The 55,883-nt window shown below is 71.1% G+C and carries 51 protein-coding genes; 24 read left to right on the top strand and 27 right to left on the bottom strand.

Going from position 1 to position 55,883, the window contains the following annotated elements:
• The first annotated feature begins 68 nt into the window (after positions 1-68).
• From ACFWV3_RS16450 to ACFWV3_RS16435, 4 genes are all read left to right on the top strand, one after another.
• Positions 69-2,219 (top strand): hypothetical protein, encoded by a 2,151-nt coding sequence (locus tag ACFWV3_RS16450; protein WP_382412063.1) that lies wholly within the window; start codon positions 69-71, stop codon positions 2,217-2,219.
• Positions 2,216-3,181, top strand: a complete 966-nt coding sequence (locus ACFWV3_RS16445; RefSeq protein ID WP_382412062.1) for an AAA family ATPase — start codon at positions 2,216-2,218, stop codon at positions 3,179-3,181. Before ACFWV3_RS16450 ends, ACFWV3_RS16445 begins: the two co-directional genes overlap by 4 nt.
• Positions 3,178-4,284 (top strand): DUF58 domain-containing protein, encoded by a 1,107-nt coding sequence (locus ACFWV3_RS16440; RefSeq protein WP_382412061.1) that lies wholly within the window; start codon positions 3,178-3,180, stop codon positions 4,282-4,284. Before ACFWV3_RS16445 ends, ACFWV3_RS16440 begins: the two co-directional genes overlap by 4 nt.
• Before the next feature lie 166 nt (positions 4,285-4,450).
• Positions 4,451-6,484, top strand: a complete 2,034-nt coding sequence (locus tag ACFWV3_RS16435; protein WP_382412060.1) for a transglutaminase domain-containing protein — start codon at positions 4,451-4,453, stop codon at positions 6,482-6,484.
• 60 nt (positions 6,485-6,544) lie between these two features.
• Here the strand turns inward: ACFWV3_RS16435 and ACFWV3_RS16430 are convergent, their stop codons facing one another.
• From ACFWV3_RS16430 to ACFWV3_RS16420, 3 genes are all read right to left on the bottom strand, one after another.
• Complete coding sequence (locus ACFWV3_RS16430) at positions 6,545-7,066, bottom strand: hypothetical protein (protein ID WP_382412059.1); 522 nt, start codon at positions 7,064-7,066, stop codon at positions 6,545-6,547.
• A gap of 52 nt (positions 7,067-7,118) precedes the next feature.
• Positions 7,119-8,720, bottom strand: coding sequence for a serine/threonine-protein kinase (locus ACFWV3_RS16425; protein ID WP_382412058.1), 1,602 nt, complete (start codon positions 8,718-8,720; stop codon positions 7,119-7,121).
• A 69-nt stretch (positions 8,721-8,789) separates the two neighbouring features.
• Positions 8,790-9,398, bottom strand: coding sequence for a DUF4230 domain-containing protein (locus ACFWV3_RS16420; protein WP_382412057.1), 609 nt, complete (start codon positions 9,396-9,398; stop codon positions 8,790-8,792).
• Positions 9,399-9,542: 144 nt separating this feature from the next.
• Between ACFWV3_RS16420 and ACFWV3_RS16415 the strand changes: the two genes are divergently transcribed.
• The 3 genes from ACFWV3_RS16415 to ACFWV3_RS16405 are packed head-to-tail and all read left to right on the top strand — an operon-like array spanning position 9,543 to position 11,135.
• Entirely contained in the window at positions 9,543-10,430 is an 888-nt protein-coding gene (locus ACFWV3_RS16415) for a proteasome assembly chaperone family protein (RefSeq protein WP_382412055.1), read from the top strand.
• A 10-nt stretch (positions 10,431-10,440) separates the two neighbouring features.
• Positions 10,441-10,800 carry an MmcQ/YjbR family DNA-binding protein gene (locus ACFWV3_RS16410; RefSeq protein ID WP_382412054.1) on the top strand — a complete coding sequence of 120 codons (360 nt, stop codon included), beginning with the start codon at positions 10,441-10,443 and terminating at the stop codon, positions 10,798-10,800.
• Positions 10,801-10,805: 5 nt separating this feature from the next.
• Complete coding sequence (locus ACFWV3_RS16405; protein WP_382412053.1) at positions 10,806-11,135, top strand: hypothetical protein; 330 nt, start codon at positions 10,806-10,808, stop codon at positions 11,133-11,135.
• Here ACFWV3_RS16405 and ACFWV3_RS16400 read toward each other — a convergent pair.
• The 8 genes from ACFWV3_RS16400 to ACFWV3_RS16365 are packed head-to-tail and all read right to left on the bottom strand — an operon-like array spanning position 11,132 to position 16,746.
• Positions 11,132-11,689, bottom strand: a complete 558-nt coding sequence (locus tag ACFWV3_RS16400) for a cysteine hydrolase family protein (RefSeq protein ID WP_382412051.1) — start codon at positions 11,687-11,689, stop codon at positions 11,132-11,134. The genes ACFWV3_RS16405 and ACFWV3_RS16400 overlap by 4 nt on opposite strands.
• Positions 11,686-12,867: an MFS transporter gene (locus ACFWV3_RS16395; RefSeq protein ID WP_382412050.1), complete on the bottom strand. Its 1,182-nt coding sequence runs from the start codon at positions 12,865-12,867 to the stop codon at positions 11,686-11,688. The genes ACFWV3_RS16400 and ACFWV3_RS16395 overlap by 4 nt, the downstream gene beginning before the upstream one ends.
• Positions 12,864-13,292 carry a MarR family winged helix-turn-helix transcriptional regulator gene (locus ACFWV3_RS16390; protein WP_382412049.1) on the bottom strand — a complete coding sequence of 143 codons (429 nt, stop codon included), beginning with the start codon at positions 13,290-13,292 and terminating at the stop codon, positions 12,864-12,866. Before ACFWV3_RS16390 ends, ACFWV3_RS16395 begins: the two co-directional genes overlap by 4 nt.
• A 38-nt stretch (positions 13,293-13,330) precedes the next feature.
• A complete protein-coding gene (locus tag ACFWV3_RS16385; protein ID WP_382412048.1) occupies positions 13,331-13,786 on the bottom strand; it encodes a dihydrofolate reductase in 456 nt (151 codons plus the stop codon).
• Positions 13,783-14,580, bottom strand: a complete 798-nt coding sequence (locus tag ACFWV3_RS16380; RefSeq protein ID WP_382412047.1) for a thymidylate synthase — start codon at positions 14,578-14,580, stop codon at positions 13,783-13,785. The genes ACFWV3_RS16385 and ACFWV3_RS16380 overlap by 4 nt, the downstream gene beginning before the upstream one ends.
• Positions 14,581-14,589: 9 nt before the next feature.
• Positions 14,590-15,195, bottom strand: coding sequence for a nitroreductase family protein (locus ACFWV3_RS16375; protein ID WP_382412046.1), 606 nt, complete (start codon positions 15,193-15,195; stop codon positions 14,590-14,592).
• Positions 15,195-16,286, bottom strand: a complete 1,092-nt coding sequence (locus ACFWV3_RS16370; protein ID WP_382412045.1) for an acyl-CoA dehydrogenase family protein — start codon at positions 16,284-16,286, stop codon at positions 15,195-15,197. The genes ACFWV3_RS16375 and ACFWV3_RS16370 overlap by 1 nt, the downstream gene beginning before the upstream one ends.
• Before the next feature lie 22 nt (positions 16,287-16,308).
• Positions 16,309-16,746, bottom strand: a complete 438-nt coding sequence (locus ACFWV3_RS16365; protein ID WP_382412043.1) for a MarR family winged helix-turn-helix transcriptional regulator — start codon at positions 16,744-16,746, stop codon at positions 16,309-16,311.
• Positions 16,747-16,829: 83 nt separating this feature from the next.
• On the opposite strand from ACFWV3_RS16365, the gene ACFWV3_RS16360 reads away from it, so the two are divergent.
• On the top strand, positions 16,830-17,594 hold the full coding sequence (locus tag ACFWV3_RS16360; protein ID WP_382412041.1) for an SDR family NAD(P)-dependent oxidoreductase: 765 nt from the start codon (positions 16,830-16,832) through the stop codon (positions 17,592-17,594).
• 10 nt (positions 17,595-17,604) lie between these two features.
• Entirely contained in the window at positions 17,605-18,432 is an 828-nt protein-coding gene (locus ACFWV3_RS16355) for an aldo/keto reductase (protein ID WP_382412341.1), read from the top strand.
• 90 nt (positions 18,433-18,522) lie between these two features.
• On the opposite strand, the gene ACFWV3_RS16350 is transcribed toward ACFWV3_RS16355, so the two are convergent.
• The 3 genes from ACFWV3_RS16350 to ACFWV3_RS16340 are packed head-to-tail and all read right to left on the bottom strand — an operon-like array spanning position 18,523 to position 21,553.
• Positions 18,523-19,863 carry an ABC transporter permease gene (locus tag ACFWV3_RS16350; protein ID WP_382412039.1) on the bottom strand — a complete coding sequence of 447 codons (1,341 nt, stop codon included), beginning with the start codon at positions 19,861-19,863 and terminating at the stop codon, positions 18,523-18,525.
• Positions 19,863-20,561, bottom strand: a complete 699-nt coding sequence (locus tag ACFWV3_RS16345) for an ABC transporter ATP-binding protein (RefSeq protein ID WP_382412037.1) — start codon at positions 20,559-20,561, stop codon at positions 19,863-19,865. The genes ACFWV3_RS16350 and ACFWV3_RS16345 overlap by 1 nt, the downstream gene beginning before the upstream one ends.
• A complete protein-coding gene (locus ACFWV3_RS16340; protein WP_382412035.1) occupies positions 20,561-21,553 on the bottom strand; it encodes an efflux RND transporter periplasmic adaptor subunit in 993 nt (330 codons plus the stop codon). Before ACFWV3_RS16340 ends, ACFWV3_RS16345 begins: the two co-directional genes overlap by 1 nt.
• A 98-nt stretch (positions 21,554-21,651) precedes the next feature.
• Between ACFWV3_RS16340 and ACFWV3_RS16335 the strand changes: the two genes are divergently transcribed.
• The 3 genes from ACFWV3_RS16335 to ACFWV3_RS16325 all read left to right on the top strand — a co-directional run bounded on the left by ACFWV3_RS16335 (position 21,652) and on the right by ACFWV3_RS16325 (position 23,857).
• Positions 21,652-22,488: an SDR family NAD(P)-dependent oxidoreductase gene (locus ACFWV3_RS16335; RefSeq protein WP_382412034.1), complete on the top strand. Its 837-nt coding sequence runs from the start codon at positions 21,652-21,654 to the stop codon at positions 22,486-22,488.
• A 504-nt stretch (positions 22,489-22,992) separates the two neighbouring features.
• A complete protein-coding gene (locus ACFWV3_RS16330; protein ID WP_382412033.1) occupies positions 22,993-23,670 on the top strand; it encodes a HemK2/MTQ2 family protein methyltransferase in 678 nt (225 codons plus the stop codon).
• A complete protein-coding gene (locus ACFWV3_RS16325) occupies positions 23,630-23,857 on the top strand; it encodes a CDGSH iron-sulfur domain-containing protein (protein WP_382412032.1) in 228 nt (75 codons plus the stop codon). The genes ACFWV3_RS16330 and ACFWV3_RS16325 overlap by 41 nt, the downstream gene beginning before the upstream one ends.
• On the opposite strand, the gene ACFWV3_RS16320 is transcribed toward ACFWV3_RS16325, so the two are convergent.
• Both ACFWV3_RS16320 and ACFWV3_RS16315 read right to left on the bottom strand, forming a co-directional pair.
• Complete coding sequence (locus ACFWV3_RS16320) at positions 23,779-24,801, bottom strand: iron-containing redox enzyme family protein (protein WP_382412031.1); 1,023 nt, start codon at positions 24,799-24,801, stop codon at positions 23,779-23,781. The two genes, ACFWV3_RS16325 and ACFWV3_RS16320, sit on opposite strands and share 79 nt — an antisense overlap.
• On the bottom strand, positions 24,776-25,726 hold the full coding sequence (locus ACFWV3_RS16315; RefSeq protein ID WP_382412030.1) for a YbdK family carboxylate-amine ligase: 951 nt from the start codon (positions 25,724-25,726) through the stop codon (positions 24,776-24,778). Before ACFWV3_RS16315 ends, ACFWV3_RS16320 begins: the two co-directional genes overlap by 26 nt.
• A gap of 136 nt (positions 25,727-25,862) precedes the next feature.
• On the opposite strand from ACFWV3_RS16315, the gene ACFWV3_RS16310 reads away from it, so the two are divergent.
• Positions 25,863-26,261, top strand: a complete 399-nt coding sequence (locus ACFWV3_RS16310; RefSeq protein WP_382412029.1) for a hypothetical protein — start codon at positions 25,863-25,865, stop codon at positions 26,259-26,261.
• Here the strand turns inward: ACFWV3_RS16310 and ACFWV3_RS16305 are convergent.
• The 3 genes from ACFWV3_RS16305 to ACFWV3_RS16295 all read right to left on the bottom strand — a co-directional run bounded on the left by ACFWV3_RS16305 (position 26,210) and on the right by ACFWV3_RS16295 (position 31,949).
• The gene (locus ACFWV3_RS16305) at positions 26,210-29,086 is read right to left on the bottom strand and encodes a helix-turn-helix transcriptional regulator (protein WP_382412028.1); all 2,877 of its coding nucleotides are present in this window, start codon (positions 29,084-29,086) and stop codon (positions 26,210-26,212) included. The genes ACFWV3_RS16310 and ACFWV3_RS16305 overlap by 52 nt on opposite strands.
• A gap of 68 nt (positions 29,087-29,154) precedes the next feature.
• Entirely contained in the window at positions 29,155-29,343 is a 189-nt protein-coding gene (locus ACFWV3_RS16300; protein WP_382412026.1) for a hypothetical protein, read from the bottom strand.
• An 11-nt stretch (positions 29,344-29,354) separates the two neighbouring features.
• A complete protein-coding gene (locus ACFWV3_RS16295) occupies positions 29,355-31,949 on the bottom strand; it encodes a type 2 lanthipeptide synthetase LanM family protein (protein WP_382412025.1) in 2,595 nt (864 codons plus the stop codon).
• Between the two features lie 142 nt (positions 31,950-32,091).
• On the opposite strand from ACFWV3_RS16295, the gene ACFWV3_RS16290 reads away from it, so the two are divergent.
• Positions 32,092-33,162, top strand: coding sequence for a helix-turn-helix domain-containing protein (locus ACFWV3_RS16290; protein ID WP_382412023.1), 1,071 nt, complete (start codon positions 32,092-32,094; stop codon positions 33,160-33,162).
• 76 nt (positions 33,163-33,238) lie between these two features.
• On the opposite strand, the gene ACFWV3_RS16285 is transcribed toward ACFWV3_RS16290, so the two are convergent.
• Positions 33,239-33,826 (bottom strand): superoxide dismutase family protein, encoded by a 588-nt coding sequence (locus ACFWV3_RS16285; protein ID WP_382412022.1) that lies wholly within the window; start codon positions 33,824-33,826, stop codon positions 33,239-33,241.
• 66 nt (positions 33,827-33,892) lie between these two features.
• Positions 33,893-36,232, bottom strand: coding sequence for a hypothetical protein (locus tag ACFWV3_RS16280; RefSeq protein ID WP_382412021.1), 2,340 nt, complete (start codon positions 36,230-36,232; stop codon positions 33,893-33,895).
• A gap of 118 nt (positions 36,233-36,350) precedes the next feature.
• On the opposite strand from ACFWV3_RS16280, the gene ACFWV3_RS16275 reads away from it, so the two are divergent.
• Complete coding sequence (locus tag ACFWV3_RS16275) at positions 36,351-38,228, top strand: S41 family peptidase (protein ID WP_382412019.1); 1,878 nt, start codon at positions 36,351-36,353, stop codon at positions 38,226-38,228.
• A 128-nt stretch (positions 38,229-38,356) separates the two neighbouring features.
• On the opposite strand, the gene ACFWV3_RS16270 is transcribed toward ACFWV3_RS16275, so the two are convergent.
• Positions 38,357-39,283: a LuxR C-terminal-related transcriptional regulator gene (locus tag ACFWV3_RS16270; RefSeq protein WP_382412018.1), complete on the bottom strand. Its 927-nt coding sequence runs from the start codon at positions 39,281-39,283 to the stop codon at positions 38,357-38,359.
• Between the two features lie 191 nt (positions 39,284-39,474).
• Here ACFWV3_RS16270 and ACFWV3_RS16265 point away from each other — a divergent pair, with 191 nt between their 5' ends.
• Entirely contained in the window at positions 39,475-41,259 is a 1,785-nt protein-coding gene (locus tag ACFWV3_RS16265) for a S8 family serine peptidase (RefSeq protein WP_382412340.1), read from the top strand.
• Between the two features lie 98 nt (positions 41,260-41,357).
• Positions 41,358-42,104 carry a PIG-L family deacetylase gene (locus tag ACFWV3_RS16260; protein WP_382412017.1) on the top strand — a complete coding sequence of 249 codons (747 nt, stop codon included), beginning with the start codon at positions 41,358-41,360 and terminating at the stop codon, positions 42,102-42,104.
• A gap of 64 nt (positions 42,105-42,168) precedes the next feature.
• Here the strand turns inward: ACFWV3_RS16260 and ACFWV3_RS16255 are convergent, their stop codons facing one another.
• The 4 genes from ACFWV3_RS16255 to ACFWV3_RS16240 form a co-directional block, all read right to left on the bottom strand.
• Entirely contained in the window at positions 42,169-42,792 is a 624-nt protein-coding gene (locus ACFWV3_RS16255; RefSeq protein ID WP_382412016.1) for an LPXTG cell wall anchor domain-containing protein, read from the bottom strand.
• 132 nt (positions 42,793-42,924) lie between these two features.
• Positions 42,925-45,795: an AAA domain-containing protein gene (locus tag ACFWV3_RS16250; protein ID WP_382412015.1), complete on the bottom strand. Its 2,871-nt coding sequence runs from the start codon at positions 45,793-45,795 to the stop codon at positions 42,925-42,927.
• A 106-nt stretch (positions 45,796-45,901) separates the two neighbouring features.
• A complete protein-coding gene (locus ACFWV3_RS16245) occupies positions 45,902-46,528 on the bottom strand; it encodes a Ku protein (protein WP_382412014.1) in 627 nt (208 codons plus the stop codon).
• Positions 46,529-46,662: 134 nt separating this feature from the next.
• Positions 46,663-48,048: an SDR family NAD(P)-dependent oxidoreductase gene (locus tag ACFWV3_RS16240; protein WP_382412013.1), complete on the bottom strand. Its 1,386-nt coding sequence runs from the start codon at positions 48,046-48,048 to the stop codon at positions 46,663-46,665.
• Positions 48,049-48,083: 35 nt separating this feature from the next.
• Here ACFWV3_RS16240 and ACFWV3_RS16235 point away from each other — a divergent pair, with 35 nt between their 5' ends.
• From ACFWV3_RS16235 to ACFWV3_RS16225, 3 genes are read left to right on the top strand one after another with little or no spacing between them, the layout of a single operon-like run.
• On the top strand, positions 48,084-48,779 hold the full coding sequence (locus tag ACFWV3_RS16235) for an HAD family hydrolase (protein WP_382412012.1): 696 nt from the start codon (positions 48,084-48,086) through the stop codon (positions 48,777-48,779).
• 54 nt (positions 48,780-48,833) lie between these two features.
• Positions 48,834-50,036, top strand: coding sequence for a hypothetical protein (locus ACFWV3_RS16230; protein ID WP_382412011.1), 1,203 nt, complete (start codon positions 48,834-48,836; stop codon positions 50,034-50,036).
• Entirely contained in the window at positions 50,033-50,449 is a 417-nt protein-coding gene (locus ACFWV3_RS16225) for an SLATT domain-containing protein (RefSeq protein WP_382412010.1), read from the top strand. Before ACFWV3_RS16230 ends, ACFWV3_RS16225 begins: the two co-directional genes overlap by 4 nt.
• Positions 50,450-50,728: 279 nt before the next feature.
• Here ACFWV3_RS16225 and ACFWV3_RS16220 read toward each other — a convergent pair whose 3' ends face one another.
• On the bottom strand, positions 50,729-51,412 hold the full coding sequence (locus ACFWV3_RS16220) for a DUF2306 domain-containing protein (RefSeq protein WP_382412009.1): 684 nt from the start codon (positions 51,410-51,412) through the stop codon (positions 50,729-50,731).
• Positions 51,413-51,503: 91 nt separating this feature from the next.
• Between ACFWV3_RS16220 and ACFWV3_RS16215 the strand changes: the two genes are divergently transcribed.
• From ACFWV3_RS16215 to ACFWV3_RS16200, 4 genes are all read left to right on the top strand, one after another.
• Positions 51,504-51,719 (top strand): RNA-binding S4 domain-containing protein, encoded by a 216-nt coding sequence (locus ACFWV3_RS16215; RefSeq protein WP_382412008.1) that lies wholly within the window; start codon positions 51,504-51,506, stop codon positions 51,717-51,719.
• A 366-nt stretch (positions 51,720-52,085) separates the two neighbouring features.
• Entirely contained in the window at positions 52,086-53,579 is a 1,494-nt protein-coding gene (locus ACFWV3_RS16210; protein ID WP_382412007.1) for a sugar transferase, read from the top strand.
• A 14-nt stretch (positions 53,580-53,593) separates the two neighbouring features.
• Positions 53,594-54,616, top strand: a complete 1,023-nt coding sequence (locus tag ACFWV3_RS16205; protein ID WP_382412006.1) for a Gfo/Idh/MocA family protein — start codon at positions 53,594-53,596, stop codon at positions 54,614-54,616.
• Positions 54,616-55,623: an SDR family NAD(P)-dependent oxidoreductase gene (locus tag ACFWV3_RS16200; protein ID WP_382412005.1), complete on the top strand. Its 1,008-nt coding sequence runs from the start codon at positions 54,616-54,618 to the stop codon at positions 55,621-55,623. The genes ACFWV3_RS16205 and ACFWV3_RS16200 overlap by 1 nt, the downstream gene beginning before the upstream one ends.
• Positions 55,624-55,883 lie beyond the last annotated feature (260 nt).

Here is a 55,883-nt window from a genome sequence, read left to right as displayed (position 1 = left end):
AACCCCGCGCCGTCCGAAGTTGTCATAGCCGGGGGTTAGCATCCCCGGCGGGCGAGGGAGGGCGCGCAATGTCTTGGTGGCACCGGATCAGACGAGTCATCTCCGGTGGAGGGCGGGAGTCGGCGAGCTTCGTCGCGGCGCTGCTGGGGGTGCTGGTGCTCGCGGGCGCCGCGCTCGGGCAGGGCATCTCGCGGACGTCGGTCGCGGTGTCGGACGGGCTCACCTGGCTGGGCGACGACCAGCGCGGTGAGGTCGTGCAGGTCAACCCCGTGTCGGGCAAGCCGCAGACGCGCCTGCAGATCAGCGGTCCCGACTCGCAGCTCGAGATCGCGCAGGAGGACGGCAGGCTGATCGTCCTGAACCGGCGCACCGGCGAGATCACCGTCATCGACCTGGCCACGCTGCTCGCGTCCGGCCGCCGCCAGGCGCCGCCCGGTGCGACGAGCAAGGTGCTGGTGTCCAACGGGATGGTGTACGTCGTCGACCGTGCGGCCGGCACCGTGCACACCGCCGATCCCTTGACGCTGGCCGACGTCGGGCAGACCTGGGAGGCCGGTCAGCCCCTCGCCGACGCCGTCGTGGACGAGCGCGGCGTGCTGTGGCTGGTCGACCACGGCGGCACGTTGCGGTCGCTCGACTGGTCCGACGACGAGGAGCGGTTCCAGGAGCGCTCGCACAAGCAGATCAGCGGCGCCGGTCCGCGCACGGTGCTCGTGCCGCACGACCAGGGCGTCACGCTGATCGGTCTCGACGGCGGTGTCGTGGTGCGCGACGGCACGGGCGAGGACGTGTCCCGCTCGACCGACCGCACCGACGCCCTGGTGATCGCGGCGCAGACCGCGCCGACGGACCTGGTACCCGCGTCGGTGCCCGACTCGTCCGCGGTCGTGCTCGTGGTCGACGGTCAGGTGCAGCGCGTCGACGTGGGGACGCTGGGGTGCCCGAAGCCGGGGCGTCCGGCCGTGTTCCGCGACAAGGTCTACGTGCCCTGCAAGGGTTCCGGCAAGGTCATCGTCCTCGACCGCGGCGGCAAGCGCGGCGGCGACGACGTGCGCACGTCCGGCGGGTCCGACCCCGAGCTCGTCTTCGACGACGGCCGGTTGTTCGTGAACGTGCCGGGCTCCTCGACGGGCGTGCTGGTCGACACCGACGGCGCCACGCGGTCGTTGACGATCCGCAGTCCCGAGCTGCCGGTGAAGGACCCGGACCGCTCGCCGCCGCCCTCGGTGCCGCCGCCCCCGCCGCCGAACCCGAACGAGCCGGTGAAGCCGCCGCGCAACCCCGGCAACACCCCCAACGGCCCGGTGACCACGGAGGTCCAGCCGCCGCCGTCGTCCGCGCCGCCGTCGTCGTCCTCCGGCGGGTCGGCTCCGGCCGCGCCCGCGGGTGTGACGGTGCGGGAGAAGTCGCGCTCGTCGTCGGCGCTGGTCGTGACGGTGAGCTGGAGCGCGGCCGCGTCGGCCGACCCGATCGTCGGCTACACGGTGTCGGGGTCCGGGTCGTTCAGCGGCGGCTCGGTGTCGGCGCAGGTGGCCGGGACGTCGACCGACCTGTCGGTGCCGTGCTCGGGTTCCAGCTTCTGCTCGGGCGGCCGGCTGGACGTGACGGTGCGCGGGTCGACGGCCTCGCAGGCCGGTGCGGCGGGCATGGCGGCGTTCACGGTGTCGCCGCCCGCGACCACGAACCCGCCGAACACCCCGCCGCCCAACACGCCTCCGCCGACCACGACCACCACGACTCCGCCGTACACCCCGCCGCCGACGACGACCACGACCACCCCGCCGCCTGCGCCGTCGTTGCCGACCGCGGGTGCCACGGTGATCACGTCGATCACGGGCGGCCGCCTCGTGCAGTCGCGCCGGGTGAACATGGCGCCACCCGCGGACTGGGCGAACCACAACGGGCGCTGCGAGGTCGTGAACAAGACCTACGGCTACTCGGTCGGCATCGCGTGCAACGCGACCACCGCGACGATCGACCTGGACGAGGGCAGCAACGCGATCGTCGTGCGTGCTTACGCGGCCAATGGCGCCGGTCAGGTCGACTCCGCGCAGAAGAACGCGATCTTCACCTACGACGAGTGCGCCGGGAAGCCGAGCTGCATCCCGAAGATGGCGCCCGCGGGTGCCGGGACCGCGCCGATGGGCGCGGGTGGTCTCGGTCTGCTGGCGTGCGCGTTCCTGCTCCGCATCGGTGTTCGGAAGGAAGACGAGAAGTGATCGACACCGGTGAGGTCTCCGCCTTCCGCGACCTGCACACGCGGCTCGGCGACGCGGTCGAGTCCGCCGTGCGCGGCAAGCGCGACGTGGTCGACCTGGTGCTGGTGGCCATGTTCGCGGGCGGCCACGTGCTGCTCGAGGACGTGCCGGGCACGGGCAAGACGACGCTGGCGCGTGCCGTGGCCGGTGCGCTCGGCGGCATCTCGCGGCGCGTGCAGTTCACGCCCGACCTGCTGCCGTCCGACGTCACGGGCACCTCGGTCTACGACCCGCAGACGGGCCAGATCCGGTTCCGGCCGGGTCCGGTGTTCGCGAACATCGTGCTGGCCGACGAGATCAACCGCGCGGCGGCCAAGACGCAGTCCGCGCTGCTCGAGGTCATGGAGGAGCGGACCGTCACCATCGACGGCGTCGGGCACGCGGTGCCCGACCCGTTCCTGGTGGTGGCGACGCAGAACCCGATCGACCTCGACGGCACGTACCGGCTGCCCGAGGCGCAGCTGGACAGGTTCATGCTGCGCACCTCGATCGGCTACCCGTCGGTCGAGGACGAGCTGGACGTGCTGCGTCCCGGCAGCGGCGCGGGCCGGATCGCCGACGTGCGCACGGTGACGTCGCCGCGCGAGGTGAGCGCGTTCAGCGGCCGCCTGCAGCTGCTGCACGTGGCCGACCCGATCCTGCAGTACGTCTCCGCCCTGGGCACGGGCACGCGCACCGACGACCGCCTGCGCCTGGGCACCTCGACGCGTGGTCTGCGCACGCTGGTCCGCTGCGCCCAGGTGTACGCGGCGTCCAAGGGCCGGCACTTCGTGGTGCCGCAGGACGTCCAGGACATCGCGGAGCCCGTGCTGGCCCACCGCCTGGTGCTGACGCGGGAGAGCGTGCTGGCGGGCGTGACGACGTCCGAGGTGCTGGCCGACGTGCTCTCGCGCGTGGCGGTGCCCAAGCCCGCGGCGCAATGAGACTCACGCTGCGCGGCACCGGAACGGCGGTGCTGGGCCTGCTGATGCTGGGCGTGGGCCTGTGGTGGCGCTACGCGGGCATGGCGGCGTTCGGCCTGGCCCTGACCGCACTGGTGGTCGCCTCGCTGGTCTCGGTCGTGGTCGCGTCGCCGCTGTCGGTGTCGCGCACGGTCCGCCCCCGCACGGTGCCCCGGTTGGCGCGGTGCAGCGGGCGCCTGGAGCTGTCCGCAGTGGGCCGCTGGCCGGTCGCGCTGGACGCCGTCGACATGGTGGCGGGCTCGCCCATGACCGTGGACGTGCCGCTGCTGAAGCCCGGGACGGTCGAGGCCGTCGACTACGCGATTCCGACCGAACGCCGAGGCGTGTTCGACGTGGGCCCGCTGACGTTGCGCCGCAGGGGTGTGGCGGGCCTGGCGCAGGCGCGCACCGTCCTGGGCGAGGTCGTGCAGGTCCGCGTCGTCCCGCGGGTGCTGCTGGTCCGCGGCCTGCCGTCGGGAGCCCGCCGCGGCCAGGTGGGCGCCGACGAACGCGTGGAGCGCGGCGGCACCGACCTGGTGGGCCTGCGCGAGTACGTGCCGGGCGACGACCTGAGGCGCCTGCACTGGGCCACCTCGGCCCGCACCGGCACGCTGATGATCCGCGAGGACGCCGACCCGGCCCGCCCGCACCTGGCCGTCCTGCTGGACGACAGCACGTCGTCCTACGCCGACCCCCAACGCTTCGAGGAGGCCGTGGAGGTCGCGGCCTCCCTGGTCACCTCGGCCCTGGAACAGGGCCACCCGGTGCGGCTGCTGACGTCGTCCGGCGGCACCGACATCGAGGAGAACCAGGACTCGGCCCCGATCCTGGCCGCACTGGCCGACCTGGAGCTGCAGGACACCGACGGCCGCCCGACCGTGCCCGTGCGCGACCTGGACGTGGTAGCCGTGATCAGCGGCAGGACGGTCCCGGCCCTGGTCCTGGAGGCCGGGCGGGCCGCGTTCGGCACGGTGCTCGTGGTGGACGAGAAGCGCCCGGCGGCTGCCTCCGGGTCGGTGCTGGTGCTCAGCGGCGCCAAGGCGGAGGACCTGGTGGACTCGTGGAACGCGGTGGTGGCCCGATGAGCCGCACGCAGCCGCTCGTGCCGGCACCCCGCACGCCAGCCGCTCCACGCGTGACATGTCCGGTCGCCGTGCCGCCGACTCTGGGCGCCGCGCGCTCGGACACCGCGCCCCCTCTGGCCGTGCCCCCTGCGCGCCTCACCCACGTCCAGGCCCCGGCGGTGGCGCGATGAGCCAGGCCACCGGTGCACGTCTCGGCGGGGTGATGAAGTACGCCTGGGTCTCCGCACTCCTCGTCGTCGGCTCCCTCCAGCTCGCCCAGGCCTGGGACGGCGCGTTCCTCTACTTCGGACTGGCCGCCTTCACCGGCTTCCTCGCCCTCCTGCTCGCCCGGCTCGTCCCGGCGGGCCTGGCCGCGCTGGCCGTGATGGTCCTCGCCCTCACGGCCGGGTTCTTCGCCGCCAGGGGCGCCTCGCCGGACCGCGACCCCACCTGGGTCCTGCTGGACACCGTGCCGAGGCTCCTCACCGCCGCCCGTCCGGCGCCCGCGACGCCCGAGCTGCTCGTCCCCGGCCTGCTGCTGATCATCGGCATCTCGACGGGCACGGTGCTGTCGGTGACCAAACGCGGCACGGCATTGTTCGTGCCAGCGCTCGGCGTGGCGACGCTGTACGTGTCGGCGGCGCTGCTCACCACGGGCCGCGCGGACAAGTACGGGCTCGTGGCGCTCACGCTGGTGACCCTCCTGGCGCTGGGCTGGCTGATCATCGACCGGCGCGGGCCCGTCGTGCCGCCCGCGGTGCTGGCCACGGCGCTGGCGGCGTTGACGCTGCTGGCGTTCGTGTTGCCGACCAACGGGTTCGAGCCGCGCAAGCTCGTCACGCCGCCGATCACCGACATCGCGATCTCCAACCCGCTGCCGCAGCTCGCCGCGTGGGCTGCGCAGGGGGAGGCCGAGCTGTTCCGGATGCGCGGGCCCGAGGTGCCGGTGCGGCTGGTGACGCTCAGCCGGTACACGGGCGCGTCCTGGGAGGCGGCCGCGACCTACGGGCCGCTCGGCGTGGTGGACCCGCCGGACCTGCCGATCGGCGGGAAGTCCCAGAGCGCCAGCGCCGACCTGGTGATCACCGGGTTGCAGGGGGAGTGGCTGCCCGGCGTCGGCAAGCCGCAGGCGGTGTCGCTGAGCGACGCCATGGTGGACCCGGACACCGGGTCGCTGGTGGTCGCCGAGGGCATCAGGACCGGGCTGAGCTACACGGTCCGCGGTGTCCTCGAGACGCCCGCCGACACGGATCTCGCCGAGGCGCAGGTGCCGGCGAACGCGACGAGGTACACGGCGTTGCCGCGGCTGCCGTTCACGTTGGCCGAGTACGCGCGGCAGGCGACGGCCAACGCGCGCACGCCGTACGAGAAGGCCGTGGCGCTGGAACAGGTCGTGCGCCTCAACCGCCGCCCGGACGCCGAGGCGCCGGTCGGGTCGTCCTACGCGCGGCTGGAGACGTTCCTGTTCGGTTCGCCCGGCGAGTCCGGTGCCAGCGCTGGCACAGCCGAGCAGTTCGCCTCGTCGTACGCGGTGCTCGCGCGGGCGGTCGGTCTCCCGACGCGCGTGGTGGTCGGCTTCCAGCCGGTGCCGGAGCAGAACGGCGAACGGATCGTCCGCGCGGCCGACGCCACGGCCTGGCCGGAGGTGTACTTCAGCGGCTGGGGCTGGGTGGCGTTCGACCCGGTGTCGGGCAACGGAAGCGGCCCCAGCGCCGCCTCGAAGCGCGAGGTGCTGAACCGCTTGGCGTCGACCACTGCGAAGCCCACGCCGACCTCACTGCAGTCCGTACCGCCGCTGGTGCAGCCGACGGCCGTGCGGCCCGACGCCGTGGCCGCGCCCGAACCGGCGACGAGGTTCCCGTTCTGGGCGCTGACGCCGGTGCTGCTGCTGGTCGTCCTCTACGTGGCGCGCACCTCGCGCCGGCTGAGGCTCAGGTCCGCGGGCCCGGTCGGCGCGTGGACCGAGGTGCTCGACTCGCTGCAGCTGGCCGGCCTGAAACCGAGACCCAGCCGCACGGTCCCGGACGTCGGACGAGACTGGGGCGAGCCGGGGCAACGGCTCGCCGTGCTGGTCGACCAGGCCGCTTTCGCCCCGCAGCCGGCGAAGACCGAGCAGAGCTGGCGGCTGGCCAGACAGGTGCGCAAGGCGGTGCGGCGCAAGGCTTCCTGGTGGCGCAAGGTGGTGTGGGCGGTGGACCCGCGGCCGTTGTTCCGGCGCTGACGAACCATCGGCGCCGGAACTCCGGCAACTCGGACGCGACGACTCCACGCGTGCGGGCGGCTACCGCACCACCTGGGCCGCGATGCAGTTGCGCCCCGGCACCTTCAGCAACGCGTCGCACAACCCCGGCGCCACCACCGACGGGAACGGCCCGATCCAGATGAACTGCGTGAACCGGGGGTCCTCCGGCACGATCGCGGAGCACACGTCGTCGCGTCTGCTCAGGAACGCGGTCTGGCCCTTGAGCGCCGGGTTCGCGTTTTCCCGGTACTGCACCCACAGCGTCTCGTAGTCGAGCAGCACCTTGACGTCCTCCGCCCGCATCGCGCCCTCGAGGGAGTGCAGGACGAGCACGGACGAGCCGGGGTCGCAGGGCATGTCGCTGTACTCGAGCTGCACGGGCTCGTCGCGCGGCGTGGTCGAAGTGCCTGTGGTGACGGGAGACGACGGCTCCAGCCGGCCGCCGATGAGCACGCCGATGCCGATCCCGATCACGAGCGGGATGGCTGCCAACGCCACGAATGTTCGGCGGTTGTGTCCACGGGCGAACAACGGTGGGCCGGCGTAACGAGCGCTTTGCACGCGGGGGACCGTACGCCAGTCCGTGCACGCGCAACAACGCGGCCTCGAAACGTCAATTCTTGGTGGCGCAGACTTTCGCGGAGCTGCCGCGTTCGCCGTTGTAGCCGAATGCCGCGATCTGGAAGCAACGCCGCGAACCGCCGCCGTCCTCCACCACGTACGTCGTGCCGCCGCCCGTCACCCTGGTCACCGCGAACGGTTTCGTGCCGGTCACGTCGATCACCACGAACTCGGCCTGCCCGTCGCTCGGGTCGCTCCACTCGAGCTCGATCGCCTTGCCCGCGTACTCCGCGCGCTTGAGCACCGGGACGAACTTGGGGTCGGCGTTCGGCGGCGGACCTGCGTCGGTCGACTCCGTCGTCGGCACCGGGATCGTCGTGGTCGTGACGGGTGCCTGGGACTGCCGGTCGTCGGGGCGGTTGAGGACCATCCCGGCCACCACGCCGCCGACCACCGCGATCACGGCCAGCAGCGCGAGCACCCCGCCGCGCTTGGCCTTGCGCACCGGGGCCGTCATGGGCTCGGGCGGAGGAAGGTCGACGATCGGCAGCACCGCCATCGGCGGCGGGGGAGGCGGTGGCGTGGCGACGTAGTCGTGCCGCCGGTAGGTCAGGTCCTCCAGCTGCCCGCGCCAGGAGTCGTCGGGCTCCTGCACGGGTTCGGGGGCCGGCTCGGGCTCGGGAACGTACCCGCGCGGGCCGAAACCGGGTGCCTCGGTCGGGCCCTCCGGGTAGAACTCCGCGCGCTCGCCCAGCATCGCCGTCGAGTCCGGGTCCACAGTGGACACCGCACTGGCCGAGGTCACCGCCGTCAGCGCGTCGCGCAGCTCCAACGCCGAGCCGTAGCGCTCCGCCCGGTCCTTGCGCAGGCAGCGGTTGATCACCGCGACGAGCGCCGCGGGCACGTCGAACCGGGTCAGCGCGCGGGGTTCGGCGGTGCTCACGCGGCCGACGTAGGACAGCAGCGTGTCCTCGTCCGGGTTGTCCGAGGCGAACGGCGGCTTGCCCTCCAGCAACGTGAACAGCGTCGAGCCCAGCGACCAGATGTCGTCGGCGAACGACGGCGTGGCGCCTTCGATCATCTGCGGGGCCGCGTGCCGGTAGCTGACCATCTGCAACGACGCGGAGTGGCCGGCGTCCGCGCCACGGGCGATGCCGAAGTCGGCCAGCACGTACGAAGTCGGGAGCACCAGGACGTTCTGCGGCTTCACGTCGCGGTGCAGGATGCCCTGGCCGTGCGCGAACGCCAGCGCGTCGGCCACCGCGATCCCCGCCGACACCACGTCGGCGACGGGCAACGGGCCCATGGCGCGCATGCGGTCGTGCAGCGAGCCGCGCTCGTAGAACTCCATGACGATGCACATGCGGCCGTCGGGCAACGTGCCCGTGTCCAGCACCGTGACGATGTGCGGGTGCTGGCGGCCGAGCTCGACGGTGATCGCCAGCTCGCGGCGGAACCGGGCCACCGTCGCCGGGTCGCTCACCTGCAGCACCTTGACGGCGACGTCGCGGCCCAGCCCGTCCTGGCGGGCCCGGTAGATCGTGCCCTCGCCACCCTGCGCGATCACGCGGAAACCGCTGTAGCCGGGCAGCGCGATCTCCGGCGCCTGCGCGGCGCCCTGCGCGGGCGCCCAGGCCATCAGATCGTCTTCCACCGGCGGATCCTATCCCGGAGCGGTCACCTCACCGCTGGACGTTCGCCGGGAAAGGGGCACCGGTTCGGCTCAGTCGCCGACCACCTTCACCTGGAACCCCAACGTTTGCAGCATCCCGGTGAGCATCACGCGGGTGTTGTCCTCCGCGCGCTCGAGCAGTTCCGACTGCTTGGCCGCCTCGGCGAGCTTGGCCTCGGCGGCGACGTAGAACTTCTGCTGGTCGGGAGGTCCGGCGAGCGCCTGGAGGTCGTTGATGAGCCCGCGTTCCTGGCTGAAGATGTACGACCTGTCGTGGTGCATGTTCGGCTTGTCCAGCTGCGGCTTGGGCAGCCGCAGCTCGACGGTCTTGCCGTCCGGCGAGACGACCAGGCCGTCGTCCTTCAACGCCGAGAAGTCGACGTAGGCGTTGACGGAGCCGGCCGCGACGAACAACGTGCGTTCACCGGCCAGCGCCGCGGGTACCCACTTCACGTCGTTCTCGATGTCGAGCACGACCTGGAACTCGCCTGCCGCGGCGTGGAACTGGCTGAGGTCGCGGACCGACTTCAGCACCGCCGGCTGGCTGCGGTCGATCGTCTCCTCCTCGCCGACCTGGCCGAAGGGCTTGAACTGCCCGAAGACGAACACCGCCGAGCCGAGGATGATGAGAACGGCTGCGACCAAAGCTCCACGCGTCATCCAGCGCCTGTACACCTCGCAGGAGTACCCGTGAGGTGATGCGCGCACACGGTCCGTATGGGCTAATCGACCCGTGCGGAATCAGTTCCGTGGCCACGTGGTTGGCTTGGACGAGACTGGAACGAGTGCTTCAGGAGGCGTGCGGTGGACCCGGAGAACCTGTACGAGGTGGACTCGGAGGTGCCGGACCTGACAGGCGCGGTGTTGCTGCACCACTTCGAGGGTTTCATGGACGCGGGCGCCGCGGGCCGGCTGCTCGCCGAGCACCTGCTGGAGACCCTGGAGAGCCGAGTCGTCGCCCGCTTCGACATCGACGGCCTGATCGACTACCGCTCGCGCCGCCCGCTGATGACCTACGCGACCGACCACTGGGAGGACTACGCCGCCCCGGAACTGGTCGTGCACCTGCTGTGGGACAGCGCCGGACATCCGTTCCTGCTGCTCAAGGGCCCGGAGCCGGACCGCGGCTGGGAGGCGTTCATCGAGGCCGTGCGGTCACTCGTCGACCGGTGGGGCGTGCGTCTGACGCTGGGCTTCCACGGCATCCCGATGGGCGTGCCGCACACCCGCCCGTTGAACGTCATCGGCCACGCCACGCGTCCCGAGCTCGTGTCGGAGTACCAGCCGTTCTTCAACCGCGTGCAGGTGCCGGGCAACGTGTCGGGCCTGCTGGAGTTCCGCCTCGGCCAGGCGGGTCACGACGCGATGGGCTTCGCCGCCCAGGTGCCGCACTACCTCGCGCAGTCGCAGTACCCGACCGCCGCCGTGACGCTGCTGGACGCCGTCGCCCGCGCCACCGGCCTCGCCCTGCCCATCGGCGGCCTGGTCGAGGCGTCGCAGGCCGCCGACGCGGAGATCCACCGCCAGGTCGCGGAGTCGGAGGAGGTGGCCCAGGTCGTGGAAGCGCTCGAGCGGCAGTACGACGCGTTCATCCAGACTGTCGGGACCACCGACATCCCCAGCGCGGACGAACTGGGCGCCGAGTTCGAACGGTTCCTGGCCGAGCAGCAGCGTCCGCCGGACCACCTGTAGGAGCTCCCCGATGGCCACCTGGGACGACGTGCACAGGATCGCCACCTCCATGCCCGACGTCACGGAGCGGGTGCGTGAGGGCGTCGTCGACTGGCGGGTCAAGGAGAAGCTGTTCGTCTGGGAGCGGCCGCTGCGGGGCACCGACCTGGCCGCCCTCGGACCTGCCGCGCCGTCCGGGCCCATCCTGGCGGCGCGGGTGCCGGACCTCGGGGCCAAGGAGGCGTTGCTGGCCGCGGACGGGTCCGTGTACTTCACGACGCCGCACTTCCACGGGTATCCGGCGATCCTCGTGCGGCTGGAGCACATCGAGGTGGGGGAGCTGGAGGAGCTGATCGTGGAGGCCTGGCACGCACGGGCCCGGCGCCGGTAGGGGCCGTGGAGTTCTTCGTCCTGCACCGGGACCGGCCCGGCTCGCTTCCGCTGCGCCGGTGGCGCAACGTGCTCGGGCGCACGATGTGGGACTTCCCCGGCGGACGCGAGGGCGGTGGGCACCTCGTCCTCGGGTTCGGTTCAGGCGAGGCGGTAGACCTCGTGCCGCGGCGCACCGACGAGCTGATCGCGTACGGGCCGTTGCTCTCCGACGACGGCACGGCTTGGCTGGGCACGGCCGCGCTAGTGAGGTCGGACGCTCCCGCGTCAGTGCTGACGCGGGAGAGGTATGACGCGGTCGAGGTCCACGAGTGGGAGTTCGGCGGCCGCCGTTAGAGCTCGCCGACCGTGGTCACCCTGCCGCTCCGCGGGAACAACGTGCCGGTCAGGAACTCGTGCGTCGCCGGGTCCGGGTCGGCGCACGCGTCCGCGAGCACCGTGATCGCGTAGTCGCGGTCCATCGCCTCACGCACGGTGCTCAGCACGACACCGCTCGTGCTGATCCCGGCCAGCACCAACGACGTGACGCCCCGGTTCGTCAGTTGGGCGTCGAGATCGGTGGTGGTGAACGCGCCGACGCGCGTCTTGCGGACGGTGATGTCCTGCGGCTGCGGTTCGAGCTTGGGGTGGATCCGCGTGTACGGCGAGTCGGCGTGCATCGCGGCCTGGCTCTCGGGCGTCACGAGCCGGGCCATCACGCTGGTCGGCGGGATCGCGGCCATGTCGTCGTCGGTGAACGCGACGCGCACCCAGCCGACGTGGCCGCCGCGTTCGCGGAAACCGGTCACCAGGCCCGCCACGTGGTCCAGCAGCGCCTCGGCGCCGGGGATGCGGTCCACGATGCCGACCTGGTAGTCCATCACCAGCAGCGCGGTGTTCTCGAACGTCATGACTTCACACCTTTCAAAGACTTGTCGACCACGTTGATGAGCAGGAACACCACGCTCACGGCGACGAGGAACACCGTGAGCCCGCGCAGTCCGGCGGTGTCCACGGTGTCGCCGAAGACGAGCCCCTGCACGGCACCCGTGACGATCGCGCCGAGGTAGACGAACGTGCGCAGCAGCCCGGCCGAGGCGCCGACCCTGGCGGGATCGGCCTGCCGGTACACGGCGTGCTGCAGCGTGAGGCCGTTGAGGCCCTGGGGAATGCCGCTGACCAGCACGATCACCAGGAGTATCCACAGAGGACTGGACGGGGTGAGCACCAGGATCAGCGCGCACACGACGACCTGCGCGACGGCCGAGACGATCAGCTTGCCGCGCAACGTGTAGCGGCGTCCGGTCAGCGCCGCGACGCCGATCGAGGTGGCGAACAACGGCAACAGCAGGAGGCCCGCCTGGCTCGCGGACAAGCCGCGGCTGGCCTGCAGCCACTGCGTGAACCCGTAGATGAAGCCGTAGGACACGATGTTCGTGAGCAACGCCCGCGCGTAGGTGATCAGCAACGGCGCGTTCAGGCCGCGGAGGTCGAACAACGGCGCGCGCTCCGTGCGCCGCGGCTCGTCGCGCGGGAAGTAGCGCCACCCCAGCGCGAACGCGACCAGTGCCAACGGGACGTTCACGGCGAGAGTGGTGCGCCAGCCGCCGAGGTCGATCAGCAGACCGCCGAGCGGCGGGCCGATCACCGCCACGGTCTGGGTCGCGATCGCGAGGACCGTGAGCACGCCACCGGGGCTGTCCTCACCGGTGCGGTCGGCCTCGTCGCGCAGCAGCCGCATCGCGGCGGGGTAGCCGGCGCACGTGCCCAGTCCGAGCAGCACGCGGGCGACCACGAGCACGGCCAGGTTCGGCGCGAGGGTGCCGAGCACGCCCGCGATCCCGACCAGTGCCGTCGCGGGCAGGAACAGCCGTCGCGGGCCGTAGGTGTCGATCAGGCGACCGGCCACCGGCTGCCCGATCGCGGTGGCGACGTAGAGGGACGTGACCAGCCACGCGATCGCGGACGGCGGCTCACCGAGGGCGAGGCCGATCGGCACCAGCGCGACCGAGAGGATCGTCGAGTTGATCGGGTTGAGGACGGCTCCCGCGACCAGCGGGGTGATCAGGCGGCGGTCGAACCCGCTCATTCGTCCACCACGCGCTCCAGCAGCGCGACGGCCTCGTCGATCACCTGCCGCTCGGCCTCGGTGAACCGCTGGGCGAGCGCCTCGGTGAGCCACTCGATCCGCTGCGCCCGCGCGCCCTGGGCGGCCGCGCGGCCGGCCTCGGTGAGCGAGATCAGCGTGCGCCGCCCGTCGGCGGGGTCGGGCGCGCGCTCGATGAGGCCCTGGTCGTGGAGGGTGACGAGCGTCTTGGCCATCGACTGCGGCTTCACGCGCTCCGCACCGGCCAGCCGGCTGGCGGTCGACGGCTCGTCCAGCAGCAACAGCCGGGCCAGCGCGGACGCCTGGGGTGCGCTCAGGTCGTGCACCGACGACTCGTCCTGCAGCTTGCGCCGGAGTCGTTGCACGAAGACGCGCAGGCGCTGGTTGAGCGCGGCGGGATCGGTCACAATAGACAGTCTAGACTGAACAGTCTGGGCTGTCGATCTCAGTACCGGACGAACCGGTAGTGCAGCCCCGAGCTCGACTCCTGCCACTCGCCGACGTCGACCGGCTCGCGGTCCACCGCGGGCGCGTAGGTATCGCCCTCGAATGCCTCGCGGATCTCCGTCACCTCGACTCGGTCGGCGAACGGCAGCGTCGCCGCGTAGACCGCCGACCCGCCCATCACCCACAGGTCACCGGTGACGTCCGCGAGCGCCTTCTCCAGCGAGCCGAACGTCTCCGCGCCCTCCTGCGGCGTCCGCGAGAGCACCAGGTTGCGCCGGCCGGGCAACGGGCGGAAGCGCGGTGGCAGCGACTCCCACGTGCGGCGGCCCATCAGGACGGCCGAGCCCGCGGTGATCTCCCGGAAGTGCCTCATGTCCTCGGGGACGTGCCACGGGATCGCGTTGTCGCGGCCGATCACCCCGTTCGCCGCCTGGGCCCAGATCAGCCCGATCACACCGCCACCGGCGCCTTGATGCCGGGGTGCGGGTCGTAGCCGACGATCTCGAAGTCCTCGTAGGCGTAGTCGAACAGGCTCGGAACGGCCGCCATCTTCAGCGACGGGAAATCGCGTGCTTCGCGGCTGAGCTGCAGCTCGACCTGCTCGACGTGGTTGTCGTAGACGTGGCAGTCGCCGCCGGTCCAGATGAAGTCGCCCACGCCGAGCCCGGTCTGCGCGGCGATCATGTGCGTGAGCAGGGCGTAGGACGCGATGTTGAACGGCACGCCGAGGAACAGGTCCGCGCTGCGCTGGTAGAGCTGGCACGACAGCTTGCCGTCGGCGACGTAGAACTGGAAGAAGGCGTGGCACGGCGGCAGCGCCATGTTCGCGATCTCGCCGACGTTCCAGGCCGACACGATGATCCGGCGCGAGTCCGGGTTGGTCTTCAAAGTCTTGAGGACCTCGGCGATCTGGTCGACGTGCCCGCCGTCCGGGGTCGGCCACGAGCGCCACTGCACGCCGTAGACCGGGCCGAGCTCACCCTCGGGGGACGCCCACTCGTCCCAGATGGACACCCCGTGGTCCTGCAGCCACTGGACGTTGGAGTCGCCGCGCAGGAACCACAGCAGCTCGTACGCGATCGACTTGAAGTGCACCTTCTTCGTCGTGATCAGCGGGAAGCCCGCGGCGAGCGGGTAGCGCAGCTGGTGGCCGAAGATCGACCGCGTGCCGGTGCCGGTGCGGTCCTCCTTGCGCACGCCCTCCTTCAGGACGTGGCGGAGCAGGTCTTCGTACTGCGTATCGGGCATGGACGCACATTAGCTCCAGCGGTTGAAGGAAGTCAGGTCCGCCACGTCGCGTCGCACGGCCACGGAGAACTTCTCCGCCGGGTGCCCGAGCGGCACCATCGCGGCGATCTCCCACCCGTCCGGCACGCCGAGCAGCTCCAGCGTCTCGGCCTGGTGGATCCGGATCACCGTGGTCAGCGTCGTGCCGAGACCCAACGCGCGCGCCGCGAGGCAGAAGTTCTGCACGGCCGGGTAGACCGACGCGGCGACCGGGCCGATGTCGATGCCCTCCACCAGCGACGGCGTGCGCGGCATGAGGAAGAACACGATCACCGGCACGGACGCCAGCGTGCGGGCGAGGTGCAGCGCCGACCTGCCGGTCCGCCTGCTCACGGCGTCGGTGGGACGTCCGGGCATCGCCGCCGCGTACCGGCCGAACGCGCTGAGGTAGAGCTCGCCCAGCTTCGAGCGGACGTCCTGGTCGGTGACCACGAGGTAGCGGGTCGGCTGGACGTTGCCGCCCGACGGCGCCTGCTGGGCGGCGCGCAGGCACGTCCACAGGTCGTCGTCGGACACGGGCTCGCCGGTGAAGCGGCGGATCGCGCGGGTGGTCATGATCGCTTCGAGTGCGTCCATCAGAACCTCGACATGTCCGGGCAGAGCCCCAGCTTGAGCATCGAGTACGTCTCCAGCAGGCGCCGTGACACCACCGTGTGCTGCGCCGCGACGTGCACGTCCCGCAGGCAGCGCTGCAACGCCGACGACTCGAACACCGAGCTGCCGCCACCCGCCGCGAACGCCTTCTGCACCACGTCGGTGGCCTCGCCGGCCGCGAACGAACAGGCCAGCCGCAGTCGTGCCTTCACGGCGTCCGGTGCCTGCTCGGCGTGGACCGCGTGGTCCCAGGCCGTGCTCAACGCCTCGTGCAGGAACGCCGTCGCCGCCGACAGCCGCGCCTCCATCGTCGCGATCTCGATCTGCGCGCCGGTCTGCTCGGCGAGGCGGGTGGTCGCGTACTGCGGGGTCTTCTCGACGGCCAGCGCCTCGATCTCGTCGATCGCGCGGCGGGCCACACCGAGGCACACGGACGCGACGCCGACGGCCAGGAAGCTGAAGTACGGGAAGACCGTGATCGGGCCCTCGATGCCGGGCGTGATGCCGATGGGCCAGATAGCCCGCCTGAACGGCAGGAAGGCGTCCGCGAGAGAGAACTCGTGCGAACTGGTGGCACGCAGGCCGGCGGCGTGCCAGGTGTCGTGGATCGTCACGTCCTCACGCGGGTACACGGCCAGACGCGGCCCCTCGGGCGTGATGGTGCCGCCGATGATCCACGAGGAGTACGCCACGGCGCTGCCCCAGCCCCAACGGCCGGTCACGCGATAGCCGCCGTCGGTCGCCACGGCCTTGCCCAACGGCGCCGCGGTGCCGGCGATCAACGCGCGCCGGTCGCCGAACACCTCGTCGGCCGCGTCCGTCGGCAGGTACCAGGCCAGCGACGAGCAGCTGGTGGTCGTCATCGCGGTCCAGCCGGTGGAAGCGTCGGACCGCGAGAGCTCCTGGACCTCACGGCTCCACTCGGGCAGGCCCACCTCGGCGCCGCCGTAGCGCTTCGGGGCGATCATGCGGTGCACACCGGTGTCGACCAGCGCCGTCAGCACCGGTTCGGTGAGGGCGCGGTGCTGCTCGGCCAGCGGCGCCTCGGCGCGGATCAGGGCGTGGAGATCCATGCGCGCGATCATTCTTCACCGGCTAGAGCTTGGCGAGCGCCTCAACGAGTGGCTTGAGCTCGGGGACGTCCCCGGCTTCGGAGAGCGACGCGGACAGCACCTCGTCGTGGGTCGGACGGGCGTCGGCGAGCAGCGCGTGCCCCTTCTCGGTGACCTCGGTGTAGATGCCGCGCCTGTCCGTGGGGCAGAGGTAGCGCGAGAGCAGGCCGCGGTCCTCCAGCCGGGTGACCAGGCGCGTGGTGGCGGACTGGCTGAGCACCACGGCGTTGGAGAGCTGGTTCATCCGAAGGTGGAACCCGTCCTGGCGGTTGAGCACGTCCAGAACGGTGTACTCGCTGACCGACAGCTCGTGGGCCTTCTGCAGCGCGCGCTCCAGCCGGTCCTCGATGCGCGCGTGCAACGCCGCGAGCGTGCGCCAGCCCTGCGCGCGCGCCTGGACGGCGTCGTCGTCCAGTGACATAGGTCAACCCTTCTCGAATAGACAGCGTCTGCAACTATTGCGTACGCTTGTAATCGTCTTCAACAAGTCTACCGGGGAGAGACATGGATCTGTCGGGACGCACGGCCCTCGTGACGGGCTCCACCGCCGGCATCGGCTTCGCCACCGCGGAAGGCCTGCTCAAGGCGGGTGCCGCCGTGGTCGTCACCGGCCGCGCCGAGGAGCGCGTGGCCGAGGCGGTCGGCAAGCTCAGCGCCCACGGCGACGTGCGCGGTGTCGCGACCGACCTCGCGACCGCCGAGGGCGCGGCCGACCTGGTCGCGCAGGTGCCCGACGTGGACGTGCTGGTCAACAACCTCGGCATCTACGGCGCGAAGCCGGTGTTCGAGATCGACGACGCCGAGTGGCAGCGGTTCTTCGACACCAACGTCATGTCCGGCGTCCGCCTGGCCCGCCACTACACGCCCCGCATGGTCGAGCGCGGCTGGGGCCGGGTGATCTTCGTGAGCAGCGAGTCGTCCGTCTTCACGCCGACCGAGATGGTCCATTACGGCATGACGAAGACCGCGCAGCTCGCGATCTCCCGCGGCATGGCCCAGGAGGTCAAGGGCACCGGCGTCACGGTGAACTCGGTGCTGCCCGGCCCGACCCTCACGCCGGGCGTCGAGGAGTTCATCCGCGACCGCGTGGGCGAGGGCGGCGAGGCCGAGTTCGTCCGCACCGAACGCCCGACCCTGCTGCTCGGCCGCCTGATCCGCCCCCACGAGGTCGCGAACCTCATCACCTACGTCGCGTCGGACCTGTCGTCCGCGACGACCGGAGCCGCGTTGCGCGTCGACGGCGGCACCGCTCCGACGCTGATCCCCTGATCTGACAAGGATTCTCGCTGTGAACAACGTGAAGCTCAGCACCGGCGCCACCATGCCCCAGCTCGGTTTCGGCGTCTGGCAGGTGCCCGACGCGGAGGCCACCCCCGCCGTCGCGGAGGCGCTGAAGGCCGGCTACCGCAGCATCGACACCGCCGCCGCGTACGGCAACGAGAGCGGTGTCGGCCAGGCGATCGCGCAGTCCGATGTGGACCGCGACGACGTCTTCGTCACCACGAAGCTCTGGAACGCCGACCACGGCCACGACAAGACGCTGCGCGCGTTCGACTCGTCGCTGCGCAAGCTCGGGCTCGACGTGCTCGACCTGTACCTGATCCACTGGCCGACCCCGGCCCGCGACCTCTACGTCGACACCTGGAAGGCGTTCGTGGAGCTGCAGAAGGAGGGCCGCGTCCGCGCGATCGGCGTCTCCAACTTCCAGCCCGCGCACCTGAGCCGGCTGATCGACGAGACCGGCGTCGCCCCCGCCGTCAACCAGATCGAGCTGCACCCGTACCTCCAGCAGACCGAGCTGCGCGCGTTCCACGCCGAGCACGGCATCCAGACCGAGGCGTGGTCGCCGCTGGGCCAGGGCGGCGAGCTGCTGTCCGACCCGGTGGTGGCGGAGATCGCCGCGCGGCACGGCCGGTCCGCCGCCCAGGTGGTACTGCGCTGGCACCTGCAGATCGGCAACGTGGTGATCCCGAAGTCCGTGACGCCGTCGCGCATCCGGGAGAACATCGCGGTGTTCGACTTCGAGCTGTCGGACGAGGAGGTCGCCGCTCTGTCCACTCTGGACCGGGGTGGCCGCATCGGGCCGAACCCGGACCAGCTCAACTAGTTCCACGAACGCACGAAGCCCCGGTCCGCCTCTCCCGCGGCCCGGGGCTTCGCCGGCGACGAACCCGAAGGACTCAGGTTCGCATGTCTGTCACGCCCGCATCACCGTGGCGATCGGGATCTTCGCCGCCCGCACGGCCGGGATGAGGCCACCCAGCACGCCCGCGAGCAGGCCCGCGATCACCCCGGCGACGCCCGCCTCCCACGGGAAGGCGGTGCCCTGCAACGACGGGAAGCGGTTGCCGAACAGCATCAGGGCCACGTGCAGGCCCGCCGCGCCCGCGCCGATCGCCAGTGCGGCGGTGAGCAGGCCCGTCAGCAACGTCTCGGCCAGCACGATGCCCGCGAGCAGCATGCGGGACATGCCGACGGCCCGGCGGAGCGCGAACTCCTCGACCCGTTCGCCGACGGTGGCGAGGCCGACGTTCAGGATGCCCGCGACGCCGATCAGCAGCACCAGGAACGCCATGCCGAGGAAGATCAGGCGCATGATCCTCAGCTCGGACTCCATGCGCTCCTTGGAGTTCACCGTGTTGAAGTGCACCTGGTCCTGCGTCAGGCCGACGCCCATCAGCTTGGCCTGCAACAGCCGCTGCAGGTCCTGCGAGCCGGGCTGCAGGTAGACCTCGAGGCTGGTGGGGCCACCGCGGAACCGGCTCATCACGTCGGACGAGGACTCGGTGGCCGCCGGCATCCACGTGCGCAGCTCGTCGAGGCGCAGGTAGACCCTGGGCTGGGACGAGCCGTCGTCCACCACGCCGATGATCTGCGGCGACACGTGGTGCGTCGCGCCCTCGATCATCATCTCGCCGGGGATCTGGTACTGGGTGAGGCCCGTGGCGGCTTCCTGGTTCAGCACGATCCGCGGGGCGAGCGACGGGGCGGTCGTGAAGTCGAGCCAGCTGCCGGAGACCGGGCGGTAGGGCTTGAACGGCCGGATGTCGCCGGTCAGGGCGACCATGCCGACCTCGATGGCCTGGCCGTCGGGCTTCTTCTCCTGCGGCTTCTGCTCCTGGCACCGGCCGCTGGCGTCGCAGTACACCGTCGGGCCGCCGCCGTAGTAGTCGCTGCCGCGGTTCGCGTACTTGAAGGGCATGCCGCCCTCGTTGATCGGCCGCACGCCCGGTTCGCCGATGATCGCCTGCGAGCTCACCGCGGCGACCGCGTCGGAACGGCCCTTCAGCGTGCTCTCGACGATGCCCGACGCGCCCTTCTCGCCGGAGATGTAGCCCATCAGCGTGCCGTCCTTGCCGGACTGCAGCTCGACGTCGGTGAGCATCGCGCGTTCGGCGATCTCGGAGCCCGCCTGCACGGTCACGATCGCGAGCACGCCGAGGAACAGCGACACCATCGACAGGAACGTGCGCAGCTTTCGGGCGCGGATGCCCTGTCCGCCGATGACCAGGGCGGACCGCAGCTTGCCGGAGAACATCAGTTGAACCGCCCGTCGCGCAGCTCCAGCACGCGGCCCATCTTGCGCGCGTGGTCGTGGTCGTGCGTGACCAGCACGAGGCCGCAGCCCTGCCTGGTCGTGTTGAGCAGCACCTCGACGACGAGGTTGCCCGTCTCGGTGTCGAGCGCGCCGGTCGGCTCGTCGGCGAGGATCACGCGCGGCTGGCGGACCAGGGCGCGGGCGATCGCGACGCGCTGCTGCTCACCGCCGGAGAGCCGGGAGGGCTTGGACTTCGCGAGGTGCGCGATGCCGACCTGTTCCAGCGCGTCCATCACCTGCTGCCTGCGCTTGCGGCGCGCGGACCAGCCCTGGCCGTTGACCAGGGCCATCGCCACGTTCTGCGCCGCGGTCAGGTGCTTGAGCAGGAAGAAGCGCTGGAACACGAACCCGAACTCGGCGCTGCGCAACGCGGCCGCCTTGCGTTCGGGGAGCTTCGTGATGTCGTTGCCGTGCAGGAAGTACTGGCCCTCGTCCGCGCGGTCGAAGAGCCCGATCAGCGACAGCAGCGTCGACTTGCCGGAGCCGGACCGGCCGAGGATCGCCACGCTCTGTCCCGAGTGGACGGTGAGGTCCACGCCGGACAGGATGGTGCGGGGTTCCTCCTGTCCCTTCAGCACTTTCGTGATGCCGTTGAGCTGCAGCAGCGGTGTCGCCACGGTGACCTCGGGGTGCGTCATCACGACCCTGCCGGCTTCGGCTGGTCGCCGCCGCCCTGCTGCGGTTCCGGCAGGTTCGGGCCGGGGACCGCGAGCTCCTCGTCACCGGTGAGACCGGACTTGACCTCGACGACCTTGCCGTCGGTGAGGCCCAGCACCACGTCGACCGTGCGCCGGGACCCGTCGGGCTGCATGACGTCGACCTTGCCCTTGCCCTGCTGACCGGCGACGGCCTCCACCGGCACCACCAGCGCCTGCGCCGACTTGCCCGTCGTGACCTCGATCGACGCCGTGGCGCCGTTGATCATCTGCACGTCACCGGGCGCGGTGCAGACGATGCGCAGCCCCGTGGACGCACTGGGCGTCTGCTGTTGCTGCTGCTCGTCGTTCTTCGGCGGCTGCGGGGCGCCGGTACCGGGGCTCTTGGTGTCCTGCGTGACCGGCGGCTTCTCCGGGACGGTGCCCTGCGGCAGCGCGGCGATCGTGCCGAGCACGGTGCACGGGAACGGCCCCGGCCCGTTCTTGATCTGCGCCGTCACGTCGGTGAGCGCGCCACTGATCTTGTACGCCTGCGTGCCGTCGATGTCGCCGACCAGCGCATATCCCACGTGCTTGGCCGACGCGATCGGCATCCCGGCCGTCACGGTCGCCTTGTCGTCGACCAGCCGTCCGCCGAACGTCGAACCGGCGGGCGCCTCCACGTAGTTGGGAGCGCCGTCCTTCCAGACCGTCGCGACCCTGATGGGCTTGGTGGGCGTGCCGTTCGGCGTCGGCACGTCGAAGTACCGCACCTGCCCCGCGACCGGCGCGACGAGCCCGAACGTCGGGTTCATCTCGACCTTGCCGGCGATGCTGAGCTTGGTCGTCAGGTCCTGCTTGGTGGGCTTGACCTTGGTCATCGTCGTACCGCGCGGCGCCAGCTCCGGATTGGTCTGGTCCGGACCTGACGGACTGCACGCAGCCACGCCCACCGTGACCAGCGCACACAGCGGCGCGAGAAGAATTTTGCGCACGAAATGTCCCCCATGTCGTTTCGACCAACCTACCGATAAGGACACCTGATCGACCGCCGAGGTTGCATCGGACTTTCGGCCGATGTCGCATCGACCGCGTGGCCACGGGTATCCGGTCGCCGACCGGAAGGAGAACACCTGTGAATGCGCTTGCCGTCGTAACCGGCGCGTCCAGCGGAATAGGTTGCGAACTCGCGAAAGTGCTCGGCGACAACGGCTTCGACCTGGTGGTGGTGGCGGAGGACGAGCGGATCGAGGACACCGCCGCCCAGATCGCCTTGCGCTGCGGGGGAGTGCGGGTCGAACCGCTGCGCGCCGACCTGACCACCTACGAGGGCGTGGAGTCCGTGGTCAGGGGCCTGCGCGCCCAGGGCCGGCCGGTCGACGTCCTGGCGGTGAACGCGGGCGTGGGCGTGGGCGGCGACTTCGTCCGGGACACCTCCCTGGACGACAACCTGGAAATCGTGGACCTGAACGTCCGCTCCTCGGTGCACCTGACCCACCGCCTGCTGGGCGACATGGTCGACCGCAAGCAGGGCAGGGTCCTCTTCACCTCCTCGATCGCCGCCACCGCACCGGGCCCGTTCCACTCGGTCTACGCGGCCTCCAAGGCCTTCCTCGCGTCGTTCGCCCAGGGCCTGCGCGAGGAACTGCGCGACACAGGCGTCTCCGTCACCACCTTGATGCCGGGCCCGACCGACACGGAGTTCTTCGACCGAGCGGGCATGCAGGACACCAAGGTCGCCACCGGCGACAAGGACGACCCGGCCGAAGTCGCCCAACAGGGCTTCGAAGCACTGATGAAGGGCGACGACCACGTCGTGGCGGGCTCCCTGAAGAACAAGGTCCAGGCGATAGCGGGCAAGGTAGCCCCCGACCCCGTCAAGGCGAAACTCATGCGCTCGATGACAGAACCAGGCTCAGCAGAGCGCTGACGCCCACTGCCAACGGCGAAGCCGAGGCCCCAAGCGATGCCGAAGGCGAGCAGGAACAACCCCCGCACGGCCAACGGCGAAGCCGAGGCGCCCAAGCGATGCCGAAGGCGAGCAGTCAGACCTTGCGCCGATGGGTAGCGGTGCACCCACTCGTGGTTTGGCGATTGGGGCTTGACTTTGGGTGCGAGGTGCTACCCCTTGTGGATCGGCCGGTTGCGAAGCATCCGGCCTTTTCCGGCCGACCAAGCGCCTCGCAAGGGCCCCGAAGTCAAGCCCCAATCGCGGATCGTCGCGGAGCGGCGATGTACCCAGTCTTTCGTCCGAGGTGCACGACCACGCTGGAACAGGCACCCGACCGCAACGGCGACCGCGCTGGAACTCGCACGGTCCCAAGGCGACCACGCTGGAACTCGCTCAACTGGACCACGCCGGAACAGCACCAACCCAACCCGCCAAAGTGGAACCCCGCAGTTTCAAGCCAAAAAACCGGGGGACTCCACCGAGGTGAGGCTGCTCAGAGCACCAGGCGTGTACACGCCACAAGAAGACACAGCTCTCCTGGTGGAGGCGATGCACGCTGCCGCAATCCCCAAGAACGCCAACGTCCTGGACATAGGCACGGGAACCGGCGCACTGGCCCTGGCCGCCATCGACCAAGGCGCGGCAAAGGTGACCGGCGTGGACGTCTCAAGACGAGCAGTCTGGACAGCGAGGATCAACGCCGCCATCCACCGAATGCCCCTCAAGGTGAAGCTGGGCAACGCCCTGAACGTGATCGCCGACGAACACTTCGACCTGGTCCTCGCCAATCCACCCTACGTCCCGGCCGCAAGCGCTTGCGCCGCAACAGGCCCAGCGAGAGCGTGGGACGCAGGACGAAACGGCCGCCAACTGCTCGACCCCCTGTGCGCCAGGATGAAAGACCTCCTGACCCCGGGAGGAGTCCTGCTGATGGTCCATTCGGCACTGTGCGGAGTGGACACCACCCTGGAACAGCTGAGGGACAGCGGCCTCAAAGCATCGGTGGTGCAACGCCGATGGATCCCCTTCGGCCCGGTGATGCGCGGCAGGATCGACTACCTGGAGCGGAACGGCCTGATCAGCCAGGGCCAGCGACACGAGGAACTGGTGGTGATCCGAGGTGACCGGCCAGAACGCCCGCAAGGTGACGGTGGTGCCTAACGGGCCGGTGCTCGTCGAGGGGCCGGTCGAACTGGTCACCGAGGACGGCCAGACGCACACCAGCGACCGGTTCGTGGTCGCGGTGTGCGCCTGCCGCAAGAGCAAGCGCTACCCGTTCTGCGACACCAGCCACCGCAAACGCGTCCGCAAGGACGATGAACCGGACCGCCACGACGACAGCAGGTGATCCGCCAGCCGGTCCTCCAGCAACCCGGTGGCCTGGATGCCGAACACCACGTCCGGCCGCAGTGCGGGTTCCTGGTCCAGCAACGACCCGATGACGTCCCGCCGCATGATCTGCTCGTGCACCGCATCGGCCTCGATGTGCTCGGTGAAGAACTCGGCGCAGCGCGGGTCGGCCTCCAGCCGGCCCAGCGCCTGCGCCATGCGGTGCGCGCTGGGGGCCGTGGTGATCTCGGCGGCGGCGAAGTGCCCGACCAGCGCGCCGCGCAACGACCGGTGCAGGCCGAACATCGACATCATGTTCACCAGCGCGATGGCCGGCGCGGGCACGTCGTCCAGGTACGCCAGGTAGTCCGACGACATCCCGGCGCCGTCGAGCAGGTCCGCGAACAGGCGCGAGTGCATCCGGTCGGCCTTGCCGCCGCCGTACTCGTCGAACTCCACCGCGACCAGCGACGCCTTCGCCGTGCCGCGCAGCCGCGGGATCACCCACGCGTGCGGGTCGGCTTCCTTGTGGTGGTACACCGAGCGGTGCGCGAAGTACTCGCGCATCTCGTCCCACGTCCCGTTCTCGCGCAGGTGGTGCGAGACGCCGGAGCCGGGCACGTGCTCGACCAGCAACGCGTCCAGCTCGGACTCCAGGTCGTCGCCACCGTCCACGTGGGACCGCAGCGCGCCCAGGAACGCCTGCTCGGCCTGGCCGCGCAGGCGCAGCAGCTCCGGGTCCCACTCCCACGCCGGGTCGACGTCGTCGAACCCGCCGTAGTGCAGCTCGTACATCGTGTGCAGCGCGATCGTCAGGTCCTCGCCGAACGGGTCGGCGGTGGCGAACGGGATCGTGCGGCCGGTGCGGTCCCGGCCCAGCGCGTCGACGACGGCCTCGGACAACGGACCGCGGGGCGTGGGAAGCTTCACCACGGGGTCATACCCGCCGTTCGACGAGGTCATGCACCAGCGCGAGCTCGCCGCGTTCCGCCAGTGCCGGCGCCACGTGCTCCAGCAGGCGGTCGAGCAGAGCCGTCGCGGGCACCCGGCACTCCCGCCACGGGTCGACACCGGCGCCGTCCAGGCCGTACCGGGAGGCCGCCCAGACGGCCGCTGCGCACACGTCGTCCCGCACCGGCGGCAACCCGTCGCCCCGGCACGCCACGTGCACCAGCGCGCGGCTCAGGGCGGCCTGCAGCACCGCGTCCTCGACGGTGGGGACGGCGTCGGCGCAGCGGAACTCGACCGTCGGCCACTTCGACGACAGCCGCGCCAGCCAGAACGACTGGGCGGCGTCCACGAGCGTCCCGCACGCGACCATCCTGGCTACGCGCGCGTCGTAGTCGGCCGCACCGGAGAACTCCGGTGGCACACCGGATCCGGGGAAGCGCGACTGCTCGACCATCCGCCAGCTCGCGTAGCCGTTGTCCGGTGAGTTCGCGGACAGCGCGAGCAGCGTGGGCAGCCACGGCCGCAACTGGTTCAGAACGCGGACACCGGTCTCGCGGTCCGGCACCCCGACGTGCACGTGGCACCCGCTGGCCTCGTAGTGCTCGACCACACCGGCGTAGGTGTCGAGGACCCGCCGGAACCGCGGGTTCGAGCGGCTCACGATCGGCTGCTTCGCGGGCTTCGGCGCCGTGCCGCGCGAGATCATCCCGACCCCGACCTCCGCGGCCGCCGCGGCGAGCACCGCCCGCGCCTCCCGCAGCGCCTCGCCGAGCTCGACGACGGACGTGCACGGACCGGTCGCCGCCTCCACCTGGGTACCGGCGAGCTCCGCGTGGAACTTGGTCAGCTCCGTGTCCTGCACGCGCGCCAGCACGGCGTCGGCCCGCACCGCGGTGCGTCCGGACGCCGTGTCGACGAGCAGGAACTCTTCCTCCACGCCAATGGTGTCAGCGCACTGCGGCACGCCTGCCAAGCGCGACTCCCAATCCCGATCATGCCGAGCACAGGTGAACGTCGAACTGCGGCTACCCGGCGGAGGTAGGGACAAACGCCCCGTGGGTATTCGGCACGGCATGGACGACAAGACGATCGAGGCGCTCGGCAAGCTCGGCAAGGCGCTGGAGACCGTGGAGCAGGCGCGCGGTCACCTCTACACCTTCCACCAGCTCACCGGGACCGCCGACTTCCTGCTGGACGACGCGATCTCGGCACTGCGCGAGGCCGGCCACCACGAGCACGCCGACCGCGTGCAACGGGAGCTGCTGGGCCGCAACGTGCTGCCGGGCAGGTGGACGTTCGAGGTCGTGGAGCAGTACGACGACACGTACTACGACGTGTTCCGCGAGGTGACGCGCGACGCCCGCGCCAAGCTGGGCAACGGCAAGCGCCACGAGCACGAGGCGCGGCTCAAGCGCGAACGTCAGCGGCTCAGCGCGGCGGCGTACGCGGACAGGGACTCGCGGTCCGGCTGACCCGTCTTGGCGATCAGCGAGGCGACGTGCTTCTCCACCGTGCGCGGGGAGATGTGCAGCCGCGTCCCGATGGCCTTGTTGCCCATCCGGTCGGCCAGCAGCACGAACACCTCGAACTCGCGGACCGTGACGCCGTGTCCGCGCAACTGGCGCGGCACCTGGTCCGTGCCCGTGCGGCGTTGCTGCACCGGCACCCCGGCCTGCCGCAGCAGCCCCCGGCACGCCGACGCCACCGCGGGAACGCCCGCTTGGTGGAAGTACTCCTCTGCCGTGCGCAGCCACCCCACCTGGTCGCCCCACCCGGCCGCCTCCGGCGCGACGAGCCGCAGCCCGAGGTGCCGCGCCATCGGGTACGGCTCCGCGGCCTCCTGAGCGCGCCGGAACGCCTCGGCCGCCTCGGCGCACCGGCCGTCCCTGCCGAGCAGGACGGCGTGCGCGAGCTCGATGAACTGCCTGTTCCACCGCATGCGCGCGGGGGAGGTGGCGATCAGCGCGCGGTGGTCGGCCCAGCCGAAGCGGCCGTCCAGCACACCGAGCAGCAGGCGCGTGCCGTGCGTGCCGGACAGGTGGAACGTGGTCGGGTTCTGCGACTCCAGCGCCAGGGCGTGGTCGATCTCCCGCACGGCCTGGTCGTGGTTCTCCTCCAGCAGCGCGCAGAACGCCAGCGCGAGGCCGAAGCAGAGCGGGTGCTCCTGCGCGCCGCTCTTCGCCACCGCCTCGAACCGCGCGACGGCGTCCTCGGTTCCCGCCCGGTCGCCGCGGTGCGCGGCCAGGGTCGCCCGCACCATCAGCAGGTACCGGGTCAGCGCGTGGAACCGCAGCCGCCCGGTCGCCTCCAGGCACCGCTCGACCTGCTCCGCCGCCTGCGTGTACCGGCCGGTGAGCACCGACTGCAGCGAGAGGATGGCGTCCACGTTGTACGCCACCGTGATCGCGCCCGCCCGGCACGCCTCGGCGTGGGAGCGGTCCAGCGCGGCGGTCGTCCCGTCGGCCAGCCACACGTTGCCCGCCAGCCGGACCAGGGCGTACACGTGCTGGATCGGCATGTGGTGGGTGTCCGCGAGCGCGAGCGCCTTGCCGAAGCACGAGCTGGCCTCGTCGAGGTCCCGCTCGCGCGCGATGATCCCGAGCAGCTGCCACGCCTCGCACGCCACCGCCGGCAGCCCGGCCCTGTCCGCGGCCAGCGCGGCCTGCCGGGCGAGCCCCGCCGCCGAGTCGATCCGGTTCGCGCTCGGGATGTTCAGCGCCAGGTAGGCCGAGTTCACGTCCAGCTGCGCGGCCAGCTCGTCCGGCGCGTCCGCGCCGAGCAGCGAACGGGCGAGGCGGACCTGCTCGACACCCTCGGTGAACCTGCCCGCGATGTGGGCCACTCGCGACAGTCGCGTGTGGAGCCTCGCGCGCCGGGAGTTGTCCAGGCCGTGCAGCTCCGTGAGGTCGAAGGTGAAGGCGCGTTCGAAGTCACCCGTCTCGGCCAGCGCGGGCAGCAACGTGTCCAGCACGTCGGCGCGTTCGACGACCTCGTCCGCCAGCAGGCCCTGCGCGCGGTCGAGCAACGTGACGGCCGAACCAGCCGCACCGCTGGCGAGCGCCCGCCGGCCCGCCTCCGCGAACAACCGGCCCGCCAGCGCCGGTGCCCCGCCGTCGAACCTCAGCTTCGCCACGAGCGGGCACCAGTCGCCCGGCAGGCCGGGGTGCAGGTCCTCGATCGCGTCGGCCGTGCGCGACGACAGGTCCGCACGTTCGGCGGGGGTGAGCTGGGCCAGCAACGCGTCCGCGGTCAGCGGGTGCCGGAACGCGTACCAGTCGGGAGCGGGCTCGTCCGGCGTCACGAGCTGCGCGGCGACCCCGGCGTGCAGGTGGCTGAGCAACCCGCGGTCGTCCGTGCCGGTCACCCGCTGCACCACCGAGAGCGGGAACCGGTGCCCCAGCACCGCCGCGATGGACAGCACCTCGCGGCCCTGCGGCCCCAGCCGGTCCGTGCGGTGCGCGACGCTGCGCACGAACGCCGCCGGCACCGGGAGCTTGAGCTCGCCGAGCACCTGCCAGCCGTGCGTCCCGGACACGAGCAGGCCGCCGCTCACCATGCCGTGCAGCAGTTCCTCGACGACGAACGGGTTTCCGGCGCTGTCCGTCCACAGCCGATCGGAGAGCTCCGCGGGCACCTCGTCGCTCTCCAGGCACGCGGCCGTCATCCGCACGACCTCGTCGCGCGACAGCCGGTGCAGCTCCAGCAGGCCGCCGGAACCCCGCTGCACCATCCGGTGGACGAGCTCCAGCGCGTGCCCCGGTTCGGTGCGGATCGTGGCGAGCAGCAGGACCGGCTGGTCCTCCAGGTTGTCCGCCAGGTACTCGATGACGGCCAACGTCTCCGCGTCCGCGTCGTGCAGGTCCTCCAGGACCAGCAGCACCGGCGTCTTGCGCGCGACGGACGCGAGGAGCCGCAGCACCGCCTCCGCGAGCACCACGACGGACTCCGTCGTGGACCGGTGGTCGTGCCAGTCGGGGATCAGCGTGCCCAGCACGGGTTTGTAGGGCCCGAGGGCGGAGTCGTCGGGAGGGTCGCCGCGGAACAGTCCCAGGAGGGCCTCCGCGAGCGGGCGGAACGGCACCATCGGGCCGATGGTCGTGCCGCGGCCCTTGAGCACCCGCATGCCCTCGTCGTAGGCGCGGCCGGCCGCGTACCGCGCCAGCCGGGACTTGCCGATCCCCGCCTCACCGGTCAGGAAGACGGCTCCACCACGGCATTCGCGGGTCCGTTCGAGTGCCCCCGTGATGGCCGCGACCTCTCGATCGCGGCCGACCACGTGAGGCGCTCGGGTCTGCATGTCTGGACCCTAACGGTCCTCGTCGGGTGTCCGTGTCGGCTGCACAGACGTATTCGATGCGAAAGTTACTACTTGTCGCTGACGGTCGTGTCCGACAGCGCCGGTGTGATCGACGCGAACGCGGTCGCCGCCAGGGTCAGGCCCAGCAACGCGCGCGCCCTCGCTCCCGCGAAGACCGTCGGGGCGAGCTCCATCTCCCCGATCACGTGCTCGTCCGGCTCCGGCTGGGCGTCCGAGCGGCGCAGGGACTCGTTCATCTGGTGCACTCCTAGTGTTGGTGTGATGGTTCGAGCAGCAGGACGGACGGCACCGCGAACCCCTGTCGCAGGAGACCGAGGCCGATGCCGGACAACCCGGTGAGCAGACCGGGTGACGCGACGCCGCCCGGTGTCGCGCACCGCGCGCCGTGCTCGTCCAGCGCCCCCAGCACCCCCGCCGTGCGACGGGCGGCGGCGCCGGGGTGGTGAGCGGACAGCGCCTCGACGACGCCCAGCTCACCGTGGCAGAGGCTCATGTCCCGCAACGGTTCCCGGGACGCGAGCAGGCCGGTCAGCCGTTCGTCGTCGCGCGCCGCGGCGGCACCGGCCAGTCCGGTGCACCACCCGATGTCCGTCGGGTCGATCGCGTCGCTCTCGAGGAAGGCCGTCGCCGCCACATCTGATAACTCGTCGCGAACCGTTGCCGCGTAACGCCGCAGGGCCCATCCGATTCCGGCGTGTCCCCGCGCGAACCCGTTCGCCGAGGTGACCGCGCCCCGCAGAACGGACGCGTAGTGGGCGGCCAGCGCGAGCGACTCGGGCGTGCCGACGGACAGCATCGCGGCCAGCGACCCGGCCACCCCGTCCACGACGCCCATCGCCGTGTCCTCGCGCGGCATGGCCGAGACGGCCGTCGCGAGCAGGGACGGGTCGAGGTCCAGCAACGTGGTGAGCCGCGCCAGCCCGTGGCAGATCCCGCCCAGCCCGTGCAGGCCGCCGCCCGCCACCGCCGCCAGTCCCGGCTCGGCCGCGAACGCCTCCAGCAGCGCGGGCAGCGGCCGCAGCGCGTCGCGGGCGAAGTCGTCGTACCGCGCGGCACCGGTCAGCGCCCCCAGCTCGGCCAGGAACAGCGCCACCCCCGTGTAGCCGTTGGACAGCCCGGCGCCGAGCGGCTGCACCGTCCAGTGCCGGTCGTCGACGAGCTCCAGCCCGATCCAGTTCACCCGGTCGCGGCCCGTGACGGCGTGGGCGAGGACCTGGTCGGCGATCCCGCACGCGGCGACCAGCAACCGGGCGGGATCGGGGTCGACCGCGGCGACGTGCCCCGGCAGCGACGCGCCGGAGCGGTGCGAGACGGGCCGCGGCCGCGAGGCCAGCAGCGCCGCGATCACCCACTGCTGGTCGTGCCGGTCGACCTCGTCCATCGCCGCGATCTTGCGTTCGACGGCGTGCAGTCCGGGCTCCGGCAGCATCCCCGGCAGCCGGAGCCCGGACGCGGTCCACAGGTCGGCCGACCCCGGCCGGCAGGTGAACAGCGGCACGTCCCCGTGCCACAGGTCGGACACCTCGAACGGCACCAGCCGGTCGAGCAGCGGGTCGTCCACCACGAGCACGCCGAACGCCAGGTCGCGGTCCAGCGCGTCGACCAGGACGGACGGGTGCGTCGACTCGTCGAGCAGCCGCGCGTACTGCCGGGTCGAGCGCGGGATGAACCGCACCTCGTCGCCGGCGGCCGCGCGGACGAGCCGCAGCAGCTCGTCCCGGTGCGCCACGATCGCGTCGTACCCGGCGCGGAACCCCGTGAGCAGCGAGTCCTGGTAGTCGGCGGGCTCGGCCGGCCGCCCGCCTAGCACCGGCCGGTTCTGCGCGCCCTGCGCCTCCTTGGGACGCCTGACCAGACGCATCCGGTCCGTTCCCGCGTCGGCCCAGTCGACGACGTCCAGCGGGGACGGCACGCCGTGGTCGCCACCGACACCGGACACGTCCGCGACCCCGTTGTCGCCCACCAGCACGTGGGGGAGCAGGGCCGTCCGGTGCACCGACCTGACCAGCGCGAGGACCGCGGGATCGGAGTCCTGCGTGAGCGTCGGGTGGAACAGCGTCTCGACGTCCACGAGCACCGGCTGGTCGCCGCACGCGATCAGGTTCTCGTAGTGCATGTCCGTGCCGTCGAGCGCGTAGAGCAGGGCGAGCAGCGCGCCCAGCCGCCGGTAGAACTCGGCGACCCCGGCCACGTCCGCGCACGGCTCGTGCCCGACGTGCTCCAGCCAGCCGTACCCGTCGCGGGCGAGCAGGCGCGGCATCCGGAAGTCGATTCCAGATCGGGTGGAAAACCAGTCCAGCTGGGCCGTGAACCGCGCGTGCAGCTCGACCGGTCGCGGCCGGTAGACCAGCTCGGCACCCGAGTCGAAGGCGAGGACGGCGACGGTCCGCCCCTGGTGGTGCGGGTCGCCCAGGCCGGTCCTGATCGACTGGAGATCGCCGGGGTCCCGTCCCTCGAACACGGTCGCCACGATCTCGTCCCGGTCCCGGCCGAACCGGTCCGTCAGCTCGCGGTGGGTGGACACGGCCTGGTCGCAGGCCTGCGCGAGCAGCCGGGCGAGCACCGGGTAGCGGCGGAACACCTCGGACAGGTCGACGGTGCGGGTGAACTCGACGAACCGCTCGGCGCTCGTGGGGCTCACCAGCGTCCGGCGCGCCCGGTGCAGCTCCAGCACCAGGGTCCGCGCCGCGATGGCCACCAGCCGCCGCCCGAGCTGCTCGGCGAACGCCGCGTCGAACGGCGGCGCGATCTCCGTGCGCGCGGCGTCGACGAGCGGCCGCAACGCGTGTGCGAAGGCCGCTCGCCAGCTCTCGCCGGTGCTGGTGTCGGCCGCTGAGGTCACGCCGGAGAACCTGGCACGCGCCCGCGCACCCGCGCATGGGGACCTGCCCCCCAGATTTGCGCCTGGAGGTGAATATGGGGGACCGCCACCCATGTTTCGACACCGGTTCGCCCTGAGACTCAGACCCGAGGAGGGGACGGGCATGAGGGAGTTCGGCGAACTACTGCGCACGCACCGCATCCACGCGGGTCTCACCCAGCAACAGCTGGCCGACTTCGCGATGGTGAGCGTGCGGGCCATCCGCGACCTGGAGTGCGGCCGGACCCGCACGCCGCGGTCCGAGACGATCCGCCTGCTCGCGGACGGTCTCCGGCTGGACGACAGCAGCCGCGCGGAGCTCGCGCAGGCGGGCGGCCGGGCGACGGGCAAGGTGGGGGTGGCACCGCCGGCGCCGACCGCGTCGATCATCGGGCGGGAGGCGGAGACGGCCGCGCTGGTGGCGCTGCTGGTGGGCGGGTGCCCGGTGCCGCTCGCCCCCGACGGCCCCCGCCTGGTCACGATCACCGGCGTCAGCGGCGTCGGCAAGACCCGCCTCGCCCTGGAGGCCGCGGGCGAGCTGCACTTCCGGCACGGCTGGTCCGTGCTGTGGCACCTGGCCTCCCTGCCGTCGATCGACGACGACCAGGACACCGTCCTCGTCACCGACCACCGCCCCGACCCGCGCCTGCTCGCCGCCCACCCGCGGCTGCGGGTCCTGGTCACCGCGCTCGCGCCGACGGGCCTGCCCGGCGAGCACGTCTTCCCGCTGGCCGCCTTGCCCACCGAGGCCGCGATGCGGTTGCTGCTCACGCACGTGCACCGGGTGCGGCCTGCCTTCCGGCCGGAGCCTGCGAACCAGGCCGCGCTGACCGGGCTCGTCGAGGAGCTCGACGGGCTGCCGTCCGCGCTCGAGTTCGCCGCCGGCTGGTTCATGGTCTACTCGCCGCAGCACCTGCTGGAACGCCTGCGCTCCAACCCGATGGACCCGACCTCGGCGCACCTGCGCGACGCGCTGCGCCGCTCACTGTCCACATTGGACGAGAATGAGCGGCGCAGGCTCGCGGACGCCATCGACCACGGGAGCCACGAGGACCTCCGCGACCTGAGCGTCCGCGGGCTGGTGCGCAGCACCGGCGGGCGCTACGAGGTGCTCAACCTGGTGCGGGCGGCGGCGCTGGAACCGGTGCCCGGACCGCACTTCGTCGGGGGAGTGGCCCTGAGCTGGCCCTGTTAGGCCGAGCGTGGTGGTGACCGGTGGCCTGAACGGTTCTGGTCGCACCCGCACCCGCACCCGCCGAGCTGAAATCCTTCTAGAACAACGCGGTCAGGCACGCGAGGCGGTCGCCCGCCGTGCCTGCCTTGCCGTGCTCGGTGCTGGTGTGCGCGGCGTGGATCACGACCGCGTTCGCCTCGCCCTTGCGGAACTCCCACGGCACGGTCGCCGAAGCGGAGGCCGCACCGGCGGCGTCGGTGGTGAGGTCGAGCCAGATCTCGTTCTGCGCGTTGGCGTACTTCGGGTCGACGCTCGGCGTGACCGGGTCCTTCTCGTTCTGGTAGTGCGGGCCCGAGTCGGCGGGCTTGGCGCCGCACGCCTTGGTGTGCACGTGCGAGCCGTACTTCGTGTTCGGCAGCAGGCCGGCGACCTTCAGCTCGACAGTCGTCCGTCCATTCTCGACGGACGAGCCGGTGGAGAGCTTGGCACCCAACGGGATCCGCTTCTCGTCGTAGGTGATGCCCTTCGGCTGGTCGCCGGACGTGGCCGGGGCGACCACGGAGGTCTCCGCCACCGGCTTCACCTCGGGAGCGGTCGAGGCGGGGCCGGGTGCCGGTGCCCCGCCAGAGCAGGCGGACAGCGTGAGCAGAGCGGCACCCGCGAGGGCCGCTGCGGTGGTGCGCATGGTTCTCCTTGAGTCAACTGCGTTCCAGGTTCCCATCCCCTCCACGTCCACGATCGGGTGACCGGTTCAGATCGAGTGAGACGAGGTCCGCGAACGCCTCGCGATAGGCGGCGCACAGGTGGTAGTCGCTGTGGGTCTCCACTTTGTCCGGTGACGCGTCCGTCTCGCCCGCGCGCCGGTCGACGGGTTCGGGCCCCAGCCGTGGACCGGGAAACCGAGGTAGTCCGTGCGGCGCCACAGGTTGATCCAGTGCCCGTCCAGCAACACCGACAGCCCGCGCTCCTGGTCCGCACCGGGATCGCGCCGCCACGGGTCGCACGAGAACAGCGCGCCCGCCCGCACCTCCGGCGTGCCGAGCACGGACGGCCCGAGCAGTTCGGGGAAGATCCGCCCGAAGTACGGCCGCAGCTGCACGCCGTACGTCAGCAGCTGCACCCGTTCCAGGTATCCGGCGGGCAGCGCGTACAGGGCCGCCACGGCCAGCACGGCGCCGAGGCTGTGCGCCGACAGCACCACGCGGTTCTCCTCGGCCTCGTCGAGGAACTCCCGCGTGCGGTCGGCGATCTCGGGCACCGCGCGCTCCGCGTAGCACGGCGGCGCGAACGGGTGGGCGGTGCGCGGCAGGAAGCACATCAGGTCCCACAGCAGCCCCAGCGGCCGGCGGTTGGTCAGCATCCCGGCGCCGACGAACGACCCGATCACCGCGACCCCGGCGAGTCCCGTGACCCAGTCGCCCTTGCCCACCACCCACGTGACGCCCTGCCACTGCGACCACGACGGCGTGGCGAACGTGAGGTAGCACGTCAGCACCAGCCCCAGCACGCCGGACGTGGACAGCACGCCGACGACGGTCTCGGACCGGTGCGTCACGGCCACGACGTGCCGCGCCCGCACCACGAGCACCGCGGCCTCGTCGTCGAGCACGGCGGGCGCCGCCAGCCGCGACAACAACACGACGGCCTCCGCGAGGAGCAGCAGCACCAACGGAACCAGTGCGACCGCGAAGGCCGCGCTGAACCACGAGTAGAACGACGGCGCCACCAGCCCGGTGCCCACCCAGCCCCGGAACGTCAGCACCAGCACGGTCGACGACATCACCGACGCGACCAACGACAACCCCAGCAGCACACCGGGTCCCGCGCCGCGCCAGGCCTGCCACCGGTCGCCCACCCGCGGCCGGGCCCGCCACGCCAGCACCCCGCCGAACACCGCCGCGCCGACCCACGCGAGCGAGAACCAGCACGTGGCGACCATGAACGCCGCGAACAACACCAGCAGTGCGAGCGGCCCCTTGGCGTCGTTGCGCCGCCACGACCACGCGGCGAGCACCGACCCGAGCAGCGCCACGGTCACCACCGGCGGTCCCCACGACGTGAGCCACAGCGGACCGGTGAAGACCGGCGCGATCGCGTAGAGCGCGAACCCGTGCGCCACCAGCACGACCACCGCCGAGATCATCAGCAGCCACGACCACAGGCCGCCCTTCTCGGTCGACGGCACGTCCGGGCAGTCCGTCGCCGTCACGACGACCCGTGCCACCACGACCGCCAGCACCCCGCCGGCGAGCACGGTGAGCACCAGGAAGAACACGTGCTGCCACAACTGCGTGCTCGTCGCCAGCACCACGACGCACGACCCGGCCGCGATGTGCAGGCGGGTGAGCCGCCGGATCCGCGGGCTGCCCTCCCACATCGACGCGCGGCTGAGCATCACCCCGGCCCGTCGCACGGGGGTGCGCCGCATCGTCGTGCTCTCGTACCTGCTGCGCGCCAACGAGGTCAGCGTCATCAACCCGAGCAACAGCAGCACCGGCACCGCGGACGCGGCGAGCACCCGGACGTGCTGCGGGGGATCGCCGAGCAGGTCGAGGAACTCCGGCAGCCGCTTGCAGGCCGTGCCCGGCAGCGAGCACTGGATCGCGTAGACGTCGACGGCGACCTCGCAGACCGCGAGCACCAGCAGGACCGTCAGTCCCAGCCCGAACAACCGCGTCGAGGCGGCGCCGCTGCCCGCGTTCCACCACACCCGGTGCTTCGTCGTCGGGACGGAGTCGTCCGGAAGCCTGCGCGACCAGTAGGCGACGTTCGCCAGGCCGAACGGCAGCAGAAGGGCCCAGCCGACGCGCCCCAGCACGTTCGCGAGCACCGACGGCACCCCGCTGCCGGGAACTCCGGGACTGCTGCGCGCCATGCCACCCCACGAGTACGCCTCGCGCCGCACGTCCTCGGGCACCCGGCCGGGGTGGTCCGGTGGCAGGTCGGCGAGCTTGTCCCGCCTCGGCCGCCAGAAGCTGCCGAACCGGTCGCCGCGGAACTGCTCCACGGCGTGGTCGGGCAGCGCCAGCATCGCGGTCGGTGGCGTGTTGTTGACACCGTGGATGCGCAGTTCCAGGACGCGTGGGCTCATCGCGACCTCCCTCTACTCCAGTTGTCGTCCGGGAAACTGCTCTGATCAGCGGCCGAACGGGTGAAAAGGGTGTATCCCAGCGCGTTCGGAAGCCTCTACTTGGCAAGGAGGCCCCATCATGACCGCAACCGCTCACCCGAACGTCGCGAACTCCGTCGGACTCGCCGAGTTCCTCGCCACCGCGGGCACGCTCACCCTGGCGCAGCGCAAGCTCCTCGTCGACCAGGCGCTGGTCCTGCTGGAACAGAACTACGCGCACCTGCCGCTCAAGGTCGCCATGCACGCGGTGAACCCCGTGCAAAGACTCAGAGTGCTGAGAGCGAGACTCGAGAGACAGACCGACGCCACGGCCGAGCCCGAGTGGCAGTTCCACCGCGAGCTGTCGAGCACCTTCCACTCGGTGCGCGACCTGCACACCAACTACCTGCTGCCCGCGCCGTTCGCGGGCAAGATCGCCTACCTGCCGTTCCAGCTGGAGCGCTGCTTCGCGGAGGACGGCACCGAGCAGCACCTCGTCGCCCGCACGGTCGCCGGCTTCGACGGCCTGGCCGCCGGCACCGAGGTGACGCACTGGAACGGCACGCCGATCGCCCGCGCCGTCGCGTTGAACGGCGCGATCTTCGCGGGCAGCAACACCGCCGCCAACCTCGCCCGCGGCCTGGAGTCGCTCACGTTGCGCCCCTTGGTGATCCAGCTCCCGCCCGACGAGGACTGGGTGGTCGTGAGCTACCGGGACGAGACCGGCGCCGCCGGCGAGATCCGGGTCGACTGGCAGGTCACCGAGAACCTGCCGCCGATGACGGACGTCGACTCGCTCTCACCCGCCGCGGCCGCGCAGGGCGTCGACCTCGACTCCGACGAGAAGGCCCGCGCCAAGAAGCTGTTGCACGCTCCCGGTGTCGTGCGGGCCGAGGCGTCCGGCGGTGCCGTGGCGATGGCGGCGCAGGACGTCCCGACGACGATGCCCGGCGTGTTCCGCGCGCGTCCGGTCACCACGCCGTCCGGCACGTTCGGGCACCTGCGCATCTTCACGTTCAGCGTCGACGATCCCGAGACGTTCCTCGCGGAGTTCGTGCGCCTCGCGACCCTGTTGCCGCAGAACGGGCTCATCGTCGACGTGCGCGACAACGGCGGCGGCCACATCTTCGCCTCGGAGTTCCTACTGCAGACCATGACGCCGCGCCGCGTCGAGCCGGAACCCGTGCAGTTCCTCAGCACGCCGCTGAACCTGCGGATCTGCCGTCGTCACGCGGACGACCCGACCGGCCAGATCGACCTCGGCCCGTGGTTCCCGTCGCTCGACTCGTCGACCGAGACGGGCCAGGCGTTCTCGTGCTCGCACACCATCACCCCGGTCGACGGCGCCAACGCCGTGGGCCAGACCTACCACGGCCCGGTGCTGCTGATCACCGACGCGCGCTGCTACTCGGCGACCGACATCTTCGCCGCGGGCTGGGCCGACCACGAGCTGGGCCCGATCCTGGGCGTGGACGACAACACCGGCGCCGGCGGTGCGAACGTGTGGACGCACGGCCTGCTCTCGACGCTGCTGAAGATCCCGGCGCCGGGCGACCCCGAGTCGCCGTACAAGCCGTTGCCCGGCAAGGCGAACATGCGCGTGTCGATCCGCCGCACCCTGCGCGTGGGCAAGCTGGCCGGAACCCCCGTGGAGGATCTGGGCGTGCGGCCGACGCACCAGCACAAGGTGACGCGCGCGGACCTGTTGCAGGGCAACGTGGACCTGCTCGCCCGCGCCGGCGCGCTGCTGGCGGAGCTGCCCGTGCGCAGGCTGGGAGTGGCGGTCGCGGGCACGACCGTCTCGCTGGACACCGTGAACCTCGACCGGGTGGACGTCTACGTCGACGGCCGCCCCGTCACCTCGCTGGACGTGACCGACGGCGCGCACACCGCGACGTTGACCACCACCGGCACCGAGGTGCGCGTCGAGGGCTTCGCGGACGGACGGCTGGTGGCCGCGCGCAAGGTCGCCAGCTGAATGGAGAGCGGGCGCTTTCGGTGGCACCACGACCGGAAGCGCCCGCTCCGCCACGGGCTTCGTGGAGGTGGGGACCGCAGGCCGCGTCTCGGTGCCCGGCGTCGAGGTCGCTCGGTGGCGCTCCCGCGTCACAGCCAGCCGCGCCGCATCGCCTGCACCCCCGCCTGGAACCGCGTCTGCGCCCCGCACCGGTCCATCAGCTGCCGCACCCGCCGCTGCACCGTCCGCGGCGCCAGCCCGAGCTGCCGCGCGATCGACTCGTCGGTCAGCCCCGCCGCGAGCAGCCCGAGCAGCGACGGGTCCACGTCGGCCGCCGCCGCGTAGATGCCGCCGGGGCTGAACGGGATTCCCTTGTCCCAGTACAGCTCGAACGTCGAGCGCAGCACGTCCAGCAGCGCCGACGGGCGGATCAGCAGCACCTTGTCGACCACGTCGCCGTTCACGACTGGCAGCACCGCCGCGTGCGTGTCGATCACGGCCAGCTTGAACGGCAGGGTCGGGGTGACGCGGGCGCGTTCGCCGGCCGCCACCAGGTCGATGATCTCCGTGACGCGGCCGGGGATGTCGACGGCCGAGCGGTCGTAGACGACCCGCCACTGGACGTCGCGCAGCCGGGTCTCGTCCTCCAGCGCCACGTGCTGGCCCAGCGGCGTGACGTACGGCGGCTGGTCCAGCACGCAGACCTCCTCGCGGGCGCCGCGCAGCAGGGCGTGCCACAGCTCGCGGACGCCGTCCACACCGGACACCACCTCGACGAACGCGTTGTCGGCCAGCTCCTCGTCGCGGTTGCGCAGGTAGAGCTCCATCAACGGGCCGACGTCCGCGCGCGCCCGGCGGTGCGACTCCTCGCGGGCCGCGATGAGCGCCTCCACGGCCAGGTCGGGCGCGACGGCCTGCCACACGTCGCCCGGCAGGTGCCGGACGAGGCCGAGCTCGCGCATCTCCTCCAGCAGCTCACCGGAAAGGCCGATTTCGTCCGTGGTGCGGCTTCCGCCCGTTACCAGCAGCTCGTAAACGGCCGTTAGCTCCGGCGCGACGCCCAGATGTCCGAACACGGCCACATTGTGCGCCATTCGGCCCAAGAACCGTGTCGTGAACACGACAGTGTCGCCAATCGGCCTCCGCCAGACCTGTTTCCGCAGGTGTGACGCGACTTACGGTCCCTGCACCCCCGCAGCCGGTTCAGAACCCTGACGCCCTCAACGGCACGCGGAGGCCCTGCGTGGAAGGACCTCACGTGAACAAGATGCGACGCACCGGCGTGTGCGCCGCGGCAGTCTCCGCCGCCGTGCTCAGCGTTGTCGCCCCACCGGCGACCGCCGCCCCCGCCCAGATCCAGTCCCAGCCGGACTCGACCCAGGTGACCCGCCCGTTCGAACGGCTGATCGTCGGCTACAAGCCCGGCACCGCCGAAGCGACGTCCGACTCCGCTGCCTCGGACGACGTGCGCGGCAAGGGCAAGTCCGTGCACCGCCGGATGTCGAGCGGCGCCGTCGTCGTCGACCTGGGCGTGAAGACCGCGAACGCCGACAGCACCATCCAGGCGTTCAAGAACGACCCGAAGGTCGCCTACGTCGAGCCGGACCTGCTGATGCAGCCGTTCGCCGACCCGAACGACACCGAGTACTCCCGGCAGTGGGACCTGTTCGAGGCCACCGCCGGCATGAACGTGCCAGGGGCGTGGAGCAGCACCACCGGCGCCGGCGTGACCGTCGCGGTCATCGACACCGGCTACGTCACGCACTCCGACCTGTCCGGCAAGATCGTCGCCGGCTACGACTTCGTCTCCGACTCGGCGCGCGCCAGGGACAACAACGGCCGCGACTCCAACCCGGCCGACGAGGGCGACTGGACCGCCCGCGGTGAGTGCGGCACGGACGCGAACGGCCAGCCCGTCCCGCCGTCCGACCAGAGCTCGTCCTGGCACGGCACGCACGTGGCCGGCACCATCGCCGCCGCCACCAACAACGGCAAGGGCATCGCGGGCATCGCCTACGACGCCAAGATCCAGCCGTTGCGCGTGCTGGCGAAGTGCGGCGGCGCGACCTCCGACATCGCCGACGCGATCACCTGGGCGTCCGGCGGCACGGTGAGCGGCGTGCCCGCGAACGCCACGCCCGCCAAGGTCATCAACATGTCGCTGGGCGGCCAGTCGTCCTGCTCGACGACCTACCAGAACGCCATCAACGGCGCGATCAACCGCGGCACCACGGTCGTCGTCGCGGCCGGGAACTCGAACGCCAACGTCGCGAACTTCACCCCGGCCAACTGCAGCGGCGTCCTGACCGTCGCCGCCACCGGCCGTGAGGGCAACAAGGCGTTCTACTCCAACTACGGCACCCGCATCGACGTCGCGGCGCCCGGCGGCGAGACCCGTCGCGGCACCGACACCCCCGGCACCGTCACCACGCCGGAGAACGGCATCTGGTCGACGCTGAACGCCGGCGCCACCACCCCCGGTGCCGAGAACTACAAGCCCTACCAGGGAACGTCGATGGCCGCCCCGCACATCGCGGGCCTCGCGGCACTGCTGGTGGCGAAGAAGCCGTCGCTGACCCCGGCCCAGGTCAAGGACCTGATCAAGAACAACGCCCGCCCGCTGCCCGGCACCTGCTCCGGCGGCTGCGGCACCGGCCTGGCCGACGCCGCCAAGACCGTGGCGGCGCTGGACAGCACTCCTCCCAGCGGTGGCCTGGAGAACACCACCGACGTGGCGATCCCGGACCGCGGCACCGCCGTGACGTCCTCGATCACCTCGACGCTGTCGGGCAACGCCTCCTCCACCACCAAGGTCGGCGTGGACATCGTCCACACCTACCGCGGCGACCTGGTGATCGACCTGGTCGCGCCGGACGGCACCGCCTATCGGCTGAAGAACTCGTCCTCTTCGGACAGTGCGGCCAACGTGGTGGCGACCTACACGGTCAACGCCTCGTCCGAGGTCGCGGCGGGCACGTGGAAGCTGCGGGTCCAGGACGTGTACTCCGGTGACACCGGGTACATCAACTCCTGGAACCTGACCCTGCGATAGCTCCACGAGTTCGCCGAGTGGCGGCGCCTTCCTCCCAGTCCAGGGGAGGCGCCGCCCTTTCACGTTTGAAGGCTTCCGTCCCAGGTAACGTCGCAGGTATGGCGACACTGGTGACGTTCCACGCGCATCCCGACGACGAGTGCATCGTGACGGGTGGCGTGATGCGCAAGGCGTTCGAGGAGGGCCACCGGGTCGTGCTCGTCGTCGCGACCCGCGGCGAGGCCGGTGAGATCCCGGACTTCCTGGAGGAGAACGAGGAGCTCTGGCAGCGCCGCGTCGTCGAGACCCACGCGGCGGCCGACCTGCTGGGCGTCGCGCGCGTGGAGTTCCTGGGCTACCGCGACTCCGGGATGATGGGCGACGAGCTCAACTCGAAGCCGGGGTCGTTCTGGACCGCGGACGTCGAGGAGGCGGCCCAGCGCCTCGCGGCGATCCTCGTCGAGGAGAACGCCGAGGTGCTCACCACGTACGACAGCTTCGGCGGCTACGGCCACCCCGACCACATCCAGGTGCACCGCGTCGGCAAGCGCGCGGCGGAGATCGCCGGCACGCCGCAGGTCTACGAGGCGATGGTGCGCGAGTCGGACTTCCTGGAGGCGTTCCGCCGGGCCGGCATGGACGTGCCGGAGCCGATGGACGGCGCGGTGCCGGAGTCGGAGATCAACGTCGAGGTCGACGTCCGGAAGTACCTCGAGGTGAAGCGCGCGGCGATGCGCGCGCACCCGTCCCAGATCACCGAGGACTCGTTCTTCCTGTCCCTGGACGAGGAGACGTTCGCGCTGGCGTTCGGCACCGAGTCGTTCATCCACCGCGGCGAGGGCCCGGCTGACGCTTTGGCGCTGTAGCGGACAGGGGAGCAAGCAAAAGCGGGGGCGGCCGCCGGCCGCCCCCGCTTCTCACTCAGCTACTTCACGCCGTACGGCGACGGCGCAGGAACAGCAGGGTGCCGGCACCGGCGCCCACCAGACCCAGACCCGAGAGCAGCAGCCACATCGGGGAAGCACCGGTCGCCGCGAGCGGCGGTTCCGGGGTGCTGCCACCGGGGGCCGGAGCCGCCGGGGTGGACGACGGAGCGACGGAGGACGAGGGCGCCTCCGGAACCGAGCTGCTCGGCACGGCGGGCTTCGTCTCCGACGGCTTGGTGGTCTCGACCGGCTTGGCGCAGGTCAAGGGGTCGTGCGTCTTCTCGTAGTTGTACCTCGAACCGTCCGATGCCGTCACCTTGACGTAGAAGACGTGCTTGACGGTGCTGTCCGCCACCTCGAACGTCTTCGGCTCCAGCTTGTTGCCGACCTGGACGCCCCAGTTCTCGCTGAACGTCTCGTCGACGAGAACCTTGTCGTTGTCCTTGATCAGCACGGTGTTCTTGTTGCCGCCCGCGTACTGGGTCAGCTTGACCTTCAGCACAGCCTTGTCCTTGACGCACTCCGCTGACGACACCGGGGTGTGTGCGCTGGCCGGGGTGGCCAGAGCCAGCGAAGCGATGGTCGCGGTCGCCGCCACCGCGAACGCGCCCAGAACTCTGCTTGCCATGAAAACTCCTGCTCTGCATTGGTGCGTTGGCGGTCTAAACAGATTGAACATCTGAATCACCCGACCGGGTGAACCGGGCCACGCTAGCAACACACAGCGCTCGGAAGGTCACCGTATGGCAACGGAGTGGTGTCACCACGGATAGATCGACATGTTTTCTGTTAGGCCGATGACGCCGGCCACCAACCTCATCTGCTCCACGCCGCGCACATCGGCGTCCAGCAAGCGTGGCGAGCAGATCATCACGGCGAGCGCCTGGGCACGGGAGAGTGCCACGTTCAATCTGTTACGTGACAAAAGAAAGTCCAGGCCACGCGGCAGGTCCACGGTGGACGACGACGTCATGGACATGATGACCGCGGGTGCTTCCTGCCCCTGGAACCGGTCCACAGTGCCCACCCGCGTTTCGTCGAACCCCGCATCGGCGAGCTTTCTGCGGATGACCCGCACCTGCAGGTTGTACGGCGCGACCACCAGGATGTCCGCATCGGTCAGTTCACACGTTTTGCCGTTGTCCGTCCAAGTGCGACCGACGAGCTGCCGCACCGTGTCGACGACGGCGTCCGCCTCCTCGGCCGACGACGTGATGTTGTGCCGGTGATCGACTTCCCGCAGGTAGATGCCCGGCTCGATGCCGGAGATCGCCCGGTTGGCCGCCGACTCGTGCGAATGGAGCAGTCCCGCGTAGGAGAGCTCCGACACCGGCTTGCAGACGGCCGGGTGCATCCGCCGCGTCTCGGCGAGGAAGTAGCCCAGATGCGCAGGGATCACGTCCGCGTCGCCGAGCAGGTGGCCGAGCGCGGACGCGTCGGAACCGGGCGGGTGCACGCCCTGCACGACCTGGGGCAGCTGCTGCGGATCTCCCAGCAGCACGAGGTTCCTGGCCGCCGTCGCCACCGCCACCGCGTCCGCCAGCGCGAACTGGCCGGCCTCGTCGATGATCATCACGTCGAACGGTTGCGCCTTGATCACGGCGTTGGAGAAGGTCCACGCCGTGCCGCCGACGAGGTGCCCCTGCGGGTGCTCCTCACGCCACCTGGCCAGCGCGCCGTTGTCCTTGGGCTGGTCCCACGGCACGCCCTCCTCCGGCTTCTTCCCCTTGTGCCGCTTGGCCATCGGGATGCCCGGGTCGACGGACGACAGCACGTTCTCCACGGCCTTGTGCGACGTCGACGTCACCGCGACCGTCAGGCCCTGGTCGATCAGGTGCTTCACGAGCTTGGTGGCGAGGTAGGTCTTGCCGGCGCCGGGCGGTCCCTGCACGGCGAGCGTGCCGCCGTCGAGCTGGTCGACGGCCTTGATCACGGCCTGCACCACGTCGTCGTGCTGCGGCAGCGGTTGCGCGGGCGGCGTGCGCAGCAGCAGGTCGATGCCGGGGTTGCGGGGGAGCAGCGGCAACAGGTGCACGGCCTGCTCGGCCAGGTCCGCGACGGCCTCGTCCTTCGGCGAGGCCGGCACCGGACTGCCCGGCAGCACGGCGATCGGCAGCTCCGCGTGCTCCTGCGCGCCGCTCTCGGTCAGCACCAGCTCGTACGGGTTGTCGTCGGCCACCACGGCGGTGCGCGTGACGTTGCCGGGGTAGAGCAGCCGGACCTGCTCGTCCTTGCCGAACGGGTGCGGCCGCTCCGGGTCGATCCGCGCCTTGACCTGCCGCTTGTGCGTCCTGATCCGCCCGCTCGGCGGCACCCAGTCGTCGGCCCTGAGCGTGATCGGCACTGCGCAGTTCGAGTCGGTTTCCAGGTCCGAGATCGGCGCGCTGGCCTGCCGGAAGAAGTCACCCCACGCGGGACTTGCCTCCCGCCGGTGGTACCCGACCGTCGCCGCGAACAGGGAATGCCCCTCCGCCAGCAACGGCTCGGTCAACGCCGCCATCCGCCGCGCTCGTTCGGCCGCCTTCTCCAGCGCGGCCTCGTCCCGCTCCTGCGGCGGCGCCGTCTCGACCTCGTGCTCGCGCTTGACCCGCACCAGCAGGTCCCGGACACCCCTCGTGGGGTTCTCGTCGCTCAGCAACGGCCTCAGCGCCGGCAACGTGTACTCCCGCGTCGACACCCTGATGGCCCGGCGTGTGAGCGCTCCCAGGTCCACGCATCGCCGGACCAGCTCGTCCACTTCGGACTCCATCGTCGCCGTCCGCGCGGCCCGGCCCGGCAGGTCGTGCGGCGTGAAGTGGTAGACCGTGCCTGCCGGCGTGCGTTCGACGAACTCCGCGAACGTGCCCTCCCAGCCCGGCGTGCGGAACGTGTCGCCGTCGACCTCCAGGAACACGTCGTCCTTCGCCGGTTCGGGCAGGTGCGCCAACGCCTCCGGCGCCACGACCTCGTAGCTGGTGACGCCGGTCTGCTCCTGCCGCACCTGCAACCGGGCCTGCGCGGTCAACGCCGTGAAGCTCGCGGGGGAGAGGGTGGCGGGCCGTTCCTCGGTCGCCGCGAGCGCGTCGATCGTGTCGATGCCGGCTGAAACCAGCTTCCGCCGCTGGTCGGTCCGCAACCCCGCCACCAGCGACAGGTCCCGCGCCTCCTCGCGCCCGGACGCGCAGTGACGAGCGAACCGGCACCCGTTGCACGCGGCCCTGACATCGCCCCAGGACCGCGTCGGCGCAGGACCGGGCTTCGCGAGCCGCGTCCGCAACCGGCCGAGCAACGGCGTGAAGTCGGCGATCCGGAACGACGTCCTGCGCCCGTCGACGATCAGGTGCGCGCGCTCGGCCCCCACTGCCTGCGCCACCGCGACCAGCGACAGCACGGCGTGTGGCGTGGCTTCCTGGACCTCGTCGCACGGCTCGTAGCCGCCGGGCGTGCGGACCAGCGTCTGCGCCTCGCAGTGGAACACGCCGTCGAAGAACACGGCGTTCTCGACGATCTCCCCGCCCGCGCGCATGCCCGCGGCCGTCTCAGCCGCTCGTCGGTGCAGCTCAGCCGGGTCGCCCCGCCGTTCGTCCCGCGCCAGGTAGCTGCGGTGCTCGCATTCGAGCAGGTCGACTAGGTCCGACGGGCTGGCGAGCATGGTCCGTGATGCTAATCAGTCCGCGCGCCCCGCTCCTGGCGGCACGGGCGGACGACCCTCGTTCATCCCCGAAACGGGGGTCGTCCGCCCGCACCACCAGGCACCACTAGACGTTCGCCTCCACGAGGTGCAGCAACGCCTCGTGGTGCGTGTTCGGGTAGTCGTGCGGCCGGAACGGACGCGTCTGCGCGCGCACGAGGGCCGCGGCCGCCGCGAGCTCCCCGGTCCGCACCTCGGTGTCCCGGTGCAGGAACGCGAAGTGCGGCTCCCGGACCTCGTCGGGCCACAGGAGCGTGTGCAGCACCAGGACTCCGTGCTGGGGACGGATGGCCGCGAGGGTCTCGCGACCGCGCAGGGCGAACTTCACGATCGCCGCGGCCTTGGTCCGTTCCAACGTCTCCCGCAGCAGCACGTACGACCGCACCGCCAGGTCGTCCGGCTCGACGTAGTACGGCCGGTGCAGCGCGACGGGGTCCAGGTCGACCTGCGGCGCGAACTGCTGCACGTCGATCACGCCGTCCTCCGGCGCGGGCAGGTCGCCGGGGTCGATCTGCACGATGCGGCCGTCGTCGAGCTCGTAGCCGCGCCCTATGTCGTCGGGTGTCAGGCGCAGCGAGCACTCGCCGCACACCTGCTGGTGCCGCACGCGGCCGCTGTCCTCGCGGTGCACCAGGTGCACCCTGCTGCGATGTTCGGTGGCGGCCGAGACCAGCCGCACCGTCATCGTCGTCATCCCGAACCGAAGTGCTCCCCGCCACACAGTTCTCATGACAAAGGAGTACTCGAACACCTGTTCAAATACGCCTGTGACCTGACGAAAGGGCTCGTTCGGGCGCGTCCGACAGATACCTCGGACGCGTGCGGCATCTACCAGGGCGAAGGCGCGTAGTCCTTCAGGAAGCAGCCGTACAGGTCCTCGCCGGCCTCACCGCGCACGATCGGGTCGTACACCCGCGCCGCCCCGTCGACCAGGTCGAGCGGGGCGTGGAAGCCCTCGTCGGCCAGCCGCATCTTCAACGGGTGCGGGCGCTCGTCGGTGATCCAGCCGGTGTCGACCGCGGTCATCAGGATGCCGTCGGCCTGCAGCATCTCCTCGGCGCTCGTGCGCGTCAACATGTTCAGAGCGGCCTTCGCCATGTTCGTGTGCGGGTGCCCGGAACCCTTGTAGGCGCGGGAGAACTGACCCTCCATCGCGGACACGTTCACCACGTACTTGCGCCGGGACGCCGACTTCGCCATCGACGCGCGCAGCCGCGAGATCAGCAGGAACGGCGCGGTCGAGTTGCAGAGCTGCACCTCCAGCAGCTCCACCGGGTCGACCTCGTCGACGTTCTGGATCCACGAGTTCGTCGCCGCGGTGTCGGGCACGAGGCCGCCCGCGTCGATCTCGGAAGACCCCGCCATCAGCGCGAGCGTCGTGACGGAATGCGCCTCGGGCACCGCCGTGCCGGGCAGCGCGAGCTGGCCGTGGCCGCCGAACGAGATCAGCTCCGGCCGCCGGGCGTCCCCGGTCAGCGCCTCGTGCTCGGCGTGGGCGAGCGGCGCGTAGGCACCGGGGGAGCGGCGGACGGTCTGCGCGGCGTTGTTGATCAGGACGTCCAGCGGGCCGCGCGACGCCACCTCGTCCGCCAGCGCCAGCACCTGGGCCGGGTCGCGCAGGTCGATGCCCACGATCTTGAGCCGGTCGATCCAGTCGGCGGCGTCGGGCATCGAGGCGAACCGGCGCGCGGCGTCCTTGGGGAAGCGGGTGGTGATCGTGGTGTGCGCGCCGTCGCGCAGCAGCCGCAGCGCGATGTACATGCCGATCTTCGCGCGGCCACCGGTCAGCAGCGCGTTGCGGCCGGTCAGGTCCGTGCGCGCGTCGCGCTTGCCGTGGTTGAACGCGGCGCAGTCGGGGCAGAGGTTGTGGTAGAAGGCGTCCACCTCGACGAACCGCTTGCGGCACGTGTAGCAGGACCGCGCGCGCAACAGCGTGCCGGCGGTCGCGCCGGTCGCGGTCGACACCAGGGGCAGGCCCTGCGTCTCGTCGTCGATGCGGTCCGGCGACCCGGTGGCGGTGAGCGCCGTCACCGCCCGGTCGTTGGCCACGACGGCGGCCTTGCGCTCGGACTTCCGGAACTTCTTCGCGGCCTTGAAGATCTTCGCGGTGGCCCGGCGGACGCGCACCGCGTCCTCGTGCTCCGCGGGCAGGTCCTCGACCTGGGCAAGCACGCGCAGGCAGACTTCCAGCTCTGCGGGGTCGATCGAGGTCATGAGCAGGGATTTTACGGGTGCGAGGGGTGGCGGGGATGACCGGGCCGGAACTGCTGGTGCTGTGGGACGTCGACAACACGCTGATCACGGCGCGCGGCTTCGGCAAGCAGATGTACCGCGAGGCGTTCCTGGAGGCGTTCGGCAGGGAGCTCGAAGGACACGTCGACCTCGGCGGGCGCACCGAGCTGGACATCATCGCCGAGGTCCTGCGCCAGCAGGGCGTCGAGCACACCGAGGAGGCCTCCCAGCTGCTCGCCACCGCCCTGGCGAACGCGTTCCACGCCCGTCGCGAGGACTACCCGGTCCACGCCGAGGTGCTGCCCGGTGCCCTGCAGGCGCTCGAACACTTCGCGAACGACCCGCGGGTGCACCAGGGGGTGCTGACGGCGAACCTCCGGAGCGTCGCGCTGCTCAAGCTGGAGGCGTTCGGGCTCGCGCACCTCGTCGACTGGGACGTGAGCGCGTTCGGCGACGAGCACCTCGACCGCGCCGAGCTCGTGACCTTCGCCCGCGACCGCGCCCGGCACCTCCGGTCGTTCGCCCCCGACGAGGTCGTGCTCATCGGCGACACCCCGCACGACGTCCACGCGGCCCTGACGGCGGGCGTGCGGCTGGTCGCGGTCGCCACCGGGCGGAGTTCGAGACAGGATCTTCACCGAGCGGGCGCCCAGATCGTGATCGACGACCTGAGCGACCTGAAAGAGCTGACCAGGAGCGTGTGGGCGGTCTGAGCCGGGTCTGAACGGCTCTGGTCCTCGATCGATCACGGCGTTATGGTGCGCGGCATGCCCACAGCAGGCGGCCCGACAGTCAAGAGGCTGTCCGAGCCGGACGCCGACATCAAACCCAAGGCCCTCGGTCTCCCCAGGGGCCGGACGGTGATCTCGGTCTTCGGCTCCACCCAAGACATCGAGACGGATCTCGCCGCGAAGTTGTTGCCGGTGTTGAGATCCGTGGTCGTGACCGCGGCGCGCAACAGCGCCGTGTTCGTCACCGAAGGCACCGACCGAGGCGTGGTCCACTTGCTGGGCATGGCTTTGCAGGCGTGCGAACAGCGCTGGCCCGTCGTCGTCGGTGTCGCCCCCAGCAGCAAGGTGCACGACCTCACCGAGACCTCCACCAACGGTCAGATCGCGCTGGAACCCAACCACAGCGTCGCCGTCATCGTCCCCGGTTCGGAGTGGACGGACGCGACCCCGGTGCTGTTCCGCACGATCGACGCCGTCCGGCACAAGAAGCCGGTCGTCGCGCTCGTCGTCGGAGGCGAGAGCGAGAAGGAGGTCGTCGACCACCTCAGCGGCGACAACCCGTTGCTGGTGCTCGCCGGCACCGGCGGCCTCGCCGACCGCATCGCGACCGGTGACCTCACCGGCGACCTCGCGGTGCTGGTGCGCAGCGGCAAGATCTTCATCGTCCACGTCGACGAGGGCGCCGGCAAGACCGTCACCGCGCTGGAACGGTTGCTGGGCAAGGAGAAGCCCGTCCGGCCGCCGCGGGTCTGGCCCAAGGTCCGGTACAGGGCGCCGGACGCGCGCCCGCTCGTCGACCCCGGTTTCGTCGTCGCCTACCCGTTGCTCGCCGACGCCATCCACGACGCCAACCAGGTTGTCGCACCGGCGTTCCAGGAGCTCGACGCCCAGGCGGACGTGGAGCAGAACCGCTACCGGATGACGGCCGTGCTGGCGATCGCCGGCGGACTCACGACGACCGTGTTCGCCGCATTGCAGACGTGGCTCAAGGACACGCCGTGGCCCGGCGTCCTCGTCGTGGCGGGCGGTGCGTTCGCCGCGGCCATCACGATCGTGGCGCGCAAGCGGGAGTCGCTCGACAAGTACCTGACGGCCCGCTACCGCGCGGAACGCCTGCGGGCGCTGTACTTCGCGCACCTCGCGGCGCCGTCGCCGGGCACGGAGGAAGAACGCCAGGACAAGGTGGCGGACCTGGAAGCCGCGGTCAGCGACCGCAAGCACGAGGTGGTCAGGACATGAGCGACAAGCAGCGCCAGGCCCAGTTCGTCGAAGCCTATCTGCGGCACCGCTTCTCCGACCGGCTCGACCACTTCGAACGCGGCCGCAAGCGGTACTCCGCCGCGCGCACCTGGACCGTCGCGATCGCCGCCGCGCTCTTCATCGGCGCCGCGGCGGCCGCCGCGGTCGGCATGGCGGACGGCCCGCGCAGGGCGCTGTGGGGTTTCGCCGCAACGACTCTGGCCGCACTGGGCACCGCGGTGTCGCTCTACGAGGCCACGTTCGGCTTCCGCCGCCTGGCGCGGGAGAGCGCCACCACTTCCGTTGCGCTGCAACGGCTCGCGGTCGACGGACCCACTCCGGAGGACGTGGACGACGAGCGGCTGGTTGCATTCGTGACCGAAGTGGAGTCCGTGCTGCGCTACGGCCGGTGACGCGTTCTCCCGGCACCGAATGATCGAGTTCGGCGCCGGGAAAACGATTTTCCGCCTGGCACGCTGCGTGGGTGACCGATTACGGTAAGCACAGGTTCTGGTGTTTCGGTGATCCCGTTGTCATGATGGCTGCATCCCCCGATGCGGAAGCAGGCACGACATGACTTGGGCGCGTCCCGCGATCGCCGAGCCCGAAACCGGCACGTTCGCCGAGGCCAAGGCACTGGAGAAGGAACACAGCACGATCCAGAACAGCAAGGCGGCACGCACCGTGGCCTGTCACGCCACGGACGCGCTCGACTGCGCTGACCTGCTCGAGATGCTGGGCCTCAGTGCCGAGGAGGGCAAGGCGCGGGTGTAACCCCGCGACTGGATCCACCACTCGGCGACCAGCAGGTTCAGCACCAACGCGAGCCAGTTCGCGGACGCGAGGACCAGCAGCCCGTCCGCTTCCGGCAGCAGCCCGCCGAGCAGCAGTCCCCACAGCCGGCCGGTCACGGCGGCGCCCGTCAGCGCGAACCCGCGGATCATCCAGATGCGGTGCGCGCCGAACTGGCGCCGCCGGGCCGTCCGCAGCCCCACCACGGCGCTCACGAACCAGAGCACCGACAGCACCGTCAGCGGCGCCTGTGACGCCAGCCCGGCCAGTGACAGCTGTGCGCACACCACCCCGAGGACCGACGACGGCAGCACGGCGGCGAAGTAGACGCGGCCCATCACCCGGTGCACGCGCGGATGTCTCGCGCGCAGGCCCGGCCAGAACTGCGATACACCCGCCAGGACCGCGACCGTTCCGGTGAAGATGTGCGCCACCAGGAGCCCGTAGTGCACGGGTCCGTGCACCGGCGCCCGCGCCTGGTCCACGTCCAGCGTCACGTACGCGCTCGCCGCGAAGATCGTCATCGCCGCGCAGACGAGTCCCGACACCGCCAACCAGGCGGTGTACCCCCACGAAATCTTCATGTCCCCCAGCGTGTCGACGACTTCACTCGATCGCGCTGGTGTGTGCCCCCGAGCGCGCGCTGGGGTGCGCCCTACTGGGATGATGGGACTCATGCGGACGGTGGAGATCTCCGAAGAGCCGATCAGGCTAGGACAGTTCCTCAAGCTGGCGGCTCTGGCCGAGGACGGCGGGCACGCGAAAGAGCTCATCGAGGACGGGGAAGTCCACGTCAACGGCTCTGTGGAGTTGCGTCGTGGCGCACAGTTGCGCGCGGGCGACGTGGTAGTTGTCAACGGTGATGAAGTTCGCATTTCCGTTCGGCCGTAGCGCATTACTCCGTTCAGCGGTAAGAACATGCACAATCGCAGTCGATCGGTCTAGGGTCTGAAGACCTGTCCTGGTCGGTTTTCCTCGTGGCACAGACACCCTTCATGTCCCTTTTGGACATGAGTAATCGTCTTGTACAGCCATGGTTTTCAGGCGGTGAGACGTGGGTCACGCCCGGTATTAGTGGTCTGGGGAAACTTTTTTCCAGGGTCTGTAACGCCGATGCCGGACCGGGCGAATCCACGGTTGCGAGCTTCGGCGGCCGATCCATCTCGGCCCTGCCGGAGATTCGTTTCTCAAAGGTCCTCGGGGTGACCTGCGCACGTGCATGTCCGGAATCGCCGCTGAGCCGGGGAGTCAGAAACGATGAGTGAGCAGGTCCGCGCTGCCCGTGATGTCGACGGGCTGCGCTCCACGCTCAATCCGCTGTCCGAACACAGACAGACGCACCCTCCCGTCGCCCGATGGGAAAGTCGGTACCGCTACGCCGTCATCACCGCCGACGTGCTGACCGTCGCCCTGGTGGTCATCGCCACCGGTGCCGTGATGAGCATGCGGCACACGGCCTTCGGCCCGCTTTCCCTTGCCCTGCTGGACATACTCACAGTGGTTGTCGTCGTGGCATCGCTGGCGATCAACCGCGTCTGGACACCGACGGTGCTGGGTCAGGGAGCTGAAGAGTTCCGAAGACTCGGCCGGGGTTTGTTCGGTGCCGTTGTGGCGCTCGGTCTCGGAGCGCTCGCCGTCGACATCCCCGGCGCCCGCCTGTGGGTTTTCGTCGTAGTGCCCGCGATCGCCCTGGTCGCGTTCCCGATGCGCTACCTCCTGCGCCGCCCGCTGCACCGCGGCCGCAGTGAAGGGCGCTTCCTGCTCTCCGTTCTCGCCGCCGGCAACGTCGACACGGTCGAGGACCTCATCCACCGCACGCGCCGCGTCGCCCACCTGGGCTGGCGCGTGGACGCGATCTGCACCATCGACGGCCGTGGCCGCGCCGGCACGGAGGTCGACGGCGTGCCCGTCGTCGGCCAGCTGCGCGAGCTCGCCGAGCACGTCCGCCGCGGCGGTTACCGCATCGTCGCCGTCACGCCCGACGCCTACTGGACACCTCGCCGTCTCCAGCAGCTCGCGTGGGCGTTGGAGGGGTCCGGTGCCGAGATGGTCGTCTCGCCCGGTCTCATGGAGGTCGCCGGCCCGCGCCTGCACATGAGCGCCGTGCTCGGCATGCCGTTGCTGCGCGTGAGCGAACCGGCGCTGAGCGGGTTCCGCCGTCTGGTCAAGGACGTCGTCGACCGCGTCGGCGCGTTCCTCCTCCTGCTCGCACTGGCACCGCTGATGTTCGCGGTCGCCGCCTTCGTGATGATCGACAGCCGCGGTCCCGTGTTCTACCGCCAGAAGCGGGTCGGCAAGAGCGGTGTGCCGTTCACGATCGTCAAGTTCCGCACCATGGTGACCAACGCCGACGCGTTGCGCGCCAAGCTCGCCACGGCCAACGAGGGCCACGGCCTGCTGTTCAAGATGAAGAAGGACCCGCGCATCACCAAGGTCGGCACGTTCCTGCGCCGCTACTCGATCGACGAGCTGCCCCAGCTGTTCAACGTCCTCGCGGGCAGCATGTCGCTCGTCGGTCCCCGCCCGCCGCTGCCGGAGGAGACCGCGAAGTACTCCTCGGACGTGCGCCGCCGCCTGCTGGTGAAGCCCGGCCTGACCGGTCTGTGGCAGGTGAGCGGACGGAGCGACCTCTCGTGGGAGGAGTCGATCCGCCTGGACCTGCGCTACGTCGAGGACTGGTCGCTCGCACTCGACCTCGTGATCATGTGGAAGACCTTCCGCGCCGTCTTCGGCGGCCAGGGGGCTTACTGATGGAGACCTCTCCTGTGGTTGGAATCGCTGTCATCGGCGCCGGGTACTGGGGCCCGAACCTCGTCCGCAACGCGCAGGCGACCCCCGCGCTGCGCCTGAAGTACCTGTGCGACCTCGACGTCGAGAAGGCCAGGCGGGTGCTGGGGGAGTACTCGACCGTGCGCGCCACGGCGTCGCTCGACGAGGTCCTCGCCGACCCCGAGGTGCACGCGGTCGCCATCGCCACCCCCGCCGCCACCCACCTGCCCGTCGCACTGGCGGCGCTGGAGGCCGGCAAGCACGTCCTGGTGGAGAAGCCGCTCGCGGCGAACTTCGAGGACGGCCGCAAGCTCGTGGAGACCGCGGAACAGCGCGGCCTCACGCTGATGCTGGACCACACCTTCGCCTACACGTCGTCCGTGCAGCACCTGCGCGAGATCATCCGCGGCGGCGAGCTCGGCGACATCCAGTACATCGACTCGGTGCGCATCAACCTCGGTCTGGTGCAGCCCGACGTGGACGTGCTGTGGGACCTCGCGCCGCACGACCTGTCGATCTTCGAGGCGATCCTGCCCGACGACGTTCGCCCGGTGGAGGTCGCGGCCCACGGCTCCGACCCGATCGGCGCCGGCGTCGCGTGCGTCGGCCACCTGACGGTCCGCCTGTCCAACGGCGCGATCACGCACGTGCACGTGAACTGGCTGTCGCCCACGAAGATCCGCACGATGGTCATCGGCGGCTCGCAGCGCACGGTCGTCTGGGACGACAACAACCCGGCGCAGCGACTGTCCATCTACGACCGCGGCGTCGACCGTTCCGTGGAGCAGCAGAAGATCTCCTACCGCACCGGCGACATGGTCGCGCCGGCACTGGTGGAGCGCGAGGCGCTGCGCACGATGATGGCGGAGTTCGCCGCGTCGATCACCGAGAAGCGCCCGCCGCTGACCGACGGCCGCGCGGGTCTGCGCGTGCTGGCGGTGCTCGAGGCCGCGTCGGAGTCGCTGCGGTCCGGCGGACTGTTCGTCCCCGTTCAACAAGTGGAAAGCAGGGTTTCCTGATGACGGCCCAGAAGGAGCTCGCGCAGCCGATCACGGGGCAGCGCGCTCTCGTCACCGGTGGTGCCGGCACGATCGGTTCCGCGGTGGTGGACCAGCTCGTCGAGGCTGGCGCCGCCAAGATCGTCGTGCTGGACAACTTCGTGCGCGGCCGCCGCGAGAACCTGGCCTCCGCCCTGGAGTCCGGTGTCGTCCACGTCGTCGAGGGCGACATCAACGACAAGGAGCTCGTCCGCGAGCTGACCCAGGGCAAGGACCTCGTCTTCCACCTCGCCGCCATCCGCATCACCCAGTGCGCCGAGGAACCGCGCCTGGCGCTGGAGTGTCTGGTCGACGGCACCTTCAACGTCATCGAGGCCGCCGCGGCCGCCGGCGTGAAGAAGGTGATCGCGTCGTCGTCGGCGTCGATCTACGGACTGGCGGAGTCGTTCCCCACCGACGAACGGCACCACCCGTACAACAACGACACGTTCTACGGCGCCGCGAAGGCGTTCAACGAGAGCATGTTGCGCAGCTTCAAGGCCATGTACGACCTCGACTACGTGGCGCTGCGCTACTTCAACGTGTACGGCCCGCGCATGGACGTCCACGGCCTCTACACCGAGGTGCTCATCCGCTGGATGGAACGCATCGTCGACGGCAAGTCGCCGCTCATCTTCGGCGACGGTGCCCAGACGATGGACTTCGTCCACGTGCACGACATCGCCCGCGCGAACATCCTCGCCGCCAAGGCCCCCGTCACCGACACGGTGTACAACATCGCGTCCTCCCAGGAGACCTCGCTGAAGGAGCTCGCCCTCGCGCTGCTCACCGCGATGGACTCCGACCTGCCGCTGGAGCACGGCCCCGAGCGCAAGGTGAACGGCGTGACGCGCCGGCTCGCCGACATCAGTCTCGCGGCCGCCGAGCTCGGGTGGAAGCCGGAGATCGAGATGGACGGCGGCCTGCGCGACCTGGTCGCGTGGTGGCGTGCCGAGAAGGACGCCGCCGAGGCCGGCGCCGACGCGTGACCCGCGGCCCTGGCGCCGCCGGCTCACAAGGCTGAGCGGCGCCGGGGTCGTACCCCCCGAAGCCGCGGCCGCGCCGCCGAGGCCTCACGGGCCGGGCAATGCCGAGGCCGCACCAGAACTGCTCCCTCCGGGAGCCGGGTCCGCTCCCGCGAGCGAACCCGCGGAGCCAGACCGGTTCCGCACCCCGAAGCCGCGGGGGGGAGGGGGGGGGGGAGACCCACAGCGGACGGGAGGGGGGGGAGGAGGAGAACGGGCGCAGG

Source organism: Lentzea sp. NPDC059081 (genome assembly GCF_042738015.1).
In the GTDB taxonomy this organism is placed as follows: domain Bacteria; phylum Actinomycetota; class Actinomycetes; order Mycobacteriales; family Pseudonocardiaceae; genus Lentzea.
The sequence above is the reverse complement of the archived record's forward strand: the minus strand, read 5'-3'. Positions and strand labels throughout refer to the sequence as shown.

What these genes read in the sequence shown, in the direction of transcription:
- ACFWV3_RS16450 (WP_382412063.1), top strand. Translation starts at nt 69, where the DNA reads ATGTCTTGGTGGCACCGGATCAGACGAGTCATCTCCGGTGGAGGGCGG.
- ACFWV3_RS16440 (WP_382412061.1), top strand. Translation starts at nt 3,178, where the DNA reads ATGAGACTCACGCTGCGCGGCACCGGAACGGCGGTGCTGGGCCTGCTG.
- ACFWV3_RS16435 (WP_382412060.1), top strand. Translation starts at nt 4,451, where the DNA reads ATGAGCCAGGCCACCGGTGCACGTCTCGGCGGGGTGATGAAGTACGCC.
- ACFWV3_RS16420 (WP_382412057.1), bottom strand. Translation starts at nt 9,398, where the DNA reads ATGACGCGTGGAGCTTTGGTCGCAGCCGTTCTCATCATCCTCGGCTCG.
- ACFWV3_RS16410 (WP_382412054.1), top strand. Translation starts at nt 10,441, where the DNA reads ATGGCCACCTGGGACGACGTGCACAGGATCGCCACCTCCATGCCCGAC.
- ACFWV3_RS16400 (WP_382412051.1), bottom strand. Translation starts at nt 11,689, where the DNA reads ATGACGTTCGAGAACACCGCGCTGCTGGTGATGGACTACCAGGTCGGC.
- ACFWV3_RS16395 (WP_382412050.1), bottom strand. Translation starts at nt 12,867, where the DNA reads ATGAGCGGGTTCGACCGCCGCCTGATCACCCCGCTGGTCGCGGGAGCC.
- ACFWV3_RS16380 (WP_382412047.1), bottom strand. Translation starts at nt 14,580, where the DNA reads ATGCCCGATACGCAGTACGAAGACCTGCTCCGCCACGTCCTGAAGGAG.
- ACFWV3_RS16375 (WP_382412046.1), bottom strand. Translation starts at nt 15,195, where the DNA reads ATGGACGCACTCGAAGCGATCATGACCACCCGCGCGATCCGCCGCTTC.
- ACFWV3_RS16370 (WP_382412045.1), bottom strand. Translation starts at nt 16,286, where the DNA reads ATGGATCTCCACGCCCTGATCCGCGCCGAGGCGCCGCTGGCCGAGCAG.
- ACFWV3_RS16365 (WP_382412043.1), bottom strand. Translation starts at nt 16,746, where the DNA reads ATGTCACTGGACGACGACGCCGTCCAGGCGCGCGCGCAGGGCTGGCGC.
- ACFWV3_RS16360 (WP_382412041.1), top strand. Translation starts at nt 16,830, where the DNA reads ATGGATCTGTCGGGACGCACGGCCCTCGTGACGGGCTCCACCGCCGGC.
- ACFWV3_RS16350 (WP_382412039.1), bottom strand. Translation starts at nt 19,863, where the DNA reads ATGTTCTCCGGCAAGCTGCGGTCCGCCCTGGTCATCGGCGGACAGGGC.
- ACFWV3_RS16345 (WP_382412037.1), bottom strand. Translation starts at nt 20,561, where the DNA reads ATGACGCACCCCGAGGTCACCGTGGCGACACCGCTGCTGCAGCTCAAC.
- ACFWV3_RS16320 (WP_382412031.1), bottom strand. Translation starts at nt 24,801, where the DNA reads ATGACCTCGTCGAACGGCGGGTATGACCCCGTGGTGAAGCTTCCCACG.
- ACFWV3_RS16310 (WP_382412029.1), top strand. Translation starts at nt 25,863, where the DNA reads ATGGACGACAAGACGATCGAGGCGCTCGGCAAGCTCGGCAAGGCGCTG.
- ACFWV3_RS16305 (WP_382412028.1), bottom strand. Translation starts at nt 29,086, where the DNA reads ATGCAGACCCGAGCGCCTCACGTGGTCGGCCGCGATCGAGAGGTCGCG.
- ACFWV3_RS16300 (WP_382412026.1), bottom strand. Translation starts at nt 29,343, where the DNA reads ATGAACGAGTCCCTGCGCCGCTCGGACGCCCAGCCGGAGCCGGACGAG.
- ACFWV3_RS16290 (WP_382412023.1), top strand. Translation starts at nt 32,092, where the DNA reads ATGAGGGAGTTCGGCGAACTACTGCGCACGCACCGCATCCACGCGGGT.
- ACFWV3_RS16285 (WP_382412022.1), bottom strand. Translation starts at nt 33,826, where the DNA reads ATGCGCACCACCGCAGCGGCCCTCGCGGGTGCCGCTCTGCTCACGCTG.
- ACFWV3_RS16280 (WP_382412021.1), bottom strand. Translation starts at nt 36,232, where the DNA reads ATGAGCCCACGCGTCCTGGAACTGCGCATCCACGGTGTCAACAACACG.
- ACFWV3_RS16275 (WP_382412019.1), top strand. Translation starts at nt 36,351, where the DNA reads ATGACCGCAACCGCTCACCCGAACGTCGCGAACTCCGTCGGACTCGCC.
- ACFWV3_RS16265 (WP_382412340.1), top strand. Translation starts at nt 39,475, where the DNA reads ATGCGACGCACCGGCGTGTGCGCCGCGGCAGTCTCCGCCGCCGTGCTC.
- ACFWV3_RS16260 (WP_382412017.1), top strand. Translation starts at nt 41,358, where the DNA reads ATGGCGACACTGGTGACGTTCCACGCGCATCCCGACGACGAGTGCATC.
- ACFWV3_RS16255 (WP_382412016.1), bottom strand. Translation starts at nt 42,792, where the DNA reads ATGGCAAGCAGAGTTCTGGGCGCGTTCGCGGTGGCGGCGACCGCGACC.
- ACFWV3_RS16250 (WP_382412015.1), bottom strand. Translation starts at nt 45,795, where the DNA reads ATGCTCGCCAGCCCGTCGGACCTAGTCGACCTGCTCGAATGCGAGCAC.
- ACFWV3_RS16245 (WP_382412014.1), bottom strand. Translation starts at nt 46,528, where the DNA reads ATGACGACGATGACGGTGCGGCTGGTCTCGGCCGCCACCGAACATCGC.
- ACFWV3_RS16240 (WP_382412013.1), bottom strand. Translation starts at nt 48,048, where the DNA reads ATGACCTCGATCGACCCCGCAGAGCTGGAAGTCTGCCTGCGCGTGCTT.
- ACFWV3_RS16235 (WP_382412012.1), top strand. Translation starts at nt 48,084, where the DNA reads ATGACCGGGCCGGAACTGCTGGTGCTGTGGGACGTCGACAACACGCTG.
- ACFWV3_RS16230 (WP_382412011.1), top strand. Translation starts at nt 48,834, where the DNA reads ATGCCCACAGCAGGCGGCCCGACAGTCAAGAGGCTGTCCGAGCCGGAC.
- ACFWV3_RS16225 (WP_382412010.1), top strand. Translation starts at nt 50,033, where the DNA reads ATGAGCGACAAGCAGCGCCAGGCCCAGTTCGTCGAAGCCTATCTGCGG.
- ACFWV3_RS16220 (WP_382412009.1), bottom strand. Translation starts at nt 51,412, where the DNA reads ATGAAGATTTCGTGGGGGTACACCGCCTGGTTGGCGGTGTCGGGACTC.
- ACFWV3_RS16215 (WP_382412008.1), top strand. Translation starts at nt 51,504, where the DNA reads ATGCGGACGGTGGAGATCTCCGAAGAGCCGATCAGGCTAGGACAGTTC.
- ACFWV3_RS16210 (WP_382412007.1), top strand. Translation starts at nt 52,086, where the DNA reads ATGAGTGAGCAGGTCCGCGCTGCCCGTGATGTCGACGGGCTGCGCTCC.
- ACFWV3_RS16200 (WP_382412005.1), top strand. Translation starts at nt 54,616, where the DNA reads ATGACGGCCCAGAAGGAGCTCGCGCAGCCGATCACGGGGCAGCGCGCT.